Annotated in this window: 29 protein-coding genes, 4 pseudogenes and 1 riboswitch (1 of these 34 running past the window's edge); of the genes and pseudogenes, 21 read left to right on the top strand and 12 right to left on the bottom strand. The window is 70.8% G+C overall.

The features are described 5' to 3' along the window. The 7 genes from ABZ877_RS08500 to ABZ877_RS08470 all read right to left on the bottom strand — a co-directional run. Positions 1 to 1,138 carry the 5' portion of a BTAD domain-containing putative transcriptional regulator gene (locus ABZ877_RS08500; protein WP_361066487.1) on the bottom strand. 641 nt of this gene lie to the left of the window's left edge, so 1,138 of the gene's 1,779 nt are visible here — the first part of the coding sequence; it begins with the start codon at positions 1,136 to 1,138; the stop codon falls past the left edge of the window. Positions 1,139 to 1,449: 311 nt separating this feature from the next. Beyond that, a complete protein-coding gene (locus ABZ877_RS08495; protein ID WP_361066484.1) occupies positions 1,450 to 4,089 on the bottom strand; it encodes an amino acid adenylation domain-containing protein in 2,640 nt (879 codons plus the stop codon). Positions 4,090 to 4,170: 81 nt separating this feature from the next. After that, positions 4,171 to 5,175 carry a guanitoxin biosynthesis L-enduracididine beta-hydroxylase GntD gene (gntD, locus tag ABZ877_RS08490; RefSeq protein WP_361066481.1) on the bottom strand — a complete coding sequence of 335 codons (1,005 nt, stop codon included), beginning with the start codon at positions 5,173 to 5,175 and terminating at the stop codon, positions 4,171 to 4,173. A 3-nt stretch (positions 5,176 to 5,178) separates the two neighbouring features. Next, positions 5,179 to 9,639, bottom strand: a complete 4,461-nt coding sequence (locus ABZ877_RS08485) for an amino acid adenylation domain-containing protein (RefSeq protein WP_361066478.1) — start codon at positions 9,637 to 9,639, stop codon at positions 5,179 to 5,181. Between the two features lie 32 nt (positions 9,640 to 9,671). Then, positions 9,672 to 9,872, bottom strand: coding sequence for an MbtH family NRPS accessory protein (locus tag ABZ877_RS08480; protein ID WP_361066475.1), 201 nt, complete (start codon positions 9,870 to 9,872; stop codon positions 9,672 to 9,674). Positions 9,873 to 9,917: 45 nt separating this feature from the next. Beyond that, positions 9,918 to 13,025: a condensation domain-containing protein gene (locus ABZ877_RS08475; RefSeq protein ID WP_361066472.1), complete on the bottom strand. Its 3,108-nt coding sequence runs from the start codon at positions 13,023 to 13,025 to the stop codon at positions 9,918 to 9,920. Further along, positions 13,022 to 13,795: an alpha/beta fold hydrolase gene (locus tag ABZ877_RS08470; protein WP_361066469.1), complete on the bottom strand. Its 774-nt coding sequence runs from the start codon at positions 13,793 to 13,795 to the stop codon at positions 13,022 to 13,024. The genes ABZ877_RS08475 and ABZ877_RS08470 overlap by 4 nt, the downstream gene beginning before the upstream one ends. 332 nt (positions 13,796 to 14,127) lie before the next feature. On the opposite strand from ABZ877_RS08470, the gene ABZ877_RS08465 reads away from it, so the two are divergent. From ABZ877_RS08465 to ABZ877_RS08425, 9 genes are all read left to right on the top strand, one after another. Further along, positions 14,128 to 16,098, top strand: a complete 1,971-nt coding sequence (locus ABZ877_RS08465) for an AMP-binding protein (RefSeq protein ID WP_361066466.1) — start codon at positions 14,128 to 14,130, stop codon at positions 16,096 to 16,098. 194 nt (positions 16,099 to 16,292) lie between these two features. Further along, the gene (locus ABZ877_RS08460) at positions 16,293 to 25,601 is read left to right on the top strand and encodes an amino acid adenylation domain-containing protein (protein ID WP_361066463.1); all 9,309 of its coding nucleotides are present in this window, start codon (positions 16,293 to 16,295) and stop codon (positions 25,599 to 25,601) included. A 79-nt stretch (positions 25,602 to 25,680) separates the two neighbouring features. Further along, positions 25,681 to 26,406 carry a GPR1/FUN34/YaaH family transporter gene (locus ABZ877_RS08455; protein WP_361066460.1) on the top strand — a complete coding sequence of 242 codons (726 nt, stop codon included), beginning with the start codon at positions 25,681 to 25,683 and terminating at the stop codon, positions 26,404 to 26,406. Positions 26,407 to 26,546: 140 nt separating this feature from the next. Continuing rightward, positions 26,547 to 27,608, top strand: coding sequence for a hypothetical protein (locus tag ABZ877_RS08450; RefSeq protein ID WP_361066458.1), 1,062 nt, complete (start codon positions 26,547 to 26,549; stop codon positions 27,606 to 27,608). A gap of 167 nt (positions 27,609 to 27,775) precedes the next feature. Further along, entirely contained in the window at positions 27,776 to 28,840 is a 1,065-nt protein-coding gene (locus tag ABZ877_RS08445) for a methyltransferase (RefSeq protein WP_361066455.1), read from the top strand. Positions 28,841 to 29,037: 197 nt separating this feature from the next. Continuing rightward, positions 29,038 to 30,081, top strand: coding sequence for a methyltransferase (locus ABZ877_RS08440; RefSeq protein WP_361066452.1), 1,044 nt, complete (start codon positions 29,038 to 29,040; stop codon positions 30,079 to 30,081). A gap of 144 nt (positions 30,082 to 30,225) precedes the next feature. Beyond that, the gene (locus tag ABZ877_RS08435) at positions 30,226 to 31,812 is read left to right on the top strand and encodes an MFS transporter (protein WP_361066449.1); all 1,587 of its coding nucleotides are present in this window, start codon (positions 30,226 to 30,228) and stop codon (positions 31,810 to 31,812) included. Between the two features lie 261 nt (positions 31,813 to 32,073). Then, positions 32,074 to 33,696: a BBE domain-containing protein gene (locus tag ABZ877_RS08430; protein ID WP_361066446.1), complete on the top strand. Its 1,623-nt coding sequence runs from the start codon at positions 32,074 to 32,076 to the stop codon at positions 33,694 to 33,696. Between the two features lie 281 nt (positions 33,697 to 33,977). After that, positions 33,978 to 34,820, top strand: a complete 843-nt coding sequence (locus tag ABZ877_RS08425; protein ID WP_361066443.1) for a methyltransferase domain-containing protein — start codon at positions 33,978 to 33,980, stop codon at positions 34,818 to 34,820. A 136-nt stretch (positions 34,821 to 34,956) separates the two neighbouring features. Here the strand turns inward: ABZ877_RS08425 and ABZ877_RS08420 are convergent, their stop codons facing one another. Then, the gene (locus ABZ877_RS08420) at positions 34,957 to 35,892 is read right to left on the bottom strand and encodes an SDR family oxidoreductase (protein ID WP_361066440.1); all 936 of its coding nucleotides are present in this window, start codon (positions 35,890 to 35,892) and stop codon (positions 34,957 to 34,959) included. A 294-nt stretch (positions 35,893 to 36,186) separates the two neighbouring features. On the opposite strand from ABZ877_RS08420, the gene ABZ877_RS08415 reads away from it, so the two are divergent. After that, positions 36,187 to 36,846, top strand: a complete 660-nt coding sequence (locus tag ABZ877_RS08415; protein ID WP_361066437.1) for a 4'-phosphopantetheinyl transferase superfamily protein — start codon at positions 36,187 to 36,189, stop codon at positions 36,844 to 36,846. 136 nt (positions 36,847 to 36,982) lie between these two features. Here the strand turns inward: ABZ877_RS08415 and ABZ877_RS08410 are convergent. Together ABZ877_RS08410 and ABZ877_RS08405 are read right to left on the bottom strand one after the other, a co-directional pair. Continuing rightward, positions 36,983 to 37,200 (bottom strand): annotated as a pseudogene (locus ABZ877_RS08410) (transposase); the annotation flags it as partial. A gap of 98 nt (positions 37,201 to 37,298) precedes the next feature. Next, the gene (locus ABZ877_RS08405; RefSeq protein ID WP_361066434.1) at positions 37,299 to 37,685 is read right to left on the bottom strand and encodes a DUF6193 family natural product biosynthesis protein; all 387 of its coding nucleotides are present in this window, start codon (positions 37,683 to 37,685) and stop codon (positions 37,299 to 37,301) included. Positions 37,686 to 38,604: 919 nt separating this feature from the next. On the opposite strand from ABZ877_RS08405, the gene ABZ877_RS08400 reads away from it, so the two are divergent. Continuing rightward, positions 38,605 to 39,636: a medium chain dehydrogenase/reductase family protein gene (locus ABZ877_RS08400; RefSeq protein ID WP_361066431.1), complete on the top strand. Its 1,032-nt coding sequence runs from the start codon at positions 38,605 to 38,607 to the stop codon at positions 39,634 to 39,636. A gap of 674 nt (positions 39,637 to 40,310) precedes the next feature. On the opposite strand, the gene ABZ877_RS08395 is transcribed toward ABZ877_RS08400, so the two are convergent. Then, on the bottom strand, positions 40,311 to 40,532 hold the full coding sequence (locus ABZ877_RS08395; protein ID WP_361066429.1) for a hypothetical protein: 222 nt from the start codon (positions 40,530 to 40,532) through the stop codon (positions 40,311 to 40,313). A 1,317-nt stretch (positions 40,533 to 41,849) separates the two neighbouring features. On the opposite strand from ABZ877_RS08395, the gene ABZ877_RS08390 reads away from it, so the two are divergent. The 6 genes from ABZ877_RS08390 (at position 41,850) to ABZ877_RS08365 (ending at position 51,792) form a co-directional block, all read left to right on the top strand. Beyond that, entirely contained in the window at positions 41,850 to 44,495 is a 2,646-nt protein-coding gene (locus ABZ877_RS08390; RefSeq protein ID WP_361066426.1) for an aldehyde dehydrogenase family protein, read from the top strand. A gap of 5 nt (positions 44,496 to 44,500) precedes the next feature. Further along, positions 44,501 to 46,189 carry a thiamine pyrophosphate-binding protein gene (locus ABZ877_RS08385; RefSeq protein ID WP_361066423.1) on the top strand — a complete coding sequence of 563 codons (1,689 nt, stop codon included), beginning with the start codon at positions 44,501 to 44,503 and terminating at the stop codon, positions 46,187 to 46,189. Next, on the top strand, positions 46,186 to 47,463 hold the full coding sequence (fabF, locus tag ABZ877_RS08380) for a beta-ketoacyl-ACP synthase II (RefSeq protein WP_361066420.1): 1,278 nt from the start codon (positions 46,186 to 46,188) through the stop codon (positions 47,461 to 47,463). The genes ABZ877_RS08385 and fabF overlap by 4 nt, the downstream gene beginning before the upstream one ends. Positions 47,464 to 47,474: 11 nt before the next feature. Then, positions 47,475 to 49,451: a condensation domain-containing protein gene (locus ABZ877_RS08375; protein ID WP_361066417.1), complete on the top strand. Its 1,977-nt coding sequence runs from the start codon at positions 47,475 to 47,477 to the stop codon at positions 49,449 to 49,451. Further along, entirely contained in the window at positions 49,448 to 50,695 is a 1,248-nt protein-coding gene (locus ABZ877_RS08370) for an aminotransferase class I/II-fold pyridoxal phosphate-dependent enzyme (protein WP_361066414.1), read from the top strand. Before ABZ877_RS08375 ends, ABZ877_RS08370 begins: the two co-directional genes overlap by 4 nt. An 89-nt stretch (positions 50,696 to 50,784) precedes the next feature. Further along, on the top strand, positions 50,785 to 51,792 hold the full coding sequence (locus ABZ877_RS08365; RefSeq protein WP_361066411.1) for an SDR family oxidoreductase: 1,008 nt from the start codon (positions 50,785 to 50,787) through the stop codon (positions 51,790 to 51,792). Here the strand turns inward: ABZ877_RS08365 and ABZ877_RS08360 are convergent. Continuing rightward, positions 51,741 to 52,028 (bottom strand): annotated as a pseudogene (locus ABZ877_RS08360) (hypothetical protein); the annotation flags it as partial. The gene ABZ877_RS08365 and the pseudogene ABZ877_RS08360 overlap by 52 nt on opposite strands. 671 nt (positions 52,029 to 52,699) lie before the next feature. On the opposite strand from ABZ877_RS08360, the gene ABZ877_RS08355 reads away from it, so the two are divergent. The 4 genes and pseudogenes from ABZ877_RS08355 (at position 52,700) to metE (ending at position 57,516) form a co-directional block, all read left to right on the top strand. Beyond that, a complete protein-coding gene (locus ABZ877_RS08355) occupies positions 52,700 to 53,956 on the top strand; it encodes an MFS transporter (RefSeq protein WP_361066408.1) in 1,257 nt (418 codons plus the stop codon). A gap of 13 nt (positions 53,957 to 53,969) precedes the next feature. Continuing rightward, a pseudogene (locus ABZ877_RS08350) lies at positions 53,970 to 54,122 on the top strand (TetR/AcrR family transcriptional regulator); the annotation flags it as partial. Between the two features lie 342 nt (positions 54,123 to 54,464). Continuing rightward, positions 54,465 to 54,634: pseudogene (locus tag ABZ877_RS08345) on the top strand (3-hydroxyacyl-CoA dehydrogenase family protein); the annotation flags it as partial. Positions 54,635 to 54,811: 177 nt separating this feature from the next. Further along, positions 54,812 to 55,034: riboswitch (cobalamin riboswitch) on the top strand. Positions 55,035 to 55,197: 163 nt separating this feature from the next. After that, the gene (gene metE / locus ABZ877_RS08340; RefSeq protein ID WP_361066406.1) at positions 55,198 to 57,516 is read left to right on the top strand and encodes a 5-methyltetrahydropteroyltriglutamate--homocysteine S-methyltransferase; all 2,319 of its coding nucleotides are present in this window, start codon (positions 55,198 to 55,200) and stop codon (positions 57,514 to 57,516) included. The last annotated feature ends 155 nt before the right edge of the window (positions 57,517 to 57,671 follow it).

Below are 57,671 nucleotides of genomic sequence, written 5' to 3'. Positions count from 1 at the left end.
TGGGCAGCAGCGTCTCGTAACGCGTGGACTCCGCCACGTCGTCCAGGACGATCAGCAGCCGTTTGCTGGCGGTGATGCTGCGGAACAGCGCGGCACGGGCGGCGAGGCCCGCGGGGATGCGCTGTTCCGGCACCCCTAACGCGTCGAGGAAGCCGTTCAGCACTTCCTGCGGGTGCACGGGGTCGGTGTGCCCGCGCAGGTCGGCGTAGAGCTGACCGTCGGGGAAGTGCTGCTGCAGGGCGAGACCCGCGTGGATCGCGAGGGCGGTCTTGCCGGCGCCGCCGCATCCCGCCAGCGCCACCACGCGGGGTTCGCCGCCCGCGCGCAGGTCCGAGGTGATGCGCTGGAGCAGGTCGCGCCGCCCGGTGAAGTCCTTGGTGCGGGGCGGTAGTTGCGCCGGTGTCTTGGCGCCCGACCAGGGCTGGTGCGCCACGACGGCGGGCGGCGGGGCGATCGGCTCACCGGCCAGGATCTTCTGGTGCAGTTCCTGAAGTCCCGTGCTCGGCTCAAGGCCGAGATTATTGATCTGGGCCAGGCGGCTGTTGCGGTAGACGGCCAGCGCCTCCGCGCGGCGCTGGGACTGATACAGCGCGGTCATCAACTGGGCGCACAGCCGCTCGCGCATCGGATATTCGGCGACCAGCGGTTTGAGTTCGCTGATGAGTTCCGCGTGCCGGTTGAGGGTCAGCCCGATGTCGAGCCATTCCTCGAGGACGGAGAAGCGACGCTCCTCCCAGTGGGCGGCCACCGCGTAGGTCAGCGGCCCGGAGATGTCGGCGAGCGGCTGGCCACGGTAGAAGGCGAGCGCCCGCTGGTATTCGGCGGAGGCGGACTCCAGGTCGCCGGCGGCCGTCAGCTTCCGGGCTCGGCGCACCGCTTTCTCGAACGCGTGTGCGTCGAGATCCTCTTCGTCGAGCCGTATGCGATATCCGCCCTGTTCGGTCTCTATCAGGTCGACCGGCGCACCGGCCGCTGCGAATGCGTTCCGCAGCCGCCAGACGCAGGTCTGAATCTGCTTGTCCGCCGTGGCGGGCGGGGCGGAACGCCAGACGGCGTCGATGAGTGAATTCACCGGGACGACGCGGTTCGCATTGAGCAGTAACGCTGCCAGAACAGTCAACTGTCTGTTTCGGCCCACGCGAATCGGCTTACCGCGGACGGCTGCTTCCAACGGCCCGAGAATGCGAAAGAAAACATCGCGGACGTTGCCCTCGTTCCCCTCGTTCGGACGACCTTTGTCGAGAGATGAAAAACCATTGCGGAGCGGCAAGATCATCCTCCAGGTGACGGACTTATCGCAGCCAATGGGGAACCCTACAGAGCTCCACTTGTCGTGTCTATACCCAACCCGAACGCCATTATTGGTTTCCCTTGGACGAGTCTTTACAGTAGCGCTGTAAAGGATTGAACTGCGCCATGAGCGAGGGAGAATGGCTGGAACGGAACGGTTTACGGAAAATGATTGTCACCCATGCCCGTTCGGGCATCGGCCGTGCCCGTACGGTGGGGAACCGACATGGTCCGAAGAGCCAGTGCGTCCACTTTCCCGCCCGGTGTTCGCGGAAGGCGCGGCACTATGGCGATGCGATGAGGGCGCATCTGCTCCGGTACCGACTCGGCGATTTTCCCCTGCAACTCAGGCACGGTCACAGGGGATCCCAACACCACGAAAGCGACGAGTTGTTCGGCCGGGCCCTCCTGTCGCAGCAGCACCGCGCACTCGGTGACGGCCGGATGTCTGCGGACCGCCGCCTCGACCTCACCCAGCTCGATCCGGAATCCGCGCACCTTCACCTGGTGGTCCACCCGGCCCAGGATGCGCAGCCGGCCGTCCTGCCCCCACAGCCCGCGGTCCCCCGTCCGGTACAGCCGCTCGCCGGGCCGGTACGGGTCGGGCAGGAACCGCTCGGCCGTCAGCGCCGCACGGCCGTGATAGCCGCGGGCGACCCCCGGCCCGCCGAGCCAGATCTCGCCCGGCACCCCGGTCGGGACCGGCCGCAGCCCGCCGTCGAGGATGTACGCCTGGTATCCGGGCACCGGACGGCCGATCGGGATGCCCGCGCCGGTCGCCTCCGCCGGACCGCAGCGGTGCGTGGTGGCCCACACCGCGCACTCTGTCGGCCCGTAGTCGTTGAACAGCGGCGCCTGCGGGCACAGCCGCAGATGCTCGGCGACGATCTCCGGGCCGAGCGGCTCCCCGCCCACGGCCACCATCGAAAGCCGGCCGAGCGCCTCCCGGTCCGCGACCTGGAGCACGATCCGGTAGTGCGAGGGCACGGCGTGGACATGGGTGACGGCGGCGGACTCCAGCAGCTTCCGCAGCGCCATCGGGTCGTGTGCCTCGTGCTCGGTGGGCAGTACCACCGCGCCTCCGGAGGTCAGCGCCCAGAACATGCCGCCCGCCGCCCCGTCGAAGCACAGCGGCGGCAGAACGAGGTCCCGGCCGGGCGGCGGCCCGGCCACCTCACGGGCCGCCGTGGACGCCACGATCGCCCGGTGATGCACGCCGATGCCCTTGGGCGTCCCGGTGGAACCGGAGGTGTAGATGACGTACGCCAGGTCGTCGGGGGTGACCGGGACGTCCAGCGGGGTGCCGGGCAGCCCGGCCGCCTCCCCGCTCGCGAGCACCGGCACCCGCACCGCGTACTCCGGCTCCCGGCCGGCGAGCAGCACCATGGCCCCCGAGTCGGCGAGGATGCGCCGGACGCGCTCGGGCGGATACGTCGGCTCGATCGGGACGTAGGCGGCACCGGCCTTCAAAGTGCCCAGCATCGCGGTCACCGACCAGGCCGCGCGCTCGGTCAGCAGCGCCACGAGTGCTCCGGGGCCGACCCCGGCCGCGCGCAGCAGGCGGGCCACCCGGTTGGCGTCCTCGTCCAGCCGTCCGTAGGTCAGCTCGGTCTCCCCGCACAGCACGGCCGGCGCGTCCGGGGTCCGCGCGGCGTGCTCCTCGACCAGCGTGTGCAGGCAGACGGCGGGAACAGCCGCCTCGGCACCGCGCGACCACTCGGCGAGCGCGGCCCGCTCCGCCGCCCCGGCGGCGACGATCCCGTGCACCGGCCGGTCGTCGAGCAGTTCCTCCAGGACGGCGAGCAGCCGTGCGGCGAACGTGGCGACGGCGCCTTCCTCGTACAGACCGGTGTCGTAGTCCATCCGCAGCCGCTCGTCCTCCAGCAGGACCAGCAGCCCGTGGTGGGCCACCGAGTCCGGCGGCCGGACCGCCGACACGGTGTACGCGCCGACCCGTTCCGGCTCCGATGCTGCGCACGGGGACACCGCGAGCGCCGCGTGGAATCCGGGGTGGACCGGCACGCCCGAGGCGAGCGCGTGACCGCCCGCGCGCAGGGCGACGGTCCCGGACACGTTCTCGGCCACCTTCGGGGCGACCGCCACGGGTGTGTCGGACGCGACGACGATCCCCGTACCGGGCGCGCCGCCGCATCGGACCAGCAGCACCGCCAGGGCCACGGCCAGCGACGCCTCCACCGGTACACCGGCGGAGCGCAGCAGCGCGGGGGCCCGCCCGGCCGGGACCCGCACCGTTCCCGCGTACCCGGAGGCCCGGTCACCGCCCGCCGGCAGACCCGTCGGTCCGTGTCCGGCGGCCCCGGACTGCCCGTCCGCGGGCCCGGGGGCCGCCCGTGACAGGCCCTCAGGCCCCGTGCCGGCCGCCGGGAACAACGCGTCGTCCGTCAGCAGCCACCGCATCACCGCAGCCGGGGGCAGCGCGTCCTCGGCGACCACCACCAGAAGGGACCGCTCCTCATCGAGTGGGGCCAGCAACACGCGGCACGGGCCCGGTTCCGCCTCGGCGGCGGCCGCCTCTTCACGGATCAGCCCGCCCCACTCCGCACGGTCCGTCCCGACGCTCCCCGGCCCGAGCGTCGTGAGCGGAACCTCCTGCCCGCTGCCCGCGATCCGGACGCGCAGCGCCCCCGGATCGAGCGGGCCGTCGACCACCCAGCAGCCGGCGGTGAGACCGGCGCGGCCGCCCGCGGGCACGTCGGCCTGTCCGGCCGGAGGACCATGCAGCGGGCCGGCCGCCGGGACAGGCGTGCGCAGGGACCGGGGCACGGGCGACGCGGGCATGTTGGTTCCCTTCACATGTGCTGTCGTGGTGAGGCGACCGGACGGGGTCCCGCCCGGTCGCCCCGGTGTGTTCATCAGCCGTCAGAGCAGCACGCGCTCCGCCGGCGACTTCCGGTGGGCCCGCGACCTGCGCAGGTCCCGCGTGACGACCGCCTTCTTCAGCCAGCGGTCCGTGCCGTCGAACCGGGCCTTGAACGCGGCTCTGCCGTGCACCACCCGGTAGTTGTCGACCACCAGAAGGTCACCGGGGCCCAGCACCACGTCGGTGAGGTTCCGCTGCAGCTCCGCGGTGAGCGCCTCCAGCGCCGCAGCCGCCTCCGCATCACCCGGCAGCGGCGACATGAACGCCGGGTCGATCCGCAGGTACGGCCGGTCCGGGTGCCCGAACAACACGGCGCACGGCTCCGGTTCGTCCTGCATCAGCTGCACCGCGTGCGGGCTTCCACGGTCCGCGGTGAGCGTCCGGGCGTGCCGGAGGTGCTCGGTGTCCGGCCGGATCAGGAACCGGGGCAGGCTCAGCACCTTCCGGTGCTCGTCGGCGAGCACCACCTCGTCCACCCCGGCCACGCCGGTGGCCACCGCGTCATGGTTCCGCAGCCCCAGCAGGAGCAGATAGTCGCAGCGGTACGGGTGGAAACCGTCCTCCGTGTGCCAGGCCAGCTCCACCGTGCCGTGACCGCTCTGGTCGTTCTCGTGCGACGGCACGGGCAGTACGTCGTGCACCAGCCGCCCGTTCTGGAGCGTCGACCAGCCGAAGATGTCACCGAGGTGCGCCGTCGCCAGCGTCAGGAACACCTCGTGCACCTCCGACTCCGGCTCCCTCGGCGGCTCCCGCCAGTCCAGGGGGGTCGGCCCCAGCCGGCGGTCGTCCACCGGCAGGCCGCGCACCACCAGGCAGGACGCCTCCTCGGCGGTCCGGAACCGGCGCAGCTCCCGGATCAGGCGCGGGGGCATCCGGTGCGCCACCAGCGACAGGTCGTCCAGCAGGGACGGGGCAGTGCTCGCCCCGTGGTCCCGCAGGACCGAGCGGGTCAGTTCGTCCAGCGCGGCTCCCTCGGCCGCGTCCAGGTCCACGTAACGGATCATCGCTCATCGGCTCCCGGTCGGTCCCTGCGGGACGACGACGTCCTCGGGCGCGGGCAGGTAGCCGCCGTCGACCAGGAACCGGAAGCAGGCGTGGGCCCACTCCTCGTTCACCGGCGGGCAGCTGATGCCCGACCCCTCGAGAGCCTCGGTCAGCACCCGGCACTCGTCCTGCGGGTCGATCTGCTTCTGCAGTTCCGGGTCGAGCGCGGCGTGTCGCATCGAGGCGACCCGCAGCAGCGGGGTCATCGGGAACAGGACGTGGTCCTCGTCGACGTTCAGCGCCTGCTGCCGGGCCTCCTCCTCGTCGATGACGTTGAGGTCGTAGCCGAACGACCGCAGCCACTGGTAGCACTGCGTCATCGTGGTGGGCGCCGGGTTGGTGATGTTGAAGTTCTTGCCGAAGTTCTCCTCCCGCAGCGAGGTGTGGACGATGGCCTGTGCCGTGAAGTCCACCGGCACCGCGTTGATGACATCGTTGTAGAGGGGCAGCACCCCGAGGTCGAGGAAGCCCCGCAGGTACACGTAGAGGTAGTCGGTGTGGTGCGAGGCGCCCGTCTGCGTGTGGCCGGTGATCATCCACGGCCGCTGCACGGTCACCGGGATGCCCCGGTCACGGGCCAGGTAGACGATCCGCTCGGCCAGCCACTTGCTGCGCGGGTAGCCGGTGGGTATGCGGATCGGACGGCTGTCCAGGTCCTCCTCGGTGAACGGCCGCTCCGCCCCGGTACCCATGAACACGTCCACGCTGGACACGAAGTGGACCGACTTGAGCGTCGTGGTCGTGGCGAGCCGCAGCACCTCCTTGGTGCCCTCGACGTTGGCCGGCCGGGCGGCCTCGTACGGGTAGGTGAAGTTGACCACCGCGCCGCTGTGGTAGATGACGTCCAGCTCGGCCGCGGCGGCGGCGAACTCCCCGTCGCCCAGGCCGAGTCGCGGCTTGGCCAGGTCGCCGACCACCATCCGCATCCGGGACCGGTAGGACTCGTCCCACGCGTGGTACTTGCGGAGCGTGGCCTCCATCCGCTCCCAGGCCTCCTCCTCGTTCTCCGCCCGGACCAGGCAGTGCACGAGCGCGTCCGTGCGCAGGATCAGCTCCACCGCCAGGAACGCGCCCAGATATCCGGTCGCGCCCGTGACCAGCGCGTGGCGCGGCGCGAACCACTCCGAGTGCGGCAGATCGCCGGGGGCGATCTCCTCGGGCAGCGTGATCTCCGCGTGCAGCTCCTCGAGCTGCTGCGCGTACAGGACCTCGCTGTCCACGTTGTCCCGCTGCCGCCGGTCCTCCTCGATGGCCGCGGCGACGCCGGCCACCGTGGGCACCCGGAAGATCTGCTCGACCGGCAGCGTCACGTCGTGCGTCCGGGAGAGCTGCGCGGTCAGCCGCGCCACCAGCAGCGAGTTCCCGCCGAGCTCGAAGAAGTCGGCCACCGCGCTGACCTTGGAGACGCCCAGGAGCGAGCAGAACGTCTCCGCGATCTCCGCCTCCAGCTGCGTCCCCGGCTCCACGAAGTCCTCGATGCCGAGGTCCGGGGCGGGCAGCGCGGCCGTGTCGATCTTGCCGTTCGGGGTGAGCGGCATGCGCTCCAGCGTCACGAACGCGCTGGGCACCATGTAGTCCGGCACCTGCGCCAGCACATGCTTGATCAGGGTCTCCTTGGTCACCACCCGGCCGACGACGGGGACCACATACGCCACCAGGCGCGGCACGCCCGGCTGGTCCTCGCGGGCGATCACCGAGGTCTCGGCGACCAGCGGGTGGCGCAGCAGGACGTTCTCGATCTCGGTCAGCTCGATCCGGAAGCCGCGGATCTTGACCTGGGTGTCGGCCCGGCCCAGGAACTCGATGCTGCCGTCCTGCCGGTAGCGGGCGAGGTCCCCCGTCCGGTACAGCCGGGCGCCGGGCTCCTCGGAGAACGGGTCGGGCAGGAAGCTGCCGGCCGTCATCCCCGGCCGCTTGACGTAGCCGCGGACCACGCCACCGCCCCCGATGTACAGCTCACCGGGGACACCGGGCGGCACCGGGTTGAGCCGCTTGTCCAGCAGATGGATCCGGGTGTTGGGGATCGGGCGGCCGATCGGCACGCGGCCGGACCCGGCGTCCTCGGCGGTCACCGGGTGCACCGACGCCCACACGGTCGCCTCGGTGGGACCGTACTCGTTGAACAGGGCCACGCCGGGGGAGCGCCGCCGGTGCGCCTCGACCAGGCTGGGTGGCAGCACCTCACCGGCCAGCACGGTCGTGCGCACGGAGGGGAACGGCTCGGGCTCGGTCTCCAGCAGCACCGAGTACTGCGAAGGCACCCCGTCGACATGGGTGACGCCCTTGTCCCGGATCAGCGCACCGAGCAGCCGAGGGTCCAGCACCTCCGCCTCGGAGGGCACGACGACGGTGCCGCCGCGCATCAGCGTCCAGTACAGACCGCCGCCCGACGCGTCGAACGTGAACGGGGCCAGCACCAGGTAGCGCTCCGGCAGCCCCGGCTCCTCCAGGATCGAACGGGCCAGTGTGGAGTGCGTGATCTGCCGGTGCTCCACCGCCACGCCCTTCGGACGGCCGGTGGACCCCGAGGTGTAGATGACGTAGGCCAGGTTGTCCGGCTCGATCTCCACGGCCGGCCGTGTCACCGGGCCGTCCGGATCGGCGGTCGGCACCGCCACCCGCTCCAGGTCCGCCGCCTTGCCTTCGAGCCCGTCCAGCGTCGCCCGGTCGCCGACGAGCACGCGGATCCCGGCCTCCTCCGCGATCGACGCGATGCGGTCCGCCGGGTACGAGGGGTCCAGCGGCACGTACGCGCCACCCGTCTTCAGCACACCCAGCAGCGCGACCATCGTGTGCACCGAGCGGTCGGCCAACACGCCGACCAGGGACTCCGGGCCCGCGCCGAGTCCGGCGAGCCGTGCGGCCAGCGCCTCGGCCCGTGCCTCCATGGAGGCGTAACTCAGCTCCGCCGTGCTCGACGTGAGCGCCGGTGCGTCCGGACGCGACGCGGCGGCCTCCGCCACCAGCTCGTGCAGCAGCCGGGGCCCGGTGCGCTCGGTCGCCGTGGCGTTCCACGCCTCCAGCCGCTCCCGGTCCCGCCCGGACAGCAGCGACAGGTCGGACAGCGGACGGTCGGGCTCCGCGGTCGCGGAGTCCAGGAGCAGCAGCATCCGGTCCAGGAACTGCTCGACGGTCGCCCGGTCGAACAGCGAGGTGTTGAAGTGGGCCCGCAGCGACAGTTCCCCGTCGCGGCGCACCGCGTACAGGTCGATGTCGTGCGGGGTCCACGTCACCGGCAGGTCGAGCCGCCGGGCGGTGACTCCGGGCAGCTCCCGGCGGCTCCACTCCTCCTCGAAACCGAACAGCACCTGGAACAGCGGGGTGCGGCTGAGGTCGCGCGGCGGGTGCGCCGCCTCCACGATCTGCTCGAACGGCAGCCGGGCGTGCTCCAGGGCTTCGTCCAGGGCGGAGTCGGCCCGCCCCAGCAGCGTGGCCAGGGATTCACCGGCGTCCAGATCGAAACGCACGGGCAGGGTGTTCTCCAACGGGCCGATCAGGTCCTCGGCGCCCTCCTGCCACGACGGCGGCACGGGCACACCGACGGCGAACGTGCGCTGCTCGGCGTGGCGGGACAGCACCGCGGCGCAGCCGGCGAGCAGCAGCCGGGACAACCGCCGTCCCGTACCGGACGTGAACGCCTCGAACCGGTCCCGCAGTTCCTGCGGCACGGGCACCGTCACCACGTCCGCGTCGATGGTCTTCACCGGCGGCCTCGGCCGGTCGGTGGGCAGCTCGAGGGCGCTCAGCCCGGACGTACGGTCGCGCCAGTACTCGATGTCCTTCTCGGCGTCGTCGCCGGTCAGCCAGGCGCGCTGGGCGGCGGCCAGGGCCTGCGGCTCGGCGGACGGCCCGGTCGCCCCCTCCTCGTTCCCGCCGAGCAGATGCGCGTACCCGGTGAGCACCTCGTCCGTGAACAGCCGCACCGAGCGCCGGTCGGCCACGAGCTGGTGGACCGTCAGCAGGAGGACGTGGTCCTCCTCGCCGAGCCGCAGCAGGCTCGCCCGCACCAGCGGGCCCTGTGCCAGGTCGAACCGGCGGCGCGTCTCGGAGGCCGCTATGCGCGCCAGCTCCTCGTCGAGGCGGTCCGGGTCCACCTGGACCACCGGCAGTCGCAGCGACGCCACCGGCCTGACGGTGGCCAGCGGGTGGCCGTCCACCGTGCGGAAGGTGGTACGCAGCACCTCGTGGCGCTGCACGGCCGTCGACAGCGCCTGCTGGAGCACGGCCGCGTCGGTCCGGCCGGTCAGCCGCACGGCGACGCTCGTCTGCCAGGGCCGCTTCTCGTCCAGCTGGATCAGCAGCCACAACCGGCGCTGCTCAAGTGTCAGGTTACTGGCGACGTTCGCGGAGGTGTCCAGGAGGCCCGCCAGGAGCGCGCGCTTCTCCTCGGACGTCAGGGAACTGATCTCGTGCTGCCCGCTCATTCGGTGGACTCCCGTCCTAGTGTCGGATGCGATCAGGCGGAGCGTTCGCGGACCGAACGCGGACGCATGTCGGTCCACACCCGCTCGATGTGCTTGAGGCATTCCTGCTTGGTGCCGGCCGGGCCGGCGGCGGCCCAGCCCGCGGGCACCGCCCGGTCGGCGAACCAGATCGAGTACTGGTCCTGTTCGTTGACGACGACCTGGAAGACGGTGTCGGCGTCGTCGATACCCATGGGGCCTCCTCGTGGTGGGTCGGATGACCGGTTCGGATGCGCCGGTCAGTTCAGATGGCGAAGCAGCTGGTCGATCTCGTCGTCGGACATCCCGGCGAGCTGGGCGAGCAGCGCCTCGTCGGCGGTGGGTCTGCGGTCGCGCGCCCGTTCGAGTTCCTCGATGGCCGCGGCGAGTCCGGCCGGGGTCGGCAGACGGAAGAAGTCGCGCACCGGCACCTGCAGGCCGAAGTCGGCCCGGACGCGGCTCAGCATCTTGGCGGCGAGCAGGGAGTGGCCGCCAAGCGCGAAGAAGTCGGCATGCACACCGATCGCCGACAGTCCGAGCACCTCCTGGAAGAGGGAAAGGACCCGGCGCTCCACCCCGTTGCGGGGCGGCACCTGCGCCACCGCCTCGCGCGGCGCCCGCGCGGGCGGCTCCGGCAGGGCGCCCCGGTCGATTTCGCCGCTGGGGCCCAGCGGCAGTTCGTCCAGGACTCCGAGAACGGCGGGGACTTGGTGGCCGGGGAGCGCGGACCGGGCCCGGCTCCGGACGGCGGCGGTGAACGCCTCACGCTCCGCCTCGGTGCCGGTAGGGACGGTGCCGTCCGGCACCAGCCAGGCGACCAGGTGGCTCTGCCCGGCGTCCGTGGTCACGGCCGAGGCCGCCACGCCGGGGGACCCGTTGAGCACCTTCTCGACGCTCGCCGCGGGGACGGAGCGGTCCCCGGCGAACAGCCGGCCCGCACCGGGCCCGACCACCTCGAGGGCCCCGTCCCCGGCCCGGCGGCACCGCAGCCCCGCCGGCACGGCGGTGCCCGCCCCGTCCGTGACGAACAGCTCGCCGACCAGACCGGCGGGCACGGGCCTGCCCAGGACGTCCAGCACACTGCGCACCACACCGGCGGGGGCCGGCCCAAGGCGGCGCCCGCGCCCCTCGTGCAGCGGGGCGAGCGCGACCGGGGGCGCCACCACTCCCGGACCGGGGCGGCCAAGGAACACGGTGCGGCCGGTCCGTGCGAGCATGTCCACCAGATCCGGCGCCAACACCTCGCCGACGCACACCAGCCGTGCACCCGGCGGGGGTTCACAGCCCTCGGTGAGCACCCTCCGCCAGGTCGGCGGATCGGCCAGGACGAACGCTCCGGGCGGCCCCGGAGGAGCCAGCTGCACCCCTGACAGCAGCAGGCTGCGGGCGTGCGTCAACGCCATCAGCAGATCCACCGGTGACGGCGGGGAACCCCCGTCCAGCAGGACCACGTCGTCCTCCGGGGTCACCGACAGCCGGTCCGCGACGGCCGCCACCGCGGCGGCCAGCGCCCCGTGCGACAGCACCGCCCCCGCGCCGGCCGGGTCCGTGTCCTGCGCCGACCAGGCCGGCGCGTCCGGCCCCGACGGCCCGGTGTCCACCGCCGGGTCGAACCGCGGACCGGTGGTGATCAGCCAGCCGCCGTCCTCCTCCTCGGCCCGCCGCACGAAGGCGCCCTCCCGGTCGTGCCGCAGTCCGTACGCGGGCACCGCGCCGACCTCGAACACCGCGAGCACCACAGCGACCAGCGCCGCCGACGGCACCGGGGGAGTGGTCACCCGCACGTCCGGCCCTGCGATGCCCTCGGCACGCAGCCGGCCGGCCAGATCCGACGCCCACTCGCGCAACTCGCCCAGCGTCAGCACGGCGTCCGCCGATGACAGCACCACACTGTCCGCCGGACGCTCCGCGAGCAGCTCCGCCACGGTCGTCCCCGCCGCCCGCCCGGCCGCCTCCGGTTCTCCCACGGCCGGTGCGGGGGCCGCGTCGGCGGCCAGGGGCAGAGCCCCCACCGGGGCCGCCGGGTCCCGCAGCGCGTCCGTCAGCACCAGCCTGTGCAGCTCCACGATGCGGGCCGCCGTGGCCTCGTCGTACAGGCCCCGGTCGTAGTCCAGTTGCAGCCGCAGCCCGTCCCCGTCAGGCAGCACCGTCAGCCACAGGTCGAACTTGGCCGCCGTACGGTCCAGTTCCACCGGCGTCATCGTCAGACCGGGCAACCCCGCCTCCGCCGGAGGGGTGTTCGGCATGGAGAACATCACGTCGAAGAGCGGGTTGCGCTCAAGGGCGCGGGTCTGCCGCATCTCCTGCACCAGACGGTCGAACGGCATCCGGTCGTGCGAGAAGGCGCCGAGACACGCGTCCCGCACCACCGCGGCCGCCGTCCCGAACCCGCCGGACAGCGGCAGCCTGGCGCGCAGCACGAGGGTGTTCGCGAAGAACCCGACCAGCCGCTCCGCGTCCGGATGGTGGCGCCCCGCCACCGGCGTGCCCACCACGACGTCCTCCTGGCCCGTCACCCGGGCCAGCGTCGCCATGAAACCGGTGAGGAGCACCATGAACAGCGTTGCGCCGGAACTCTTGGCCAGCTCCTCCAGCGCGGCCGTCGTCACCCCGTCCAGGCGCTCCTCCACCCGTCCGCCGTCCCCGCCGCGTCCCAGTTCGCGCGGGCGGTCCACCGGCAGCTGCAACGGCGCCGTACCGGACAGCGTCCGCCGCCAGTGGGCGATCAGCGCGTCCATCCGTTCCCCGGCCAGCTGCTCGTCCAGCCAGCTGACATAGTCGGCGTACTGCACCGCCGGCTCACCGAGACCGGCCTCGCCGCGCTCGCGCAACCCGCGGTAGGCGTCGGCGAGGTCCGCGTAGAACACGTCCATCGACCAGCTGTCGCACACCAGGTGATGGATCGTCACGATCAGCGTGTGCCGGTCCGCGGCCTCGCGCACCAGGACCAGCCGAAGCAACGGCGGCGCGTCCAGCGTGAACGGCGCCGACGCCTGCTCCCGCGCCAGCGACTGCACCCGGTCCTCGACCGCACCGGGCGGCAGGCCCGCGCAGTCGACCACCGGCAGCGACACCAAAGCCTCCGGCAGCACCAGCTGGTGCGGATCGCCGTCGACCAGGCCGACCCCGGTGCGCAGGCTCTCGTGCCGCGCCACCACCGCGTTCACCGCCTGCTGGAGCAACACAACGTCCAGCTCACCCGTCAGCCGCACCGCGCTCACCACGTTGTACGCGGCGTTGCTCGACGGGTTCAGCTGGCAGACGAACCACAGACTGCGCTGCGCCGGCGCGGCCGGGAGCACGAAGTAGTCGCTGTAGTCACGTGACTCGCCGCTGCCGATACCGCCGGCGTACGAGGAACTGCTCACTGGGTTCCCGCCTCCCTCGCGGCCGATGCGCCGAGCGCAGCCCCGATGTGTGCGACGACGCTCTCCTCGTGGTCCTGGACGAAGTAGTGACCTCCGTCGAACTCGTGCACGGAACAGTCCGCCGAGGTCTGCCGGGCCCAGCCCGCGTCCCCGTCCCGCACCAGCGGGTCCCGTCTGCCGCGCAGCACCCGCACCGGCACCGGCAGCGGCGGGCCCGGAACGTACCGGTAGGTCTCCGCGAGGGTCAGATCGGCGCGGATGGTGGGCAGCATCAGCGCGACGAGCTCCTCGTACGTGGAGAGGTCCTGCGGCTCCATCCCCTCCCAGGCCCGCAGCCGCGCCAGCAGCTCCGCGTCCGGCAGATGGTGCACCCGCTCCTGGTCCGCGTACTGCGGAGCGTCCCGGCCGGACACGAACAGCGCCGACGGCAACGGCAGTTCCAGCTTCCCGAACCGCCGCAGCACCTCGAAGGCGACCAGAGCGCCCATGCTGTGCCCGTAGAACGCGTACGGCCGCCCGGTCAGCGGTGCGAGCGCCGGCGCCAGCGCGTCCACCAGCGCTGTCATCTCCAGGAACGGCCGCTCCCCGAGGCGTACCTCACGGCCCGGCAACTGCACCGCCGTGATCTTCAACGTCGACGTGTACCGCTGCCAGTTCTGGAACATCGCCGCGCTGCCCCCGGCATGCGGAAAGCACACCACTTCGCTGACCGCATCGGCGACATCGCCGAAGGATCGGAACCAGCGGGAACTCGGTCGGGTCGGGCGCACCTCTACCTCCATGAGAGATGGCGAACGCAGAACGCGAGAATGCGGTGGACCGCTGCCGGAACCGGCAACTCCCACCGGGTCACGGAGCGGAAATCAATAACCGCCGACCATATTCGTACCAGTTACCTCGAAGGACACTCAACGACCCCATGACCGACTGAGAGGTGAGCGATAAGAAAGTGAGAGCCGAGTGAGAGACAGCGCACTTTTAATTGCTTCGGCGCCGGAGTGTGCCGCCGTCATACCGACCTGTCACCGAGCCCGCACCTCCCGATGCGCGATCCGCCGATCCGACACCGGGCCGCCCGCGGCCGAGGGAATGGAGTCAGCCGATGCCGAGCCCAGCTCGCCCCACACTGGTGCACACCCTCGTCTCGCACGCCGCCACCCGCGGCGACCAGACGGCCTACGAGTACCTGCACGACGACGGGCGAGTGGACAGCCTCACCTACCGGGAACTCCTCGCGCGAGCCACCAAGGTGGCGCCGCGACTGCGCGTCGACTCCGGGAACAAGGGCCCCGCCCTGCTGCTCTACCCGCCTGGCCTGGACTTCGTGGTCGCCGTCTGGGCCTGCTTCCTCGCCGGGGTCCCCGCCGTCCCCGCCTATCCGCCGATCTTCGGCTCCACCGACCGCATCGCGGCCCGCTTCACCCGCATGCTCGAGGACTCACGCGCCGTCACCCTGCTCGCCGACCCGGACGTGCTCGGACTGTTCACCGCCGGCGTGCACCCCGAGGCCATGCCGCGCGTCCTCACCCTCGACGACGACGCCGACGCGACCACGGACGGGAACCCCGACGAGGACGTCCTGGACGCCCTGCTGCGCACCGCCGCCGCACCCGAGGACCCCGCTCTCATCCAGTACACGTCGGGCAGTACGGGACAGCCGAAAGGCGTCGTCCTGGAACACCGGAATCTCCTCGCCAACATCAGAGCGATTACCGACGTATTCAAGCTGGACGAAACCGCCCGCGTCGTCTCCTGGCTTCCGCCCTATCACGACATGGGGCTCATCGGATTCATTCTCACGCCCGTTCACGGCGCTTTTCCGGTCCGATTGATGTCACCCGTTCATTTCCTCAAGAATCCGCTCGCCTGGCTGCGTCAGATCAGTGAACTCGGCATCACCCACACCGGCGGACCGAATTTCGCCTACGACCTGTGCGACCGGCGCGCCGCCACGGCCGACCTCACCGGGCTCGACCTGAGCACCTGGCGCCTCGCCTTCAACGGCGCCGAACCGATCCGCCCCGCGACCCTCCAGCGGTTCGCCGACCGCTTCGCCCCCCACGGCTTCCGCCCCGAGGCGTTCCTGCCGTGCTACGGCCTGGCCGAAGCCACCCTGATCGTCACCGGACATCACTGGAGCGGACCCGCCGACGGCGTGGACGAGGACGGCCGCGTCGACTGCGGCCCCGTCATCGACGGACACACCCTCGTCCTCGTCGACCCCGAGACCGGCGCCCCCGTCCCCGAAGGCGCCGAGGGCGAGATCTGGATCAGCGGCCCCAGCATCAGCAACGGCTACTGGAACAGCACAGGCGCCCCGGCCGGCGAACTCTTCGGCGTCCTCGACGGCACCCGCCGTCTGCGCACCGGCGACCTCGGCCGGCTGCGCGCCGGACACCTCACCGTCACCGGCCGCCGCAAGGACGTCCTCATCCAGAACGGCGTCAACCACCACGCCCACGACCTGTGTTCCGCCGCGACCGAGGACAACCCCGCCGTACGGCCCACCGCCGCCGCCTTCGCCGGACCCGACGACGAGATCGTCATCGCCGTCGAAGTCGCCGGCCGGAACCACGACACGGCAGCCCTCGCCGCCGACATCCGCATCCGCGTCCTCACCGCCACCGGCGCCCGCGTCCACACCGTGGTCCTCTGCCCGCCCCGCACCATCCCCCGCACCACCAGCGGGAAGGTCCAGCACTCCCTGGCCCGCACCCGCCACCTCGACGGCACCCTCGGCGGAACCGCCGTCACCGCCACACCGGTCACCGCGACGGCCGAGGACACGGAACTCCTCACCCTCTTCCTCTCCTCGATCTTCGCCGCCGTGTGCCAGGTCCCCTCCTGCGGACCCGACGAGACCCTCGCCGCCATGGGCGGGGACTCCCTGCGGGCGGCCGAGATCGCCGCCGTCGCCGAGGACGCCCTCACCCTCGAAGTACGGGTCGAAGACGTACTCCGCGCCCAGACACCCCGAGAACTGACCGCCCGCCTCGCCCGCCGCTGGGCCGACGACGAACTGCCCTACACCGACGCACTGGACCGCGTCAAGACCTTGATGTCCCACGACTGACGCCGCCGACACCCGCCCCCTGCAGCCCGCCGTCGGCACTCGCCCCCTGTAGCCATGCCGCCGACACCCGCCCCCTGCAGCCCGCCGCCGACGCCCGCCCCCGCAGCCGTGCCGCCGACGCCCGCCGTCGGCGACCAAGCCCGCGGCAACCCAGCGGAGAACCACGTCCGGTGACCACACGGAGGACGACACCTGTGTCCGACAACCTTCAGGTATCCGCCGACCTCGGCCGCGACCTCCTCGCCCGCTGGCGCGCCCGCACACCGGACACCACCGCACCCGCCGCCCCCCGGGCCAACCCCATCCAGCTCGGCCTCCGGCTGTTCGAGGAGATCCATCCGGGCACCGCCGCCAACATCCTCCGCTACGACGCGGAGACCGACGGCCTCCTCGACACCGACCGCCTCGCCACCACCCTGCGCACCCTCACCCACCGGCACGCCGTGCTGCGCACCACGTTCCCCGACGGGGACCGCACCCTGTGCGCCGTCACCCCGGAAGCCGAAGCCGCACCCGACCTCACCGTCACCGACCTCTCCCACCTCCCCACCGACGCCGGCCGCGCCCGCGCGCACGCAGACGCGGACGCACGCGCCGCCACCCCCATGGACCTCGCGACCGGCCCGCTCTGGCGCGTCGCCGTCTGGACCCTCGCTGACGGCACCACCCGTATACAGCTCCTCGCCCACCACATCGTGGCCGACGGCTGGTCCCTCGGCGTGTTCCTCGCCGAACTCGACGCCCTCTACGCCGGCCGGCCCCTCGGCCCGGCCACCCCACTGCCCGAGGTTCCCGCCACCCCCGACCCGGCCGACCTCGCCGCCTGGCGCGACCGCCTGGCCGACGCCCGACCGCTCGCACTGCCCACGGACCAACCCCGGCCGAAGACCCGCCGCTTCCGCTCCGGCCACGTCGACGTCACCGTGGACGCCGACCTGATGGGCCGCGTACAGGATCTGGCCGACAGCAACGCGATGACACCCTTCATGGTGCTGGTCACCGCCTTCCACCTGACGCTGGCGCGGACGGCCGGACACTCGGACATCACCGTCGGATCACCCATCGCGACCCGAGAACGCCACCGGGCGCCGGGAGCCATCGGTCCCCTCGCGACCATGCTCGCGCTGCGCACCGACACCACCGGCGCCCGCACCGTCCGTGAGGCGCTCCACATGGTCCGGGACACTTGCCTCGACGCGTACAGCGGCGCCCATGTGCCCATCGAGACGGTGGCGGAGCAGCTCGGCCGACGGGGCGCCGCCCTCTTCGACGTCCTCTTCGTGCTCCAGCCGCGTCCGGCCGAGGCCCGCCTCGGGGACCTGCCGGTCCGGCCGATGGCGATGGCACCCGTCACCATCCGCAACGACGTCGAGCTCTATCTCTTCCAGGGCGACGACGGCGTCACCGGTTTCCTGGCCTACGACACCGACCTGTACTCCGCCGACACCGCCACCCTCCTCGCCGACCGCTTCCTCACGGCTCTCTCCGCGTTGGTGGAGTGCCCGGATGCGGTGGTGGCCGAGGTGGATGTGCGGTCGGTGGGGGAGCGGGAGCGGTTGGGTGTGTTGTCGGCGGGTGTGCCGTTGGCGGGTGGGGTGGCGGGTCGGGTGGAGGAGTTGGTGGAGGGGGTGGTTGATCGTTTGGGTGGTGTGGGTGTGGCGGTGTGTTGTGCGGGTGAGGTGTTGTCGTTCGGGGAGTTGGAGGAGCGGGCGAATCGGTTGGCGTGGGGTTTGCGGGATGTGGGGGTGGGGCCCGGTGACCTGGTGGGTGTGTTGTTGCCGCGCTCGGTGGACCTGGTGGTGGCTTTGCTGGGTGTGCTGAAGTCGGGTGCGGGTTATGTGCCGATGGATCCGGGCTATCCGGGTGAGCGTGTCGACTTCATGGTCAAGGACTCGGGTGTCTCGCTGGTCCTGAGATCGGTGGGGGACTTTCCGGACGGGGGCCGCACGGACCGGATGCCGGTGGTGGGTGATGGTGCGGATGTGGCGTATGTGATCTATACGTCGGGGTCCACGGGGCGTCCGAAGGGGGTGGTGATCGAGCACGCGCAGGTGGTGGCGATGTTGTCGTGGGCGGGCCGGGTGTTCCCGCGTGAGGAGTTGGCGCAGACGCTGGCGGCGACGTCGGTGTCGTTCGACCTATCGGTGTTCGAGATCTTCGCCCCGCTGTCGGTCGGCGGGACGGTCCATCTCGTCCCCGACAACGCGCTCGATCTGATTGCGCATCCGGGCCGGTATGCGGATGTGACGTTGGTGAACACGGTTCCGTCGGTGGCACGTGAGCTGCTGGCGGCGGGTGCGGTGCCTGCGCGCGCCCGGACGGTGAACCTGGCCGGTGAGCCGTTGGCGCCGGGTCTGGTGGCGGAGTTGTATGCGCACCCGGTGATCGGTGTGGTCAACAACCTGTACGGGCCGAGCGAGGACACCACCTACTCCACGCACGCCGTCACCGCTCCCGGCGACGCCCGCACACCCATCGGCCGCCCCGTGGACGGCACACGGGCGCACGTCCTGGACGGCAGTCTGCGGCCGGTCGTGGTCGGCGCGGTCGGTGAGCTGTTCCTGTCGGGAGCCGGTGTCACGCGCGGCTATCACGCCCGGCCCGCGCTGACCGCCGAGCGGTATCTCCCCGATCCGTTCTGCGCGGACGGGTCCCGGATGTATCGCACGGGAGATCTCGTGCGGTGGCGTCCTGACGGGCAGCTGGAGTATCTGGGCCGGGCGGATGGGCAGGTGAAGATCCGCGGTCACCGTGTCGAGCTGGGTGAGGTCGAGGAAGTCCTGCGCCGCCACCCGCAGGTGTCGGAGGCGGTGGTCGTCGCCCGCCCGGACCCGACCGGCTCACTGCGCCTGGCGGCTTATGTCGTTCCCCATGAGGCTGCCGGTGACGTCCCCGCCGACCTGCCCTCCCACGCACGCACCTGGCTCCCCGACTTCATGGTCCCCTCGGCCCTGGTCGCCCTGAGAGGGTTCCCCCTCCTCCCCAACGGCAAAATCGACCGGTCCACTCTCCCCGACCCCGAACCGGGCGCAGACCGCATCGCCTTCCGCCCTCCCTCGGGGCCGGCCGAAGAACTGATCGCCCGGATCTGGAGCGACCTCCTCGACGTCACCGAGATCGGCGCGGACGACGACTTCTTCGCCCTCGGCGGCCACTCCCTCCTCGCCACTCGGCTCACCCACCAACTCGGTGAAGCCCTCGGCGCCCACATACCGCTCCACCTCGTCTTCGAACACCCCACCCTCGCCGACCTCGCCGCCCACCTCGACCGCTCGGGTAAGCCCCGCCCGCCCATACCGATCGCACAGCGCACCCCGAACCCCGATGGCACCGTCGTCTTCCCTGCCACGTCCGGCCAGAAGCGGCTGTGGCTGCTGTGCGCCCTGGACCCGCAGGCGAATCTCGCCTACACCCTGAACGGCGGCGCCAGGATCACCGGCCGGCTCGACGCCCCGGCGCTGGCACGGGCGATCGATGAAGTAGCCCGCCGCCACGAGGTGCTGCGGACCACCCTGCGCGAGCAGAACGGCGAGGTCGTCCAGGTCGTCCACCCCGTGTGGTCCGGCTCGGTGACAGACGTTTCGTCCGACGACCCGTACGCGTCCCCGGAGTGCGACGAGGCCGAACTGCTCACGCGCTGGCGTCACTCCACGGTGGACCTTGCCGACGGCCCGCTCTTCCGTGCACGGATCGTCCGCCGCGCCGAGGACGTCCACCTGCTCCTGCTGTCCCTGCACCACACCATCGCCGACGGCTGGACACTCACTCGCCTGCTGGACGAGATCGCCGCCGTGTATGCCGCCCTCGACCAAGGCCGTCCCCTGCCTCCGGCTCCCACCCTCCACTACGGCGACTTCGCCCGGATGCGAGCTGACGAGCCGACGTCCGAGGACGACAGCGGACTCGCTCACTGGCGTGATCGGCTGGCGGGAGTGCGCCCTCTGGACGTCCCGACCGACCACCCGCGTCCGGCACGGCGCACCCACAACGGTGCGGCCGTCCCAGTGGAACTGAGCGCCGAGGCGATCGGGGGCATCGCGCGCCGCACCGGCACGACTCCGTTCGCCGTCGTCGCCACCGCCGTCACCCTCGTCCTGGGCGCCCTGTCGGGCAGCGACGACGTGACCATCGGCATCCCGACCAGCGGCCGCACCCACCCCGACACCGCGGGCATTCTCGGCTTCTTCACCAACACCCTGCCCCTGCGCCGAACCCTGGACCGGCGGGCCACGCTGGCGGAGACGCTGCGCGCCACCCACGAAGCTCTCGTGGAAGCACACGAGCACGCCGAGACGCCGTTCGAGGAGATCGTCCGGCACACGATGCTCGCCGCCGACGGGCAGGCACGCAGCTCCCTGTTCCAGACGATGCTGGCTCTCAACGAAGCCCCGTCGCGCAACCTGCACCTGCCCGGTCTGACCGTCAGCCGTCTCGACATCCCACCGGCCGGAACCCAGTTCGACCTCTCCCTCCACCTGGAGCAGGGGGAGGACGCCATTACCGGCTACCTCACCTACAACACCGATCTCTACGCGGACAGCACAGCCCGCTTCTTCACCGAGCGCCTCGCCTCCGTCGTCTCCGCGTTGGTGGAGTGCCCCGATGCGGTGGTGGCTGAGGTGGATGTGCGGTCGGTGGGGGAGCGGGAGCGGTTGGCCGCTCTGTCGGCGGGTGTGCCCTTGATGGGTGGAGTGGCTGGGCGAGTGGAGGAGCTGGTCGAGAGCGTGGTCGATCGTTTGGGTGGTGTGGGTGTGGCGGTGTGTTGTGCGGGTGAGGTGTTGTCGTTCGGGGAGTTGGAGGAGCGGGCGAACCGGCTGGCGTGGGGTTTGCGGGATGCGGGCGTGGGGCCCGGTGACCTGGTGGGCGTGCTGTTGCCCAGGTCGGTGGACCTGGTGGTGGCTTTGCTGGGTGTGTTGAAGTCGGGTGCGGGTTATGTGCCGATGGATCCGGGCTATCCGGGTGAGCGTGTCGACTTCATGGTCGAGGACTCGGGTGTCTCGCTGGTCCTGAGGTCGGTGGAGGACTTTCCGGACGGGGGCCGCACCGACCGGGTGCCGGGGGCCGGGGACGGTTCGGATGTGGCGTATGTGATTTATACGTCGGGGTCCACGGGGCGTCCGAAGGGCGTGGTGATCGAGCATGCGCAGGTGGTGGCGATGCTGTCGTGGGCGGGCCGGGTGTTCTCGCGTGAGGAGTTGGCGCAGACGCTGGCGGCGACGTCGGTGTCGTTCGACCTATCGGTGTTCGAGATCTTCGCCCCGCTGTCGGTCGGCGGGACGGTCCATCTCGTCCCCGACAACGCGCTGGACTTGATCGCGCATCCGGGCCGGTATGCGGGTGTGACGTTGGTGAACACGGTTCCGTCGGTGGCGCGTGAGTTGCTGGCGGCGGGTGCGGTGCCTCCGCGCGCGCGGACGGTGAACCTGGCTGGTGAGCCGTTGGCGCCGGGGCTGGTGGCGGAGTTGTTTGCGCATCCGGTGATCGGTGTGGTGAACAACCTGTACGGGCCGAGCGAGGACACCACCTATTCGACACATGCGGTGACCGCTCCCGGTGACGCCCGCACACCCATCGGCCGCCCCGTGGATGGGACGCGGGCGCATGTCCTGGACGGCAGTTTGCGGCCGGTCGTGGTGGGCGCGGTGGGTGAGCTGTTCCTGTCGGGGGCCGGTGTCACCCGTGGCTATCACGCCCGGCCCGCGCTGACCGCCGAGCGGTATCTTCCCGATCCGTTCTGCGCGGACGGGTCCCGCATGTATCGCACGGGAGATCTGGTGCGGTGGCGTCCTGACGGGCAGCTGGAGTATCTGGGCCGGGCGGACGGGCAGGTGAAGATCCGCGGTCACCGTGTCGAGCTGGGTGAGGTCGAGGAAGTCCTGCGCCGCCACCCGCACGTCTCGGAGGCCGTCGTCATCGCCCGCCCGGACGTCACCGGGTCACTGAGGCTGATCGGTTACGTTGTCGTCGACGAGGCGGGAGGTGACGTCCCCGCCGACCTGGCCGTGTTCGTACGCGCCTGGCTCCCGGACTTCATGGTGCCGTCGGCCCTGGTCGCCCTCAAGGAGTTCCCTCTCCTCCCCAACGGGAAGATCGACCGGTCCGCTCTCCCCGACCCCGAACCGAACGCGAACCGCACCGCGTTCCGCCCCCCGTCGGGGCCGGCCGAGGAACTGATCGCCCGGATCTGGAGCGAACTCCTCGGCATCACCGAGATCGGCGCGGACGACGACTTCTTCGCCCTCGGCGGCCACTCCCTCCTCGCCACCCGGCTCACCCACCGGCTCGGCGAAGCCCTCGGCGCCCACATACCGCTCCACCTCGTCTTCGAACACCCCACCCTCGCCGACCTCGCCGCCCACCTCCCCGATGGCACGGAGCAGGGGCGTACACCACCGCTCGCCCCGCTCGACCGCGTCCCGGAACCGGACGGCACACTTGTACTGCCGACATCGCCCGGTCAGGAACGCCTGTGGGTCCAGTGCGCGCTGGACCCGGAGGCCAATCTCGCATACCACATCAGGGGCGCCGTCCACCTCCACGGGCCGTTGAACGAGGACGCCTTTGTCACCGCCCTCCATCACCTCGCGCGCCGCCATGAGAGCTTGCGTACCTCGCTGCGCCAGATCGACGGCGAGCTCCGGCAGGTGGTGGCACCCGACCCCGTAGTACCGCTGTTCCGAACCACCAGCGCCGACTGGGAAGCGGTGATCGACGCCGAGACCCGGCGGGCCTTCGACCTCTCCGCCGGCCCCCTCTGGCACGTCACGCTCGTCAGCGCCGGGCCCGAGCACCACGTCGTCGTCATGAGTCTGCATCACGCCATCGCCGACGGTTGGTCCCTCGACATCATCCTCCGTGAGATTGCCCAGGGCTACGCCGCACTCCTGCACGCCCCCGGCAGCGAAGCCGTCGCGCCCGCGCCCGTCCAGTACGCCGAAGCAGCAGCCTGGCAGCGCGAAACGGCTTCGGAGAACGCGGAGTTCTGGCGGTCCCACCTGGCGGGTACCACCTCGGCCGGCCTGCCGACCGACCGGCCTCGCCCCCCTCGGCAGACCTTCCGGGGCGACGCGGTCCCGCTGGACCTTCCGCAGGAAGCACTGGCCGGCGCGGCACGGAAGGCGGCGACCACGTCGTTCACCGTCCTCGCGACCGCCCTCGCCGTCGTCCTCGTCAAGCTCACGGACCGGTACGACGTGACGCTCGGCATTCCAGTCGCCGGCCGCGACCACCCGGACACGGCCGGGGTCGTCGGCTACCTCGTCGACACGCTGCCGCTCCATCTGCGCCCGCATCCGGATGCCACACTCGCCGAGACCCTGGACGCGACCCGGTCGCTCGTGGACGACGTCCGTGCCCACCCGCGCATCCCCCTCGAAGAACTGCTCAGCGAAGCACGCCCCCACGGCGAGCGCGGCCCGCTGTTCCAGGTGCTGCTGGCCGTCAACGGGACGCCGCCCCGTTACGAACTGGCGGGCCTGAAGATGAGCCCGGCTCCCGTACCGTTCCGCACCACTCCTTACGACCTGGTCGTCCAGGCGGAGGAACGCGAAGGCCAAATCACCGGACACCTGCTCTTCAACACCGACTTGTTCGAGCGCTCCACCGCACAGCTCATCGCCGACCGGCTCGCCACCGCGATCCGCGCCCTGGCCGACCATCCCACCCTGACTGTCGCTGAGGTGGATGTGCGGTCGGTGGGGGAGCGGGAGCGGTTGGGTGTGTTGTCGGCGGGTGTGCCGTTGGCGGGTGGGGTGGCGGGTCGGGTGGAGGAGTTGGTGGAGGGGGTGGTTGACCGTTTGGGTGGTGTGGGTGTGGCGGTGTGTTGTGCGGGTGAGGTGTTGTCGTTTGCGGAGTTGGAGGAGCGGGCGAACCGGTTGGCGTGGGGTTTGCGGGATGCGGGTGTGGGGCCCGGTGACCTGGTGGGTGTGTTGTTGCCCAGGTCGGTGGATTTGGTGGTCGCCTTGCTGGGTGTGCTGAAGTCGGGTGCGGGTTATGTGCCGATGGATCCGGGCTATCCGGGTGAGCGTGTCGACTTCATGGTCGAGGACTCGGGTGTCTCGCTGGTCCTGAGATCGGTGGGGGACTTTCCGGACGGGGGCCGCACCGACCGGATGCCGGGGGCCGGGGACGGTTCGGATGTGGCGTATGTGATTTATACGTCGGGGTCCACGGGGCGTCCGAAGGGGGTGGTGATCGAGCATGCGCAGGTGGTGGCGATGTTGTCGTGGGCGGGCCGGGTGTTCTCGCGTGAGGAGTTGGCGCAGACGCTGGCGGCGACGTCGGTGTCGTTCGACCTGTCGGTGTTCGAGATCTTCGCCCCGCTGTCGGTCGGCGGGACGGTCCATCTCGTCCCCGACAACGCGCTCGATCTGATCGCGCATCCGGGCCGGTATGCGGGTGTGACGTTGGTGAACACGGTTCCGTCGGTGGCGCGTGAGTTGCTGGCGGCGGGTGCGGTGCCTCCGCGCGCCCGGACGGTGAACCTGGCTGGTGAGCCGTTGGCGCCGGGGCTGGTGGCGGAGTTGTATGCGCATCCGGTGATCGGTGTGGTGAACAACCTGTACGGGCCGAGCGAGGACACCACCTACTCCACGCACGCGGTGACCGCTCCCGGCGACGCCCGCACACCCATCGGCCGCCCCGTGGACGGGACGCGGGCGCACGTCCTGGACGGCAGTCTGCGGCCGGTCGTGGTGGGCGCGGTGGGTGAGCTGTTCCTGTCGGGGGCCGGTGTCACCCGTGGCTATCACGCCCGGCCCGCGCTGACCGCCGAGCGGTATCTTCCCGATCCGTTCTGCGCGGACGGGTCCCGCATGTATCGCACGGGAGATCTGGTGCGGTGGCGTCCTGACGGGCAGTTGGAGTATCTGGGCCGGGCGGACGGGCAGGTGAAGATCCGCGGTCACCGTGTCGAACTGGGCGAGGTCGAGGAAGTCCTGCGCCGCCACCCGCAGGTGTCGGAGGCGGTGGTCGTCGCCCGCCCGGACCCGACCGGCTCACTCCGCCTGGCCGCCTACGTCGTCCCCGACGAGGCCACCGGCGACGTCCCCGCCGACCTGCCCTCCCACGCACGCACCTGGCTCCCCGACTTCATGGTCCCCTCGGCCCTGGTCGCCCTCAAGGAGTTCCCCCTCCTCCCCAACGGCAAGATCGACCGGTCCGCTCTCCCCGACCCCGAACCGAGTGCAAACCGCACCGCGTTCCGCCCCCCGTCCGGGCCGGCCGAAGAATTGATCGCCCGGATCTGGAGTGAACTCCTCGACGTCACTGAGATCGGCGCGGACGACGACTTCTTCGCCCTCGGCGGCCACTCCCTCCTCGCAACACGGGTCGTCAGTCGACTGACGACGCTCACGGGGGCCGAGATGCCCCTCCACCTCGTCTTCGAGAACTCCGTACTGGCCGACTTGGCCCGCCTGTTGCCCGATCCGGCGGGTTGGCCGTCCGGCCCCGCCCGCATCCAGCGCATCCGGCGCGTCAAGGGCGGCACGACCGCGGGGTGACATCAGCCCCCTTCCCCCCTCCGTCCTTCACCCTCCCCTCCTCCCACCTTCGGCCCCCTACAAGAATCAGGAGACAGCGATGAAGCAGGAAGAGAAGACGCTCGACGCACCCCCGGCGCCCGTCGCCGACACCGCTCTCACGGCGAAGCCGCCCGCGCCCGTACCGGACCTGTCCAACGGCCCCCGAGCCAACGAGCCCGCCATGCTGGGCTTCGGAGGCTTCCTGCTGGGCTCCATCTCGCTCGCCTTCTACCTGAAGGACGTCAGCGTTCCCGCCAACTCCCTGGTGGCCTCGCTGCCCATCATGGTGTTCGCCAGCACCATCATGCTGCTGATGGCCTCGGTCTGGGCGATGCGCCTGGGCGACGGGGTGTTCGCGGCGGTGTACGGCCTCTTCGGGACGTTCTGGCTCAGCTTCTCCATCCTCAGCCTCGCCCTGAACAACAACTGGATGGGACAGTTCGAGAACATCGAGCAACGCCAGGCCACCGCCAACTTCGTCCTGGTCTGGGCCATCGTGATCATCCTGCTCACGCTGACCACCCTGCGCCTGCCGAGCGTCTTCACGCTGCTCTTCGTCGTGGTGTCCGCGACGCTGCTCGTGCTGTTCGGCTCGATCGAGCAGGCGATCGACCAGACCGTCAACAACCCGTTGAAGCCCAGCGACCCCTGGCTGATCTACGTCGGCATCACGACGATGTTCCTCTTCATCGCGGTCGGCATGTACATCTTCGCGAGCTTCATGCACAGGGCGACCGGCGCCAAGAACCTCCCTCTCGGCAGGCCGCTGATCAAGAGCCGCTGAGGACCCAGGCCGCCAACCGGCCCAAGCCCCACCCGGCCCAAACCCCGACCGGCCCAAGCGCCCACCGGCCCAAGCCCAACCGGTTCGAGCCGCCGCCCACGGACCCCTGCCGGCCCCACCGCACACGCAAAGGAGGAACGATGACCGACTACCTGCCCGACGTCGCCACCGTCCCCTTCCCCATGCCGCGCCCGGAAGACCTGCCGGGCGACGCCCGAGCCGTCGCGGCGGCGGCCCCTCCCGCCCTCGCCGGCCTGGCGAGCACGGTGGCCGACCCGGCGCACCGGACCGGTCTCGCCGACATGCTCGCCGCCGTACGGACCGCTCGCGCGGATCTCGGCCCGGTGCCCAGCACCCTCGTCGTGGACGATCCGCGGGAGTCCCGGCAGAACCGCCACAACGACCTGGCGTTCGGCATTGAACGGCACCACGGCGACCCGCTCACCCTGTTCGTCGCGGCGGCGCTCAACGCCCACCTCGGCATCCTCGAAATCGCCGAGGAACGGGGTACCGGCCTGGACGAGACCGCGTGGTGCGACCTGATCGCGGGCTTCGACACCCTGGTGCGGTGGCCGGCCGATCCCACCCGACTGCCGCCGCCGCTGCCGGTGCCCGGCTGCGTATCGTCGGGGCGACCCGCACCTCAACCCCTCGACGGGCTCCGGCGCTGGGTGCGCGGCCACCATGTCTTCATGGTGCTCGCCCAGGGCGGCACCGTCGCCGTGAACAGTCTCACGGCGGCGGCCGAGGCCGACGACGAGGAGGCCGCCGCCACAGCGGCCGAAGTGGCCTCGCGGATCATGCGGGCCTGCCGCGCCGCCCTCCAGTTCGCCGGAGACGCCAACCCCGACCAGTACCGGTCGGAGATCAGGCCCACCCTCATGCCGCCGGTGGCGCCCCCGCAGATGAGCGGGTTGCGCTGGCGGGACCACGAGGCGCTGGTGGCCGCGCTGACCGCGTCGGGCGAGGCATGGTCCTGGCTGGCGGAGCGCCGCCCCGCCACCCTGAGCGACTTCCGGACCGCGCTCGACGCCACGTACGAGTCGCACAAGGGCGTGTGCGGGAACTTCGTCGGCGACCAGTCGCCGAGTCTTCTCGCGACCAGCAGATCCCACCGGCCCGCGGTCGGCGTCATCGAGCAGTTCCGTCGGCTGCGGGTGGGCGTCCTGCCCGCGGCCCCGCACCCCGACCGCCCCAACTAAGCGCCCGCACACGGCCGTTCGGCGGCAGGCGCGTCGCGCTCCGCCGTCGCTCCGCACGGACGGCCGCGAGCACCTTGCGAACATCCCCTCCCCATGTCACACCGGGCCACCGGTCCACCCGCCGGCATCCGGTGGGAACTCACTCACATCCGAGAGGCAGGGCACTCATGACCCAGACCGCATCCACCCAGACCGGCGGGCCCGTCGAGCTCGACATGGACGGCCTGTCCCGGATCCTCTTCGGGCATGCGGCCTTCCAGTACCTGAACGCCGCCTGTGAACTGGGCCTCCCGGAGCTGGTGGCCGAGAAGCAGGAGCTCAGCCGGGACGAGATCCGCGACGCGCTCTCCCTCCAGGACCGCGCCGTCGACATCCTCCTCCTGGGCTGCACCTCGCTCGGCATCCTCGTCAAGCGGGACGAACGGTACCGACTGGCCGGGGTCGTCAAGGACCTCATGGACGAGGGCGACTGGCAGCGCTTCGTGGACACCGTCGCCTTCGAGCAGTACATCGTGTACGAGGGCCAGCTCGACTTCACCGACTCGCTCCGCGAGAACCGCAACGTCGGTCTGCGCCGGGTCCGTGGCTCCGGCCGTGACCTCTACCACCGGCTCGCCGAGAACCCGCACCTGGAGCAGGTCTTCTACCGCTACATGCGCTCCTGGTCCGAACTGGCCAACAAGCACCTGGTCCAGCAGCTCGACCTCTCCGGCCGACGGCACCTCCTCGACTGCGGCGGCGGCGACGCCGTCAACGCCATCGCCCTCGCCCAGGCCAACCCGGACCTCAAGGTCACCGTCTTCGAGATCCCGGCGTCCGGCAGCATCGCCGAGAAGAAGATCGCCCAGGCCGGCGTCGGCGACCAGGTCTCCGTCATCACCGGCGACATGTTCGCCGACCCGCTGCCCACCGGCTGCGACGTGGTGATGTTCGCCCACCAGCTGGTCATCTGGACGCCGGAGGAGAACACCGAACTGCTGCGCCGCGCCTACGAGGTCCTGCCCGAAGGCGGCCAGCTGGTCATCTTCAACTCCATGTCCAACGACGAGGGGGACGGCCCCGTCGTCGCCGCCCTCGACAGCGTCTACTTCGCCGCGCTGCCCGCCGAGGGCGGCATGATCTACTCCTGGGCGACGCACGAGCGGTGCCTGCGCGAAGCCGGGTTCAGCACCGTCAAGCGCATCCCCTTCCCGGGCTGGACCCCGCACGGCGCCATCGTCGCCACCAAGTAGGCCCCGCCGGGGCCACGCACATGGATGCCACCGGGCCGGCCGCCACGGCGGCCCGGCGGCACCCCGCCCGGCGAGCACCACCGACCGCCACGGGCCCAGCACACCGGCGCGACGGGACGCACAAAAAACCCGCACTCGAAGCCGTACTGGAAGCCGTACTGGAAGACGCACGAGCAGACGCACCAGAAGGGGACCGCATGCTCCACCCACAACTCCGGGACGACGCGGCGCGGATGCGCATGCTGCTTTACGGCCAGCTCGTCTCCAAGGCGCTGTGCGCAGCGGTGGAGCTCGGCCTGCCGGAGGCACTGGCCGGCGGCCCCCGCTCGGCCGAGGACCTCGCCGGCGACGTGGAGGCCCACCCCCTCGCCCTGCGCCGGCTGCTCCGCGCGCTCGTCCCCTTCGACGTGTTCACCGAAGAGCCCGACGGCGCCTTCGCGCTGACCCGCCTCGGCGCCACCCTGCTGCCCGACACCCCTGGCACGGCACGCCCCAGCGCACTGCTGCTCGCCGGTGAAGTCGGCCGTACCTGGCAGGAGTTCGGGTACTCCGTCCGGACGGGCGACTCGGCGTTCGCCCTGCTCCACGACTGCGCCCTCTTCGAGCACCTGGAGCGGCGGCCGGAGCGGCGCGAGGTGTTCGACCGGTCCCAGGAGGCCGGACTGCGACTGGAACTGGACGAGATCTTCGACGCGGTCTCCTTCGACCGGTACCCGACGATCGTGGACGTCGGCGGCGGCAACGGCCATCTGATGTGCGAACTGCTGCACCGCACCCCGCGCAGCACCGGCAGCGTCATCGACCTGCCCGGCACCGTGCAACTCGCCGAGAAGCGCATCGTGGAAGGGGGTCTCACCGACCGATGCACCGCCGTCGTCGGCGACTTCTTCGACAGCGTCACACCCGGCGCTGACCTCTACATCCTCAGCCACATCCTGCACGACTGGGGTGACGACAGCGCTGTCTCCATCCTGCGTACCTGCGCCGCCGCCATGCCCGAGCACGGACGCCTCATGGTGATCGACCTGCTCACCGACGCCGCCGACGACCGGGGCGGACGCCACCGGCTCCCCGCCCTCATGGACCTCTACATGCTCTCCCTCTTCGGAGCGGCCGGCGGCCAGGAGCGCACCGGCGCGGAGTTCACCGCGCTGCTCACGGCCGCCGGACTGGAACCGGAGGAGACCAGGGTGCTGCCCAGCGGCATGGGCGTCATCACGGCCCGGCGGCGCATCACCTGACCGCCCCGCACACCGCCTCGCCCGGACCTCGGCCCGGTGTGCCGCGCCGCGTCGTCCCGGCGAGGCCGAAAACCGCTGCCGGGGCGGCCCTGGGCCGTTCGGACGGGTCCCTCACCCTTCTCGTCGCTGGATAGGCAATCCCTCATGACTCACGACCCGACCGCTGCCCCGACCGCCCGTGCCGGGAAACGCGAATGGACAGCCCTGGGTGTCCTCGCCCTGCCGGCGTTGCTGATCAGCCTCGACACCACGGTGCTCCACCTGGCGGTCCCGCACCTCAGCGGGAGCATCGACCCCAGCGGCCTGCAACTGCTGTGGATCGTCGACATCTACAGCTTCCTCATCGCCGGCCTGCTCATCATCGCGGGCACGCTCGGCGACCGGTTCGGCCGGCGCCGGCTGCTGCTGACCGGGGCGGCGGGCTTCGGACTGGCCTCCGTACTCACGGCGTTCTCGACCAGCGCGGAGATGCTGATCGTCAGCCGGGCGCTGCTGGGCATCGCGGGGGCGACCCTGATGCCCTCCTCGATGTCCCTGATCCGCAACACGTTCCTGGACGCGCGCCAGCGCTCCGTCGCCTTCAGCGTCTGGATCGCCTGCTTCCTGGTGGGAGGAGCGCTCGGCCCCCTGGTCGGCGGCGCGATGCTGGAACACTTCTGGTGGGGATCGGTCTTTCTGCTGAGCGTGCCCGCGATGGTGCTGCTGATGATCCTGGGGCCGGTGCTGCTCCCCGAGTACCGGGACCCGAACCCCGGCAGGATCGACCCCGCGAGCGTGCTGCTGCTGGTGACGTCCCTGCTGTCGACGGTGTACGGGCTCAAGGTGCTCGCCAGTGGGGGCTTCGGCGTCCTGCCGACGGCGCTGCTCCTCGCCGGGCTCGCGCTGGCCGTGGTCTTCGCCGTACGACAGCGGCGCCTCACCCACCCCCTGCTGGACCCAGCCCTGTTCCGTGAGCGCACCTTCACCGTCTCGCTCGCCACCATGGGCGTCGCGCTCTTCGTGATGTCGGGATCACAGTTCTTCGTCGCGCAGTACCTCCAGATGGTGGTGGGGTTGTCGCCCCTGGAGACGGGACTGGCGTCACTGCCCGGCAGCGTCGGCGGGGTGATGGGGGCCCTGCTGGCCCCGGTGGCGCTGCGCTGGATGCGGTCCGCGTACGTGATGACGGCGGGGCTCACCATGGCCGTGATCGGTTTCGCCGTACTGACTCGGGTCGAGACGGAGGGCGGTCTGGTCCCGGTGATGATCGCGCTGGGGATGCTCAACTTCGGCGTCGCGCCGACCATCGCGCTCGGCACCGACATGATGATCGCGTCCGCGCCGCCCGAGAAGGCCGGAGCGGTCTCCGCGATCTCCGAGACCTGCCAGGAACTCGGGCTGGGCATGGGCGTCGCAATCCTCGGCAGCGTCGGGACGGCGGTGTACCGCGCCGAGGTCGCGGACACGCTGCCCGCCGGCGTGGCCTCCCGCGCCCAGGACACCATCGGTTCGGCCGTGGACGAGGCCGGGCGGCTGCCGGACGAGCTCGGCACGACGGTCCTCGCCGCGGCCCGCGAGGCGTTCACCGACAGCCTCTTCTACGTCAGTGTCATCTGCACGGTGGTGACCCTGCTTATCGTGGTCACCATCGCGGTGCTGCGCCCGACTTCGACGGGTGACGGTCATGCCCCGGACGGGGCGGACGAGGTGAACGGCCCCGGCGGCGCCGAGGTGCCGTCGCGCACTTCCTGAAAAGGACCGCTCCGCCGGGCCCGCGCCCATAGCGTCCCCATTCATCCCCCATTACGACTTATTTACCAGCGCTATACCTGGGAGAAGGCCCAGCGAGAATCGGTCATCCATAAACCTCATTGAAAATCGCACCTTCGTCGGGCGGACACGTTTCGACACCCCTGTGAATGACGTAGGCTTCCGATCTGCCGATGTCGGCCAGTCGGCCAAGGGACACGTTCCAGTTGTGCCCATCTCCCGTACGCAGCAAGGAGTACGTCAATGTCTGAACTGAACCGCCGGGGATTACTCACACGCGCCGGACTCGTCGGGGCCGGCCTGGTCTCGGCGGACTTCTTAGCGGGCGGCGGCGCCGCGGCCGCGGCCGGGAAGAACACCGCGAAGAGCGCGGGCAAGTGCGCCCCGGCGTTCGGCACCGTCACCGTGCAGCCGGGCGACCCCCGGTACGACAGCTTCATCCACGCGCACAACACCCGCTTCAGCAACCGGCCGGATCAGGTCACCATCGCGACCTCCTCGGACCAGGTCGCCGAGGCGCTCGGCCGCGCCGTCGCGGCCGGCCAGGAGGTCGCCGTCCGCTCCGGCGGCCACTGCCTCGAGAACTTCACGACGTACTCCGGGGTCAAGCACCTCATCGACCTCTCGCAGATGCAGGACGTCTACTTCGACGAACGCCGGGGGGCCTTCGCCGTGGGTCCCGGCGCGATCGTGGCCCCCACGCAGAACACGCTCTTCAAGGGCTGGGGCGTGACGATACCCTCGGCGGGCTGCTCGGAAGTGGGCCTCGGCGGGCACATACTCGGCGGCGGCTACAACTTCTACTCCCGCATCCACGGCATAGCCGTCGACCACCTCGACGCCGTCGAGGTGGTCGTGGTCGGCGCCGACGGGCAGCCCCGCACCATCGTGGCGACCCGTCGCCAGGACGACCCCCACCGCGACCTGTGGTGGGCGCACACGGGCGGTGGCGGCGGCAACTTCGGCATCGTCACCCGGTACTGGCTGCGCACGCCCGGAGTGAACTCCAGCGATCCCGCCAAGCTGCTGCCCCGCGGCGCGAACCAGCGGGTCCGCAACGTGCAGTGGTCGTGGAAAGACCTGTCGCCACAGGCGTTCAGGAGACTCGTGGGCAACTTCTCCCGCTGGTACGAGCTCAACAGCGCTCCGGGCGCCAAGGAGGTCCAGGTGTGGGCCTCGTTCTCCGCATCCCACCAGGCCGCGGGCGTGATCGGCCTGATGGCCGGTGTCTCCAAGGACGTTCCGGGCGGCGAGGCCCTGCTCGACGGGCTCTTCGAGGCGACCGCCGCCGGAGCCGGCATCTCTCCCGTCTCCGACTCGCGGTACGAACTGCCGTGGCTCGACCGTGACAACTGGTACTGGGGTCCCCCTGGACGCCAGAAGGACAAGACGGCGGACCTCAAGAAGAGCTACACCGACGAGCAGCTGGACACGATCTACGCCTACCTGACCGACGACCACGGCGATCCCGGCGCACAGGTGAACCTGGCCGCCCTCGGCGGCAAGATCAACTCGGTACGTTCCGACGCGACCGCCTACGTCCACCGGGACTCGGTTCTGCGCGTCTACTTCACGCCCGGCGTGTGGCGCGCGGAGGCCCAGGACGCCGCATACGTCGCCTGGGTGCGCAAGCTCTACCGCGACGTCTACCGCAACACTGGCGGTGTCCCGGCGCCCGACGCCGCCAACTCCGGGGCGTACATCAACTACCCGGACGTCGACCTCGCCGACCCGGAGTGGAACACCTCCGGTACCCCGTGGCACGGCCTGTACTACGGAGCGAACTACGCGCGGCTCCAGCGGGTCAAGTCCGCCTACGACCCGCGTGATGTGTTCCACCACGCGCTGTCGATCCGGCCCGCCTGACCCGGCATCGGTGCGGTGTGCCCGTCGGTCGGCACACGGCCGCCCGACGGGCACACCGCACCCCTCCGCCTCGTTCCCTTGGCCGAAAAGAATCCATAAGCGAAAGTGCGCGGGCGGCTTTTCCCTATTCGCCGCCGGACGATGCGACGCGCCTTTTCGGTCGGCCACGAGTGCACGTGGAAGTTGATTCGGGAAGACCCGGCTTCGCGCAGCGGACATAAGCGCGTTCACCGGCCGAGTGCTCGGTGTCTAGGCAAAGCAGTAACGACAGGGAGATGAGGATGGCAGCCGAAAATTCCGGCGTCGAGAATGTCGCGAGTTTCTACGAGGGCCTCGGCCAGGTACTCAATATCGCCTGGGGCGAGAACCTGCACTATGGCTACTGGGAGGACGACGCCGACGACAGCACGGTCGAGGTCGCCACGGCCCGGCTCACGGATCTGCTGATCAGTCTGCTCGACCCCGCGCCCGGCGCCGGCGTCCTCGACATCGGCTGCGGCGTCGGCAAGCCCGCTCTCCAACTCGTCACGGCCAGGAAGACGCGTGTCACCGGCATCGCGATCAGTGACGTAGAGGTGCAGCAGGCCGCCCGGCGCGCCGCCGAGGCGGACCTGTCGGACCTGACCACCTTCCGCAACGCGGACGTGCAGGACCTGCCGTTCGACGACGACTCGTTCGACGGCGCCTGGGCGCTGGAATCGCTGCTCCATGTGCCGGACCGGAACCGAGCGCTCGCCGAGACGGCCAGGGTGCTGCGGCCCGGCGGACGACTCGTGATCGCCGACACCGTCCAGCGCCCGCCGCTGGACGCCGAGGCCCGCGCCGTTCTCGACGAGTTCCGCACCGCCTACCACGTGAGCGCCTACGCCACCGCCGACGAATACCGGGAACTGCTCACCGCGAACGGATTCGTCGACATCGACATCCGTGACATCAGCGACAAGGTGGTCCGCACCGGAAGGATCATGGCCGACGCCGTCGAGGCCCGGCGCGACGAACTGGCCCGGATCGACGGACCCGAACCGGTCGACCAGTACATCGGCCTCATGCGCCGCGCGGCGGCCAGCCCGTGCATCGGGTACCTCGTGGTCGCCGCGACGCTGGAGCCCACGCCTGATTTTTGATTGTGTCCGGCACGCGCCCGTGGCCCGGCATCCCTTCTCCACAAGAGATGCCGGGCAAGCGTGCTGCCCACGCCAGAGCCCCAGGCCGGCAGGTCGGCAACCGATCGCGGTCAGCGCCGACCCGCGAAGGGCGCCGTCACCGATACCCGGACGGATCGGCGGGCTTGCCGGCCTCCTGCACCTCGACCAGATAGCGCCAGCAGTCGGGGCGCGAGCCGTCGAGATCGGTGAAGCCGTACTCCTGGGCGAGCTGCCCGCTCGAGACCGACTGACCGTTCCAGCGCGCGACCTCCGCGTCACCCGCCAGCGCCGCGACCGCGCGCCCCACGTACGCGGGGCTCTCCGAGATGCAGAAGTGCGGCACCTCGGTCAGCGCGTCGCGCCAGTTCTCCTCCGTGACCCCGAGCGTCTCGAGCATCATCTCCGAACGCATCCAGCCCGGCGTGAGCGTCACCGCCGTGCCGTCGTACGGCTTCAGTTCGTGCGCCAGCACGTACCCCATGCGGAGCACGCTGTTCTTGACCAGGTCGTAGAAGTACGAGTTGCGGTAATGGCTGCCGTTGTACTCGGCAGTCCCATCGGTCATCTCCACCACGAGTCCGCCGGGCCGGCGCACCAGCAGGGGCAGGAGGAAGTGGCTGGAGATCGCATGAGTGTCCATACCGAGCCGCATCAGCCGCAGCCCTGCGTCGAGGTCGTGCTCCCACACCTTCTTGTCGAACTCGAACAGTCGCTCACCTCCCCAGACGTCGTTGACCAGTACGTCGAGCCGCCCCTGCTCGGTGTCGACGCGGTCGGCGAGTGCGCGGACCTGCTCGGGCACCAGGTGGTCCGTCGGCACCGCGATCCCGGTTCCGCCCGCCTCCGTGACCAGCTCCGCGGTCTCCTCGATCGTCTCGGAGCGGTTGTACTCCGAGCGGCGTTCCCGAGTCGTACGGCCGGTGACGTAGACCGTCGCACCCGCCGCGCCCAGTTGGACGGCGATGGCTCGTCCGGCTCCCCGCGTGGCGCCCGCGACCAGTGCGATCTTCCCCCGCAGGTCCGGAGTCGGCGTGTCGGGCGTGCGTTCCATGAAGGTCCCTCATCTGTTCGTGCGTTCCTGACCCGCGTCCGTCCTCGACACGGGCCCTTCCAGAACATGATCACGCTCTAACCCGACATCCTCTGTCCTGATTTCCGGCCGTTCTTCGACGGGACCCGAGGGGACCGGGCTCGCCCCGAAGCGGCGCCGACGTCCGGACACCAGACGGTCCCGTCACCGGCCGGGGATGTGGGCGTGCGCTTCGAGGAGGCGTCGGTGGGCTACTGACGCCCATGGCGTCGGCGGTCGTTGTCCGGCATTCGGCCTGCGGCGTACCCTCCTCCAGTGATCGAGCAACTGCTGCCTTCGGCCGCCGTAACGGTGGAGGCCTGCGGGCAGGACGACGCGGACCTCGCGCTCTTCCCCGAGGAAGCGGCGCTCGTGACGCGGGCGGGCGCCAAACGGCGTCGGGAGTTCACCGTCGTGCGCTCCTGTGCTCGGCGCGCCATGGAAAAGCTCGGTGTGCCGCCGCAGCCGGTACTGCGGGGGAAGTATGGCGCCCCGCGCTGGCCGGCCGGGCTGGTCGGCAGCATGACCCATTGCGACGACTACTACGCCGCCGCGCTTGGTCGCGCAGCGGATCTGGCCTCGCTCGGCATAGACGTCGAGGTACACGGGCCGCTGCCCGACGGCGTATTGCCGGCGGTGGCCCTGCCGGCCGAGGTGGACCGGCTGCGGTGGCTCTCCGACCGGCGACCCGACGTGCACTGGGACCGGCTGATGTTCAGCGCCAAGGAGTCCGTCTACAAGGCGTGGTTCCCCCTCACCCAAGAGTGGCTCGACTTCAAGGAGGCCGACATCGAATTCTCCGAGGACGGCCGCTTTCGCGCGGCACTCCTCGTCCCCGGCCCCCGAGTGGGCGGCCAACGCCTCGACCACTTCGAAGGCCGATGGACGACGGAGCGCGGCCTGATCGCCACGGCCGTGACAGTCCCGCACCCCTGAAGAGGCCCTCGCGCGAGCCCGCAGAGCGCGCCCGCTCGCTTCCGACAGGATTCCTGGCATCGCCGCGGAGCGGTGGGTGCGGGGTTGCACCTTCCGTAGCGGCATGTGGTCCCGTGGACTGATATCACGATGCCTTAAGGCCGGCATCGTCGAGGTGGTGCAGCACGGCCTCGTGCAGCCGACCCCAGACACCCGCTCTCGACCAGATCAGGAACCGCCGATGCGCGGTCGACTTCGAGAACCCGAAGCACGGCGGCAGCCGTCGCCTGGCACAGCCGCTGACCAGCAGTAGACGATCGCGGCGAACAGCGTCTCATCAGGCGTGTCCGGGGAACGTCAGATGCCGCCTTCCGGCGGACCTGGGCCAAGACCGGCACCGCTCCGCGAGGCGCCCATCTTCCCGGCGGCCCCGCTCCGTTGGGTGATCGAGCGGAGTCTCACCTGGCCGCCAATCAGGAGAATGTTGTATAGCGGGCCCGAGGTTGGTGGGGAGGGTGGGCCACGGCCAGGGCGACGGCCTCTGCGGCCGTGGCGGCTTCGCCGATGAGGCTGTTGTGCGGGCGCTTTTGGACCAGGTAGGGGCTGCGGTTGCGTGAGGGGGCGATGGCCACCTCCACGCGGAACGGGAATCCGGTGCAGGAGCTGAAGCCGAGCGTCCAGTGGCTGGAGAACACGTACAGCTGTCGCATCTGCTGTTCCACATGCGCTGCTTCCACAAGCTCTGCGAACTCATGGAAGTCAGGGGCCTCGGCCGCCTGCTCCCGCATCATCATCCATTGCAGCTCCACCACCGCGGCCGGCCCACGCACGTGAGCCTCGGCACGCGCGGATACCTGCAAGAACGGCAGTTCCTCCTGCAGTTCCTTCAGACTCCTGCCCCCACCCCACCGCCACGCCTGCCCGGACGATGGCCGCGAACTCGGATGTGCCTCCGGTGATGAGCTCAACGCCCTGGCTCCAGCCGGAGACACCGAACCATCGGCACTCGGCCCCGATGTGCACGGACAGCGGCCGCCGCTCGGGAAACGCCGCAGCGATACCCGCCGAAGTGAGTGATCCGCCCTCAGCGGGCGCCACTACGAGAGCGACATCAAGTTCGGCCGCCCTCTGCTCCAATCGAAGCAATGATCATGCTGACTGAGCTCCAGAGCGCCATGCGGGTAAGCGCACCCGTCGGGCGCTGAGCGTCAGCCATGTAACTGTCAATGAACCCGGCAGGCTGAGCACCGGCCTGGCCTCACGGGCCGGCCATGGCGCTCGGTCGCAGCAGTGGTTTCCTGTGCAGCCGCGGCCGGCGGGGGAGAGGCGGCGGACGTACGACAAAGGGGCCGCCCTGCACCAGGGGTGGAGGCGGAGGGTAGGGAACGTCGGTCGCTGCGAGATCGGGGCGGGTGCGGTGCCAGCGGGCGGGTGGCGCCAGCGGCCGAAGGCATCACGGGCGATGTCGACACCGATCTTCACGACCACATGCGGTTCGACGAGCGTGACGTCCAGGGCTTCGCGGCTGTCCCATCCTTCACCTCCGCGCGTAGCTGGGCGCGATAGCGCTGCTCCGTGCGGTTTCCTGGTCCGCGATGGCCATCTGCTCACCCCTTCCTTGTCGTGCTCGCGGGCGTCCGCGGTCCGGGAGAGCGGATGCTCGCACGCTCTGCGTTAGAAGGTATTACGAACGTACTTGACCCTCACTCCATGGTGAGTTATAACTTCTAACGAACGCACCAGCCCCTAATGAAGCTGGTGACGACGAGGGAGGTCGCCATGAACGCCGGAGAAATGATCCAGGTCGTGCTGCCGGGCAAGGTGGAGCCGGAGGAACTGCAGGTGCGGCGGGGTGCCGTCCCGAGCGCCGGGCCGGGGCAGGTCCTCGTCCGTATGGAGGCAACCGGTGTCTCCTTTGCCGAACAGCAGATGCGCCGCGGCCGCTACTACGATCAGCCGCCCTTCCCGTTCGTCCCCGGCTACGACATGGTCGGCACCGTGCTGGCGGCCGGAGACGGAGTCGGTCCCGGCCTCGTCGGTACCCGGGTGGCCGCACTGCTGAAGGTGGGCGGCTGGGCCAGCCACATCGCCCTCGACGCCGCCGACGTGGTGCCGGTCCCGGACGGAATCGGCGCGGCACAGGCGGAGACCATGGTGATCAACGGCATCACGGCCTGGCAGATGCTGCACCGCAAGGCCCGCGTCCGTGCCGGTCAGACCGTCCTGGTGCACGGCGCCAACGGGGGAGTGGGCTCGGTCCTGGTCCAACTCGCACAGGCCGCCGGGGCGAAGGTGATCGGCACAGCCTCCGCGCGCCACCACGCCGCCCTGCGGGAGCGAGGGGTGAGCCCGATCGACTACCGCACCGATGACATCCCCGCCCGCGTCCGCGAGATGGCCCCGCGCGGCGTGGACGCCGTCTTCGATCACGTCGGCGGCCGCGGCATCGTCGACTCGTGGCGCCTGCTCGCGCCCGGCGGCACCCTCGTCTCCTACGGCAGCGCCTCTACCCGCGACGACGAGGGCTCCAAGCAGTGGCCCGTGCTCAAGCTCCTCGGTCGGGTCTGGCTGTGGAACGCCCTGCCCAACCGCCGCCGCGCCTACTTCTTCAACGTCTGGGCCGGCCGAGCCCTGAACCGCAGCCGTTTCCGGGCCAGGCTGCGCGCCGACCTCACCGAGGTCTTCGCAGCCCTCGACCGCGGTGAGATCACCGCCCAGATCGCCGCCGAACTGCCTCTCAGCCGGGTTGCCGAGGCCATGCGGCTGGCCGAATCCGGCACCGTCGCGGGAAAAATCGTCCTGCGCGCCTGACGCGCCACGCGGTAGCCGTCACCCATGTGTTCGCCCGGCGGTCGCAGCGTTCGTGCGTCCCGAACTGTCGACCAGGGCCGGATGGTCGCAGAGGCTGGCGGAATCCGGCAGTGGACCAGACGGTGACCCGGCTGCGCCGTTCTGCGCTCGCAACCGCAGGCATCGGGCGGGCTCCGCCGGGTCCCTGGGGGTGGAGCTCTTCAGCAGCTCCCGCGCCCACTCACTCACCGCCTCGGCCGCATCGACGGCATCGACGTCGTCCAGCGAACTCCTATCCTCGGTCCCGTAAGCCCCATCGACCACCGAACTCCCGCTGCACTCACGGGAGTCGGCGAGGGCTCCGTAGGCCGGAGAAGCAAGGAGATCGTCTGCATCTTCGTCCGGTACGAGAACTACCTGGACCACCAGGGAGGCACTCCCGGCAGGAGCTGGGGCATCATCTTGCGCTTCAGACCATCGAGTTCGCCGAGCTGGGCGCGGTACGTGGTGAGCGTGGCGGCTTCGGCCCCGGAGAGGTCGGCGCCGGTCGCATCACCCGCCCGGGCTCCGGGTCCCCGCTCCCTGAGCGGGTGTGCCGATCACTGGCCCGCGACCGGCTCGCAGATGGCGCTGACCGGCCCCGTGCGTGACGACCGGCCCGTGGTGTTCGGGGGCGGTCGCGGGCCGGTGGGCGGTCAGAACGCGGGAGTGCACGCCTGATGGCCGCCGGCGTCCCGCACACAGGCTTTGGCCCGGTAGCCCGTGCCGTCCCAGTACCAGCCGGTGCGGTCGGTGGCCCCCTGGGTGTACACGGTGTGCGTTCCCGAGACCTGGGACCAGGTGTTCCCGCCGTCGCTCGAACGCATCAGCCATCCGGTGCAGATCTCGTTGGCACCGGCCAGCTGGCTCTGGTACACCTCCGCCTGGGCCGAGGAGGTCGTGTAGTCGTAGTACAGCAGCGCCTCACACCTGCTGCCCGCCCAGGCGCCGTCGACCGGCCGGCCGCCGTGGCGACCGCGGCCGTCCGTAACGCCAGGGGAAGCCGGTTGCCTGTTATGCGCATGTGCCCGCCTCGGTCGTCGGGTTCCCCCACCCCCGGCTCGGAAGCCGTCCCGCGGACTCGGCGCGGGTGTGGGGCGGGTCGGGGCGTCCGTGTGGACACGAAGAGAGGCAAGCACCGTTGCAGTACCAGGGCGCCAACGTCAACGAAGCCCAGTACAACGACCCTGCGCGGCCCCAGCTCGACACCGACGTACCCGGACCGCTACCCGGCCTACGTCCGCTTCGAGCCCGCCTGGCCTCAGCCGGCCTGATGCCTGGAGTGGGCGGACGTCACCGTCAACCCCGCCGCGAAGATCCCCACTACTTTCAAGTACACCCTTGCCGCGGAGTGGGACGATCCCGGCCTAACTGAGTGTGTGGTGCGTGGCTTGGTGTTCGGTCCCGGGTCAGGTGCCGCGCTAGCTGAGGGTGGCTTCGCCGGTGAGGCGGCGGTGGTGCATGAGCCCGTCGATGCTCCGCGCGATGGTCCAGCGGCGCGGAATGATCGTGAACTCCCTGACGCCCGGCGGGTGTCGGACGGGGGGCGTCGATGCCCAGGCGGGCGCCGTGGTGGATGGCGGTGGTGCGGTAGCCGGCGTCCACCCACGCTTTGGTCACCCGCGGGTGGGCCGTGGAGATGCGGCTGAGCAAGGTGACACCGGCCGCGGTGTCGGCGACGCTCGCGGCGGTGACCAGCACGGTCAGCAGCAGGCGCCCCTGGCGCTGCCTTCCGCGCGCCTTCCTCAACGGCCCCCGGCGCGGGCGGACACGGACGGCGAACGGTCATCTGCAGCCCCCAGTGGGGCAGTTGACTCCTACCACCGGCCCACGAGCCACCGACCAGCCGTCAACCCACACCAGTACCGGATTTAACGAACTGCCGGTAACGCACACACCGTCAACAAGATTGAGCTGAAAGAGTATCGGCTCGAAAGCATCGGCGATCAACCAGTCCGTCTCGACACCACTTTGCGGGCGTGAGACAGTCGTGCTAGATACATCTTCTTCAGCAGGAGTAGAAACTGTCGCGGGGTGAGTGGGTTTCCCGCGTGTGCGGCGAATCCGAACGCACCTGCCGGTATCAAGGAGGTCTCTTCACGACGCCCTTCGGCCCCGTACCGCGGCCCGATCGCAGTCACGCTGGAGAGCGCCGCCCCCGGGCACATTCACGGAGAACCGTCCAGGAGTACTAGGTGTCCGTTTCAAGACGCTTGATCTCGCCTGAGGGACGTATCTGGGAAACAGGCGAGATCACGGCCCACGTATTCGCTGCCGCCGAAATTCTCGCCCGTCGCGGCATCGAACCCGGTTCGCGAGTGATGATGAGCGGGCCCAATTCGCTGGAATGGGTTGTGTATTTACTCGCGCTCATTCACCTTGACGCTTCGGTGGTCCTGGCCGATCATCGCGCGACCCCGGCACAGCGATCGCAGATCCGCGCGCAAGCGCGCGTGGTGCTCGAAATCCGCGACAGTACCGGCAACACCGTGACTCCGCGACCCGACTCGCATACGCAGGCCGTGCCCGATGTCGCAGCCTGGGCACAGCGCCTGGACGCCGCCGTCTCGTGGTCGTCGGGTACGACGGGAAACCCCAAGGGCATTGTCCGCTCCGGCCGCTCGATCCTGGACAACCTCGCCCTGAGCGCGGAACGCATGGGGTACCGGCCCGACGACGTCTTCCTGCCCGTCCTGCCGTACTCCCACCAGTACGGCCTGTCGCTGGTCCTCAGCTGGTGGCTGAGCGGTGGCACGCTGATGATCTACGGGCCGACCACGCGCCTGGACCGCGCACTTGAGGTCGGCGTGGCCCACGGCCTCTCCATCGTGGACGGGGCCCCATCGTCGTACTACAGCCTGCTCAACCTGCTCGACCGCCGTCCCGCTCTCGCGAACGCGCTGACGACGGTACGGGCCTGGTGCGTGGGCGGCGCGCCGCTGGGGCGCGACCTGGCGGCCCGGTTCCACGCCCGCACAGGCCACCATCTGCTCGACGGCTATGGGGCGACCGAGGTGGGGAACATCGCGCTGGCGCCCCCTACGGATCCGGTCGGATGCGGCACACCGCTGCCCGGCGTGGTCGTCGAAGTCCACGACGAGCACGGCAGGCCGCTTCCCGCCGGCCGGATCGGCGAACTCGTCGTCCGCAGCGACGGCCTGATGACCGGCTATCTCGGCGATGACGGTGAGATCGTTCCGGTCCCGGGGCCCGTGCACCACACCGGCGACATCGGGCTCCTCGACGGCGCCGGCCGTGTCTTCCCGATCGGCCGCAAGCACGCCGTGCACCGCGACGGCCACACCCTCTACCCCGACCACCTCGCCGAGCGGGCAGAGTCGGCCGGCGCGCAGACAGCGGTCGTCGCCGTCCCCGACGAACGTCTGGGCTCTCGTCTGGTGTTCGTGATCGCGGACCCGGACGGTCACGAGCCCGCGCACTGGCAACGGACGCTGCGCCCGGTGCTCGCCCGCTACGAACAGCCCGACCACATCGTCGTGCTCCCCGCATTGCCCCTCACGAGCACGGGAAAGCCCGACCTGGCCGCTCTGGAGAAGATCGCGATGACCTCGCTGCCCGCTTTACCTCACACGACCACCGACGCCACCGCGTCCGGCCCGACCGGCTACCGCATCCCCTTCGCGGACCGTGTCGACGCGCTGCGCGCGGTGCGCCGGTACGTCGCCGACAACGAAGACGCGGTGATGGACATCCTCACCGAGATCTCGCCCCACCGCACCGCCCGTGCGGAGATTCGCTCGTTCCTCGCCGCCCTTGACGGAGCGGAGGAGGAGATCCGCCGGGTGCGGCCCAGCCGCGTGCCGCGTGCAGCGGTTTTCATGCCCTCCAACATCCCGTTCTATTCATACGCGCTTTACCTCCTGGTGGCGTCCCTCTACAGCGACCGCATCACCTTTCGGCCGTCCTCCGAGATCAAGAGTCAGATGCAGCGCCTGCACACCCTGCTGGCGCCGGTTCACGGCCTACCCATCGATTTGTTCGAGCTCAGCCAGCGCAAGTTCGTGACGGGTCCCGCACGTGAGGCGGACCTCATCGTCTTCACCGGCAATTTCTCCAATGCCGAGATCATCCGCGAAGGGCTGGCGGAAGACCAGCTCTTCCTCTTCTTCGGTCGTGGTATCAACCCTTTCGTGATCGCACCCGATGCCGATCTCACACGCGCCGTGCACGACGTGACGAACATCCGGCTCTTCAACTCGGGCCAGGACTGTTTCGGCCCCGACGTCGTGTTCGTGCCCCAGGGCCGAACCGAGGAATTCGTCGACCTGTTGTCCACCGAACTCGACTCACTGCGTTTCGGCCGGAACAGCGACCCTTCTGTCGACTACGGCCCGATCTACTATGACTCGGCGCTGGTGAACTGCTCGGACTACCTGGTGCGCCATGTGAACCGTATCCGGCACGGCGGACACATCGATCTGCTGTCGCGCAGGATCGAGCCGACCGTGCTGCTGTGGGGCTTCGACGACAAAATGCCGCTGGACGAGATGTTCGCCCCGGTGTTCAACATCGTGGCCTACCCCAGTGCGAGGCGGTTGAGGGAACGGCTGTCGAGCCCGTATTTCAGCGAACGCGCCCTTGGCGCGATGGTCTACGGCAACGATCCGGAGACGGTGAAAGTCCTGGCCAAGCGGCATCAGACCTGTGTCAACCACACACTGCTCGACGCCGACGACGGCAACCGCCCATTCGGCGGGTTCGGGATGAGGGCGAACTACCTCTCCTACGGCGGCGAACGGCACGCCGAACCACTGCTCATGTCGCAGGCCGTGGCACAGAACCTGCCGTCGTCCGCCCCGGTCACGGCGGGCTGGCGGTGACCCGGGTGGGCAAGCGGTACACCGACGCGTGGTCCGCGATCGTCGACCTGCTGGTGGCGAACGGGGTGGACACCTGCTTCGGTCTGCCCGGCGACGACCTGGAGTTGCTGCGCGCCCTCGACCGCGCCGGCGTGGACCTCGTACCGTGCCGTGACCAGCGCAACGCGATGTACATGGCGACCGGTTACGCGCTCCAGTCGGGTCGGCTCGCCGTCTGCGCCCTGGGTAAAGGACCGGCTGTCACGCACGCGGCCACCGGGCTCCTTGAGGCACGAGAGTCCGGTGCACCGGTCTTGGTGCTCGCCGCAGGTGTGCCCGAACGGCGCCGTGGCGGCGGCGGGTTCCAGGAACTCGACCAGGTCGCCGTGACCGCGCCCCTTGTGCGGTGGGCCCACCGGGTGGGACATCCGGACCGGGTCGTCCCCTCGACGGTGACGGCACTGACCCGAGCGTTCGGGCCGCCACCCGGGCCCGTCTACCTGGAGGTGCCCGATGACGTCCGCACGACGGAGATCGTTTTCTCCGGACCGCAGCCGACGCTGCCCGAGCCACTTGTCCTTGAGCCCGGCCCCGTGACGTCGGGACCGGCGCTGGCGGCGATCCGCGCGAGTCGGCGTCCAGTGGTGCTGGTGGGCGGCGGGATGCGGCACCGCAACGCCGACGGTGTGGTCGAGCGCTTCGCTGAACGCCTCGGCGCGGCGCTCTTCACCACCGCGTCCGGCCGCGGTGCCGTCGACGAGTACCACCGGCTGTTCTGCGGTGTGGCCGGCCTCTACGCCACGGCCCCCGCCCAGGAGTTGTGGTCGTCGAGCGACCTGGTGGTGTCGCTCGCCGGGCGGCTCGAGGAGACGGTCGTCGAAGGCGGCATGCCGTGGCCCCCGGTCCCGGTGGTGCAGGTCAACGTCGATCCGGGCGGGCTGTCGGCCGAGTTCCCGGGCCCGCGCGTGCTCGGGGACGCCCGGCATGCCGTGCTGGGCTGGTCGCGGGCGCTGGATGAGGACCGCACGGCCGGGCACACGGACGCGGCCGAGGTGTGGGCGAACGCGATCGACGTCGCGCGCAAGGTCATGTCGCTGGAGGTGGAAGCGGAACTGGCCCGCGCGGCGACGCTGCCGGGGATCCGCGTCGCCGAGCTTCTCGCCGCTCTGGATGCCACCGCCGGTGAGCCCCGTGTGCTGGTCCAGGAGAACGGGTTGCAGGACATGTGGTCCTACTGCTTCCCGTACCACGCCGGCGGCGGGTCCATCGTGCCCTCGGAGCAAACCCCTTTGGGCTTCGGAGCGGCCGCGGCCATCGGGGTCAAGCGGGCCGCCCCGGACCACGAGGTCACCGCGTTCATCGGGGACGGGGCATTCCTCGCGGCCCGCGCGGACATCACCGTCGCCGCTCCGGCCCACGGCGGCGTTCTGTACGTGGTGCTGTGCAACGGCGGCTATGGCTGGCTGGACGCCCAACGCGCCCGCCTCGGCCTCGATGCCGAACGCCATCCCTTCATCCGCCCGGGCGCGCCGCCGCCCGTGGTGGACGGGACGGACATCCACTGTCGAGTGCTGCGTGACAAGTCCGTGCTGACCGAGGAAGTGCTTGCCGCGCGACGGGCCTGCGCGCAGGGAAGCACGGCCGTGCTCATGGTGCCGGTCGCCCCCGACGACATCTGCCCGCCGCTGCGCGATGCCGAGGTGGTTCCGCAGTGACAGACGCGAGGGAGCCAGATGACACCAGGGGCCGCCGGGCTCGGCGCCGGGTGATGGTCACCGGATACGGGGCGGTGACGCCGCTGGGTCACAGCGTCGACGAGACGTGGACGGCGATGCTGGCCGGGCGCAGCGGCATCGACACCGTCGACAGGGTGGATGTGACCGACCTCGACGTCCGTATCGGCGGCCAGGTCCGCGACTTCACCCCCGGCCGCTACATGCCCCCGCCGGTCAGTCGGCGCGCCGACCCGTACGCGCAGTATGCGCTGGCCGCGGCGCTTGAGGCGTGCGAGCACGCCGGGCTCGTCGTCGACGACCGCCTGGCGCCGCGGGTCGCGGTGGTCATCGGCAGCGGCTACGGCCCGGTGGGGGCGATCTACCGTGCCGCGAACACCCTGCGCGACAAAGGGCCACGGGCCATCAGCCCCTTTGCCCAGGTCACGACCGCCATGGACAGCGCTGCCTGCGAGATCAGCATGCGCCTGGGCACGCAGGGGCCCAGCCGTGCCCAGAGCACGGCGTGTGCCAGCGGCGCCGACGCGGTGGGTGCGGGGATGCGCATGATCAGTCATGGGGAGGCGGACGTCGTCCTGGTCGGAGGCGCCGACGCGTGTGTCACCGCCGTCGACCTCGCGGGCAGCGGCAACGCCCGCGCGCTGTCCCGACGCAACGACGACCCGACCGCGGCGTGCCGGCCCTTCGATGTGCACCGCGACGGGTTCGTGATGAGCGAGGGAGCCGCCGTGCTGGTGCTGGAGGCCGCCGAGGTGGCCGACGGGCGAGGGGCGACGGCTCTGGCCGAACTCCCGGGCTACGGGGCGAGCTCGGACGCTCATCACTGGACCGCCCCGCATCCGCAGGGACGGGGCGCGTGCCTCGCCGTCGAGGCGGCGCTGCGCGACGCGGGGATCACGGGGGAGGACGTGGACTACGTCAATGCGCACGGCACCGGAACGCTGTTGAACGACGCCACCGAAACGGCCGTCCTGCGCAAGGTCCTCGGCGACCGGGTCACCCGGATCCCGGTGAGCTCCACCAAGTCCATGACGGGGCACATGATCGGGGCTGCCGGAGCGGTCGAGCTCGTGACTTCCATCCAGGTCCTTCGCACGGGTGATGTCCCGCCGACGATCAACTGCGACGAGCCGATCGATCCGGACATCAACTTCGTACCGCACCACACGCAGCACCACGAGGGCCTACGGACAGCCCTCAGCAACTCGTTCGGTTTCGGCGGTCACAACGCCGCTCTCGTGGTCCGAGCCGTATGAGGCCCCGGGCCGTGCACCACCTGCCGGAACCGGCCCCGCCCCCGGCCTCCGTCACTCGCAGCGGGCCGCTGACCTGGATCCAGCAGTGGCACTGGTTCGAGCGCACCATTCCCGCACCGCGGCGCGTGAACCCGACGCCGCTCGCCGACCACTGCCACGTCCCGCCCTCGGCGACCGTCGCCGACGTCCACAGGGCGCTCGCGTCCCTCACCGCCCGCCACGAGGCCCTGCGCACCACTGTCGACCCACTGCGCCCGATCCAACACGTCCACCGTGCGGACTGGGCCCCGCTGCCCGTCGACCGCGTCGAGGTGCCCGTCGTCGATGCCACCACCCTGGAGGCCGCCACGGCAGCGCTCGCCGCCTGCCCGATCGACCCCGAGCGAACTCCCCCCTGGCGCGCCAGAGTGCTGCTGGAGGCAGGAAAGCCCCGCGCGGTCCTGGTCGCCGCCCACCACGTGCTCATCGACGGCTGGGGGCTGGCAGAACTGATCAACCAACTGCACGCTCACCTGCGCGGCGACCAAGCGCCGGCGGAGTCGTCCACGCATCCGCTCGACACCATCCCCGGCCAGAACCTGGAACGCGCCCGCGCGGCGGAGCGCGAGTGGCTCATGCGTTTCGAGGCCAACCCGGCCGGCGTGCTGGCCCCGTTCGGCGGGACCGACGGCGGCGGCGGGCGCCACCGCCTCCAGCACCGCTCGGTGGCCGCGTACGGCGACCTCGACCGCGTCGCCCGGCGCTACCGAGCCAGCCCGGAGGCCGTGGTGCTCGCTGCGCTGGCCCACGACGTTGCCACCCGCACGGGCGAACACCGATTCCTCGCCTCCGTCGTGGTCTCCAACCGGACCCGAGCCGCGCTGCGCAGCAGCATCGGCGTCCGGGCCCTGACGGTCCCGGTACAGATCGATCTCCGTCCGGGCGCCGGGTTCAGCGAGGTGGTCGCCTCCGTCGTCGACGCCTCCGCCGCCGCCTACCGGCACGGTCAGTGGCGGCCCGCGGAGCTGGTCGCCGCCCAGGCCCGCATGGACCGCCGCCGCGGCGTCGTGACCGTACCCACCATCGAGTACAACTGCTATGCGTGGCCACGCGATTACCTCGTCCCCGTACCGCACACTCTGCCGGACGGGTCCGCCACCTGGGTGAGCAGCGCGCCGGACGAGCCATGCGAGACGCTGTACGTCGACTTCAGCCGCGACGGGGGAGTGGTCACCCTCGACGTCACCGTCGGGGACCACCTCCTCGACGCCGGACAGGCCGCGGCTCTGCCCGCCCGACTGTGCGGTCTCCTGCGCGCGCTCGCCGACGGTGCCGAATGCCCGGTCCCGGCAGGCTCGCTGACACCCGCGGCCTCGGGATGGTGGCGCGCTCCGCAGGGATGGGTGTGCCCGGCCAAGGTCGAAGACGTGTTGCGCGGCCACCCCGGAGTGCTGGACGTGACGGTGGCCACCAGCGGGAACACTCCAGGGGAAGGCGACGAGCCACCGCAGCTCGTCGCGCACGCCCGCACCGCCCCCTACGTCACCGCCGCCGACCTGCACCGCCACGTCCTGGACCACCTCGGCGAAGTGCCCGGTCTCCTGGCCCCCGGCCGCTATGTCCTCACCCCGGCCGGCAGCCTCGCAGCCGGTCGGACATCCGACCGCTCCCGCACCGCCAACGCCGGCAGGGCAACCCCGCGGGTCCCGTCGCGCCCGCCCACGACGGGGCCCGAACGGGCCCTCGCCACCGTCGTGGCCGCAGCCGGACCCCGCAGTCCGGCGCTCCGCTCGTTCGACGGCCCCGACGCGGTGGACATGAACCGTAGTCTCGCCGACCACGGCGTCACCCTGGTCGCCATCCCCCGTCTCCTGGCACTGCTCCACCAGTCCGGCTTCACCGGGATCGCCTCGGACGAACTGATCGGAACGGCCTCGCTCGGCCACCTCGCCGCAGCCCTGGAGCCCATACCGCCATGCGCCCACCGTGGAGGAGAAACCTCACCATGACCGCGCACCACACTCCCGCGACCTCCGTGGACCGCCTGGCCCCGTGGGCCTTCGCCGCCTTCGTCGAAGCGAACACGCACGAAACCGCCTACCGCCCACCGGTGGTGGACGGCCCCGTCGGACCGACCATCATCCGCAACGGCCGCCCGTTGGTGAACTTCGCCAGCATCAGCTTCCTCGACCTGGAACGCCACGTCCCGCTACAACGTCACTTCGCCGAGGGGGCGCGCGCCCACGGCCTGAGCACCAGCGGATCCAGGATGACCCAGGGAATCTGCCGCCCGCACCAAGTCCTCGAGGAAACGATCGCCCACCACACCGGCAAAGAGCGAGCCATCAGCTTCGCCACGGGACTGCTGGCCAACATCGGGTTCGTCCACGCCATGAGCAGTTCCGCGCACTTCGACACGGGGATCGAGGTCCGCAACCACGACACCGTCTTCGTCGTCGACCGTGACGTCCACTGGAGTATCTGGAAGGGCGTCGAAGGACTCGGCTACGGCCGCAACGTCCACGCGTTCCGGCACAACGACACCGCCGACCTGGCACGCATCCTGGACCGGATCCGGCCGGGCAAGACCGTGGTGATCGCCGAGAGCATCTACTCGGCCGACGGCACCATGGGACCGATCGTGGAGATCCTCGACGAGTGCGACCGGCACGGCGCCATCAGCATGATCGACGACGCGAACGGCTTCATGGTGTACGGACCCCAGAACCGTCCCTACGCCCGCGAGGCGGCCGCGATCCGGGAACGGGCCGACTTCGTCATGGTGTCCCTGTCGAAGGCCATCGGCCTTGAAGGCGGCGCGATCGCCGGACCGGCGGCGGCCATCGACGCCTTCGAACTGCTCTCCGGCACCTCGATGTTCACGGCCGCCATCCAGCCACCCACCGCTTATGCCGCCAAGCGCACGATCGATGCCCTCGCTGCCAATCCGAAGATCGTCGACGACTACTTGGCGCACGCCGCCCGCCTGCGCCGACAGATGCACGAGGCCGGCACGCCGACCACGCCGACCGAGTCGTACATGCTCTCGGTACCGATCGGGAACGACGCCGCCGCCCTGCAGATGCGGGAGTGGTTCGTCGAGGACGGCTACCTCGTGCCCGTCTTCTCCTACCCGGCCGTCTCCCGCAACCAGGCGCTGCTGCGCCTGTTCCCGCACGCGGGCCACACCGAGGAGCAGGTGGACGGCTTCCTACGCACCCTCCTCGCCTACCGACGCCGTCTCGGGCTCTGACGTCCCCACCGGGGCCCCGCCGCGCGAACCGATGATCGACGGGCGCGACCGGCCGAGTCGGCCCCGCCCCCCTAGGAGGAACCCGTGGAGTGACCACCGAGAAGTCCTTCACCGCCGACCTCGACATCGACTCCCTGTCGATGGTGGAGATCACCGTGGCGGTCGAGGACGAGTTCGAGGTGAAGATCCCGGACGGCCGGGTCACGGAGTCAACCGCGGGTGACCGTTGCCGCACGGCTCGGCACGTGCAGCCCAAGGACCGTTCCCTGTACGAACAAGACTGCTTCGGGAGGATGCGCTGTGCACGGAATGATGCCGCACAAGGGCGGGCGGCCATGAGCGTCCTCGATCGCTTCCGGCTCGACGGTCGCGTCGCCGTGGTCACCGGCGCCTCCTCCGGGCTGGGCATCGCCTTCGCCACCGCGCTGGCCGAGGCCGGCGCCGATATCGTGCTCGCGGCGCGGCGCATCGAGAGGCTGGAGCCCGTGGGCACGGCCGTCGAGAAGCTGGGCCGCCGGGCCGTCGCCGTGCGTACCGACATTGCCAAGCCGGAGGACTGCCGCGCCCTGATCGAGACAGCCGTGCAGGCACTCGGGCGGGTGGACATCCTCGTCAACAACGCCGGAATCAGCAGCGAACAACCCGCGGAGGAGGAGACACCGGAGCAGTTCCGCGAGGTCGTCGACATCAATCTCAACGGCTCCTACTGGATGGTTCAGGCCGCGGGCGCTGTGATGGCGCCCGGTAGTGCCATCGTCAACGTGTCGAGCGTCCTCGCGCTGGTCACGGCCGGTCTGCCGCAGGCCGCCTACTCGGCGTCCAAGGCCGGGATCCTCGGGCTCACCCGCGATCTCGCCCAGCAGTGGACCCCCGGCAAGGGCATCCGCGTGAACGCCCTCGCGCCGGGCCTCTTCACCTCGCCGATGACCGACGGCTATGCCGACGGCTACGTTGAGGCGATGATGCCCCGGGTGCTCACGGGCCGCGTCGGGCAGCCCGAGGAACTCGCCGCGGCCTTGGTCTTCCTCGTCTCCGACGCGGCGTCCTACATCACCGGCACCACCCTGGTGGTCGACGGGGGCACGCACATCGCATAGGGCCACGCAACGCGGACCCCGCCGGCCATGCTGAGGGGCTGCCACCGGGCGACGCTCCTGTGACTGACGTATGCGGCGAGATCACTGAAGAGGAAGCGTTCCGCGGCCGCGATCTCCTCTGGCCGAGCAGCGCCTACCACCGGAATCTGCGACTGGATGTGTTCATGTTGTCGATCAGTGAGCGACGGGGTCATGGCCGTCTCGGTACCACCGGGCGCGAACCCGTCGACGGTGACGCCGCAGGTGCCGCGTGTACGAGTGAGTCAGCCACGTCCGGCCCTGGATACCGCATGCCTGGCGCGCGAGATCGACGTGGACGCGTGCCTCGCCACGCGCAATGCCGCCGTCAGGCTGGTGTCCCCGGTGGTGAATCCGCTCTCGTCCGCCTGCGGGAGGAGCAGATGACGGGCCATGGAGGTGCGGGTGACGACGGGCCGTACCGACGTCCGCCGCGCCTGAACGGCAGTGAAGCCGCGGGCATGTCACGGGCGCTGCGGACGCGCGTCGCATCTCCGGGCTCGGGCTGGCAAGCATCGCGGCTGCCCAACGGGGTCTACCGTGCCTGTGCCGGGGCGCGGGCACGGCCACTTGTTGCCGTGCTGCGGAGGACGGTGTGGCGAGGGCAGGCACCGGGCGGGGCTGGACATCGGTGCGGTGAGCACGTCGCGCACCATGATGCCCTTCCGGCCCTGGGCAGCGACAAAGGATGGGTCTGTGGCACAGGGCAGGGTGGGGTGTCGGCCTTGGACCTTACGTGTCGGCCGGTCGGTACTTGCACACGCCTGGTTTTCGGCACGTGCCTGCCACCGACCCAGCTGGGAAGGCCAGGCCCGCTACACGGTCCGGCGTTGAAGCCGGGGAGTCCTGCATTCGGGGCCATACCATTCGACAGCCCGGGGGGTCGGCGATGACGACGAAGCCGACCACCCCTGCCCTTCCGCGTGAACCGCTGGGCGATCCGCGTCTACGCCGCCTGGTTGTGGGTGAAGGGCTGGCGGCCGTGGTCGATGCGCTGTTCCTCATATGGCTCACGCTCTTCGTGCTCGAACTGTCAGAACCCGGAATCACCACGGGGCTGGTTCTCGTGGCCGTGGCGCTGCCGCGAGCAGCGCTGCTGCTTCCCGCGGGAGTGCTGGTCGACCGGATCGGTCCCGCGCGGGTCGTGGCCAGTGCTGCCTGGCTCCGGGTCGCGGTCCTGCTCGTCCTCGGCGCCTTGGTCACCTTGACCTTGCCATCGGTGATGGCGGTCGCGCTGCTCGGCGGGCTACTCGGCGCCGCCGACGCGGCGTATTTCCCGGCGGCCCTGGCGTTGATACCTGCCGTCGTGCCGACCGAGCGGCTCTCCCGGGTCAACGCGCTGGTGCAGGGGGCGGAGTCGGCGGGCGATCTGGTCGGCCCGGCGGTGGCCGCCGGAGCCATCGCCGCAGTGGGCTTCAACGCGACGCTCGGTGTGATCGTGGCGTTGGCCGCGTTGGCTGCCGCCGCACTCAGCAGGCTCATCCGCGTGGTGCGACGCGACGAAGGCGCCGGGGACGATGCCGGTCCTGACGTCATCGACGGCGAGCAGCTCAGCACTGCACGCGCCCTCGGCGCGGGTTTGCGATACGCCTGGCATGAACCGCTGGTGCGGGGAATGCTGGCGGCGATCGCCCTGATCAACATCACGGTCGTGGGCCCGGTGCTGGTGGGCGGCGCGGTGCTCGCCGATCAACGCCTAGGTGGCGCCGGGGCGTTGGGCATCGTGCTCTCCGGTTTCGGTGCCGGATCACTGGCCGGGTCCCTGATCGCCGGGTGGCGGCCGCCCGCCCGGCGCGGCTGGACCGTGGCCGGCGGGGTCGCCGCGATCGGCGCGGGCCTGGCCGGACTCGCCGCCGTCACCCATGTGATCGCCGCGACAGCGGTCGTCTCGCTCATCGGCCTGGGGTCCGGCTTCCTCGGAGTGGTCATCGTCGCCACGCTGCAGGAGCGGGTACCCAACCAACTGCTGGGCCGAGTGCTGAGCCTCGTCGTGCTGGCCACGGTGGCGTTCGACCCGCTCTCCTACGTACTGGCCGCCGTCCTGCTCCCGTACGGCACGACGGCACTGTTCCTGGTCTGCGGGAGCGCCGTCCTGGCGTGCGCCGCCCTGGTCGCCGCGAGCCCAGCGATCCGGTCCCTGCGTTGAGCTTCTCGTTCCCCCTCCGAGCCATGACCCGGCCGCCGACCGAGAGACAGCCCTGCGTGCGGTGGCCGAGCCGGCTCGCCGGGCCCAGGAGGCCGGTCGGCCGCGTCCCGGCTTCGTCGTCGACGGTCTGATCCTGGTGCTCATGGCCCATTGGGGCGTCCCGGACGTGCTGAGTACCACCGCCACGATGCTGGTCCTGGCGGGAAGGGCAGGGATCGCGGTGAACTGGCAGCCAGCAGGAAACGGCGGTCTCAACGATGTTCAGGTCCCGGCGGCCCCGGTTTCCTCTGAGGAGGCTTGGGCAGCCGCCCTCCAGTGCAAGTCACGCAATCTGGGCCGCTTGATGGCGGCCTGAGCCTGGTCTGCCCCACGCTGGACCAAGGACCCGGCCAAGTGTTCCGCCCCTCCGCACCCCGCATCGCATCCCCGATCCCCACCGCGGCCGATTCGGCGCTCGGGTGCGCGGGGAAGGGGCTGGCCGAGGCCCGCCCTGGCCCACGGCGCCGGGCGGATGGCGGAGTCCGGGTTCGCCACAGCGCTGACATCGACGCGGGCATGGAACTGGGCTGCGCCCACCCTGTGGGTCCGCTGAAGCTCGCCGACTTGATCGGCCTGGACACCGTCGCCTCGATCGCCGATTCCCTCCACGACGAGTTCCGCGAATCTCTCCACGCCCCGCGACCAGGGCTGAGGGGCTCGCACCGCCGCAGGGGTGAGGGGCCCGCGCGGCGCGACTGGGAAAGGGCGGGAAGTGCGAGTGCGGCGCTTCCCGCTCTTCGCTGTACCTCTTTCGGCACGCTCTTCCTCACCTTCCGGATTCTGGACGGTGCTCTTCCTTTCGCGGCGCCACCCCGTAGGCTGACCGCAGCAGCTGGTTCGCCCCGTCCGCCAGGCGGGGTGTCGTAAGAGGGAACCCGGTGGGAATCCGGGACTGCCCCGCAGCGGTGAGCGAGAACGACCGCCGTCACACGCACTGGGTCCGACGTACCGGACCCGGGAAGCGACGGCCAGTAGGTGTCCTCCGTCATGGAGGGCGTGCCCGCGAGTCCGAAGACCTGCCAACTGCCCGCGTGCGGACCATTCCGTGCGCGGACATCCCGGTGACCTCGAGGGCGGGTCGGCGTACACACCAGACGGTACGACCGTGCTTTTGCCGCGCGGGGTCGTGGCCGTCCGGTTCGTCATTCCCTTCGCGCTCTCGTCCCATCACCAGGGAAATTCATCTCGCGAAGGAGATCTCCGTGACATCGAAGTCCGCAGCCGCGGCAGCACGGGCCACCGTGTACGGCTACCCCCGCCAGGGCCAGAACCGTGAACTGAAGAAGGCCATCGAGGGCTACTGGAAGGGCACCGTCACCGCTGACGCCCTCCGGGACACCGCCGCCGAGCTCCGGCGCAGCAACTGGCAGCACCTCGCCGGCGCCGGCATCCACGAGGTACCCACCGGCGACTCCTCGTACTACGACCACGTCCTCGACACCACCGTCATGGTGGGAGCCATCCCCGAGCGACACCGCGCCGCCGTCGCGGCGAACGCTACGGACGGCTACTTCGCGATGGCCCGCGGTACCCAAGAGGTCGCTCCGCTGGAGATGACCAAGTGGTTCGACACCAACTACCACTACCTGGTCCCCGAACTGGGCCCCGACACCGTCTTCACGGCCGACTCCACCAAGCAGGTCGCCGAGCTGAAAGAAGCCCTCGCCCAGGGCCTGACCGCACGGCCCGTGCTGGTCGGCCCCGTCACATACCTCCTGCTCGCCAAGCCCGCACCCGGCGTGCCGGCCGACTTCGAGCCGCTCACTCTCCTGGACCGGCTGCTTCCCGTGTACGCCGAGGTGATCGCCGACCTGCGCGCGGCGGGCGCCGAGTGGGTCCAGCTGGACGAGCCCGCCCTCGTGCAGGACCGCACCCCGGCCGAGCTGAACGCGGCCGAGCGTGCCTACCGCGACCTCGGCGTCCTCACCGACCGGCCCAAGCTGCTCGTCGCCTCCTACTTCGACCGGCTTGGCAACGCCCTTCCCGTCCTTGCCAAGGCACCGGTCGAAGGGCTGGCGCTAGACTTCACGGAGGCCGCCGCCGCCAACCTGGACGCCCTGGCCGCCGTCGGCGGGCTGCCCGGCAAGCGCCTGGTCGCCGGTATCGTCAACGGCCGCAACATCTGGATCAACGACCTGCACAAGTCGCTGTCCACCCTCGGCACCCTCCTCGGGCTCGCCGACCGCGTCGATGTCGCCGCCTCCTGCTCCCTGCTGCACGTGCCGCTGGACGCCGCTGCCGAGCGCGACATCGAGCCGCAGATCCTGCGCTGGCTGGCCTTCGCCAAGCAGAAGACCGCCGAGATCGTCACCCTCGCCAAGGGCCTCGCCCAGGGCACCGACACCATCGCCGGCGAACTCGCCGCCAACCGCGCCTACCTGGCCGCCCGCGCGGAATCGCCGATCACCCGTGACCCGGCCGTACGAGCCCGCTCCGAGGCCGTGACGGACGCCGACGCGCGCCGCTCCCAGCCGTACGCCGAACGCGCCGCCGCCCAGCGCGCCCATCTCGGCCTGCCGCTGCTGCCGACCACGACCATCGGCTCGTTCCCGCAGACCACCGAACTGCGCACCGCCCGCGCCGACCTGCGCGCCGGCCGCATCGACACGGCCGGCTACGAGGAACGCATCAAGGCGGAGATCCAGGAGGTCATCTCCTTCCAGGAGAAGACCGGTATCGACGTCCTGGTGCACGGCGAGCCCGAGCGCAATGACATGGTCCAGTACTTCGCCGAGCAGCTCACCGGATACCTCGCCACCCAGCACGGCTGGGTCCAGTCGTACGGCACCCGCTACGTCCGCCCGCCCATCTTGGCCGGCGACATCTCCCGCCCCAAGCCGATGACGGTGCGCTGGACCGCCTACGCCCAGTCGCTCAGCGACCGCCCCGTCAAGGGCATGCTCACCGGCCCGGTCACCATGCTCGCCTGGTCCTTCGTCCGCGACGACCAGCCCCGCGGCGACACCGCCCGCCAGGTCGCCCTCGCCCTGCGCGACGAGGTCAACGACCTGGAGGCCGCCGGCACCTCCGTCATCCAGGTGGACGAGCCCGCGCTGCGCGAAACGCTGCCGCTGCGGGCCGCCGACCATGCCGCCTATCTGGCCTGGGCCACGGAGGCGTTCCGGCTCAGCACGAGCGGAGTGCGGCCGGACACCCAAATCCACACCCACATGTGCTACGCCGAGTTCGGCGACATCGTCGAGGCCATCGATGACCTCGACGCCGACGTCATCAGTCTGGAGGCCGCCCGCTCCCACATGCAGGTCGCCCGCGAACTGGCCGCCCACGGCTATCCGCGCGAGGCCGGGCCGGGCGTGTACGACATCCACTCCCCGCGCGTCCCGAGCGCTGAGGAGGCCGCGGACCTCCTGCGCACCGGTCTGAAGGCGATCCCGGCCGAGCGGCTGTGGGTCAACCCCGACTGCGGCCTGAAGACCCGCGGCTGGTCCGAGACCCGCGCCTCCCTGGAGAACCTGGTCGCCGCCGCCCGCACCGTCCGGAGCGAGCTGCCCGCCTCCTGACCGAGGAACCCAGTGGGGGGGGGGGGGCCCCCCCGCCCCCCCCCCCCCCCCCCCCCCCCCCCCCCCACCCCCCCCACACCCCCCCCCCCCACCCCCCCCAACCCCCCCCCCCCCCCCCCCCCCCCACCACCAAAAACACACACCACCCACCCCAC

This window comes from Streptomyces sp. NPDC046939 (assembly GCF_040644575.1).
Classification (GTDB): domain Bacteria; phylum Actinomycetota; class Actinomycetes; order Streptomycetales; family Streptomycetaceae; genus Streptomyces.
Note: the sequence above shows the minus strand (reverse complement) of the source record. Positions and strands in the feature narration are given on the sequence as shown.

Coding starts and splice junctions, on each gene's coding strand:
- ABZ877_RS08495 (WP_361066484.1), bottom strand. CDS start 4,089: ATGCCCGCGTCGCCCGTGCCCCGGTCCCTGCGCACGCCTGTCCCGGCG.
- ABZ877_RS08430 (WP_361066446.1), top strand. CDS start 32,074: ATGTCTGAACTGAACCGCCGGGGATTACTCACACGCGCCGGACTCGTC.
- ABZ877_RS08465 (WP_361066466.1), top strand. CDS start 14,128: ATGCCGAGCCCAGCTCGCCCCACACTGGTGCACACCCTCGTCTCGCAC.
- ABZ877_RS08455 (WP_361066460.1), top strand. CDS start 25,681: ATGAAGCAGGAAGAGAAGACGCTCGACGCACCCCCGGCGCCCGTCGCC.
- ABZ877_RS08370 (WP_361066414.1), top strand. CDS start 49,448: ATGACCGCGCACCACACTCCCGCGACCTCCGTGGACCGCCTGGCCCCG.
- ABZ877_RS08400 (WP_361066431.1), top strand. CDS start 38,605: ATGAACGCCGGAGAAATGATCCAGGTCGTGCTGCCGGGCAAGGTGGAG.
- ABZ877_RS08445 (WP_361066455.1), top strand. CDS start 27,776: ATGACCCAGACCGCATCCACCCAGACCGGCGGGCCCGTCGAGCTCGAC.
- ABZ877_RS08425 (WP_361066443.1), top strand. CDS start 33,978: ATGGCAGCCGAAAATTCCGGCGTCGAGAATGTCGCGAGTTTCTACGAG.
- ABZ877_RS08435 (WP_361066449.1), top strand. CDS start 30,226: ATGACTCACGACCCGACCGCTGCCCCGACCGCCCGTGCCGGGAAACGC.
- gntD (WP_361066481.1), bottom strand. CDS start 5,175: ATGATCCGTTACGTGGACCTGGACGCGGCCGAGGGAGCCGCGCTGGAC.
- ABZ877_RS08450 (WP_361066458.1), top strand. CDS start 26,547: ATGACCGACTACCTGCCCGACGTCGCCACCGTCCCCTTCCCCATGCCG.
- ABZ877_RS08440 (WP_361066452.1), top strand. CDS start 29,038: ATGCTCCACCCACAACTCCGGGACGACGCGGCGCGGATGCGCATGCTG.
- ABZ877_RS08355 (WP_361066408.1), top strand. CDS start 52,700: ATGACGACGAAGCCGACCACCCCTGCCCTTCCGCGTGAACCGCTGGGC.
- ABZ877_RS08485 (WP_361066478.1), bottom strand. CDS start 9,639: ATGAGCGGGCAGCACGAGATCAGTTCCCTGACGTCCGAGGAGAAGCGC.
- ABZ877_RS08480 (WP_361066475.1), bottom strand. CDS start 9,872: ATGGGTATCGACGACGCCGACACCGTCTTCCAGGTCGTCGTCAACGAA.
- ABZ877_RS08420 (WP_361066440.1), bottom strand. CDS start 35,892: ATGGAACGCACGCCCGACACGCCGACTCCGGACCTGCGGGGGAAGATC.